This window comes from Croceitalea sp. W27, from assembly GCF_055693185.1.
This window is the reverse complement of sequence record NZ_CM146327.1, coordinates 2,746,097-2,803,767: the sequence shown is the minus strand read 5'-3', so window position 1 is coordinate 2,803,767 and position 57,671 is coordinate 2,746,097. Positions and strand designations below refer to the sequence as shown.

Genomic DNA, 57,671 nt, shown 5'->3' with positions numbered 1-57,671 from the left:
AAGTAACCGTATTGAACAATTACAGATTAATCCTAAAGCCAAAATTATGAAAGCAACTATTTTAATAATGACTTTATTGATTTCCGTTTTCGCGAAAGCGCAGACAAATTCAGTCCTCGATACCATTTATGCAAACGACACTAAAAATGTAGCTCTATTTTTTCCAGAACCCATACGACAAGGTATAACCGGTTCGGATAATTTTGTCTTTACCTACAATCGTGAAAAAGAACAATATTTTGGACTGTTACAGGCGAAGCCTGGGAAGGAAAGTAATCTACTGGTAGTCAATAGAAATGGTTCAATTTTTTCGTATATTGTAAGGTATAAAAAGCAGCTATCAAAGCTCAATTATTTCATCCCATTATCAGATAGTATCGGGAATGAAAAGCCAATCGTAACCGATTCGATTAAGGCTGAAACTTCTGAAAAAAGCATAGACAACAGAACGTATTATTATCAAAAATTCTGCTCTTATCTTCTCAACAGAAAACAGCGTATAGGTCGAATTAAGAAGCAAAACAAAGGCATTGTTTTGAGTGTTGAGAATATTGTTTTTGATAAAGAAGAACTCTATTTCGTTATCCAGATTGAGAATAATTCCACGTTGGATTACGATATGAATTTCTTGAACCTTTCTATTGAAACTCGACAAAAAGGAAAAAAGAAATCGTTACAGCGTTTGTATCAAGAACCTATTTACAAGCACAATCTGCCGTCAAAAATTGTAGAAGGGCAAACAATAAGATTCGTTTATGTGTTGCCTAAATTTTCATTATCTAATGACCGCAGGGCAATTTTTGGATTGAACGAGAAAGATGGTGAACGAAATATTGAACTGAAAATATCACATAGATATATCAATAACCCAAATTAATAATATTATGAAAGGAATCGTCATTTGCTCACTCGTACTTCTATTTATTTCCTGCTCGGAAAATAAGAATATGTCTCATACAGAAACTGCACAGATTGTTGCGGAAAGCTTTTTCTCAAAAGATGAATCAGTTCTAAAAAAGCATACAACATCAGATGGGTATGCCAGTTTAGTCACGGTTCAAAATATGCTTCCAGATTCCGATAAAGAAATCACAGTAGAAATCTTAGATGAATCTATTGATGGTGAAATTGCTTGGGTGAAATATAAAACGTCTTATGATGGAAAGTCAGGTATCTTTAAGCTCGTAAAAGAAAATGAACAATGGAAAGTGACAAGTAAAGGAGTTAGGGAAAAAGGGCCTTTTTAATGACTATTTATAAGATGTATCTTTACAGTTTGCTTAAATGTGAAGCTATTACTTGCCAATTACCTTCTCTAAACAAATAGGTGTCTGTGTATCTTTGTCTTTGATAAAACTTATTGTTGCTGTTATCACATTCAGTTGTAACTATGCCACGTAGAACGATGACATTTCCATAATCCCTTGCATAGGATTGAGTTGTATATAACTTCATATTTTTACAAGAATCATCATCGTTCTTTAAGTACGCTAAAATGTCTTGCTTTTTTTGTTTGTAACCATTTGGGTAGGTAATTTCAAAATCATCATCAACAATGGTATTCATTTGCGATAAGTCTCTTTCTTCGTAAGCTTTTAGCCAATCTTTTTCAACCTGCATCACTTCCATTATTTTATAAGACTGCCTCCAAGTAATATTTAAAATCCAATTGCTTAAATCTGATAGAAAATAAGGGTGAAATTTTTTGAGCCTTCCTAATTCTGAATCACTTTTAATATTTGCCTGAAGTATCAAATGGCTGGCTTTCTTATAGACTTTTATGACGTTTGATGTATCAATGCTCTTTAGGTTTTTCACGACAGTCGAAACTGGTGTTGAAGCATCCAACTCTCCAAAAACGGCATAGACTTTACCTTTATAATTTTTCCAAGACTCCATTGGATTATAATTCACTTCTAAAGTCTGAAACCAAAATTCTTTTTGTTTTTTATTAAATGAGTTTGAGGGTGGTGGAAAATAGTTTAGAAAATTTGAATTCGCGACTTTTGCCAATTCAGTATCAAGAAGTTCTGTATCCTTTCTATTATAGCTTTTGATATACTCATACAAATACCGCCACGATTTTTTTGCTGAATCAAGTATATTGTCATTTGCCTTGAGGGATTTTAATTCAGTAATATTATTGTAAATATTTTGTTCCCCAGCTGATACGCCCATACCTGCTCCCGAAACACAAAAAATAAATGGGGTGTTAGGTTCTTTCTCTGTAATATTAGCTAAAATCCATCCTGCTTGACTGCTACCTCCATAGCCTATAAAGCTTTTGTCAATATTAGGATGATTTTCAACAGCTTTTTTTGCGTTAATAGCATCTTCGGCTAAATCACTAAATGAAGCGTTTTTCCAATTACCTGATGATTTACCACAACCTCTTTTATCATAGGTTAAAACTGCAATACCATTTTTAACCAGATAATTGGCCATTAATTTTATATAACCTGCATAACCGTTTCTATCTTGATTACCAGAACCGTGAATTAAAATGACTAAAGGATACTTTGTGTTTTTGCCTGGTAACAAGAAAGAACCTTTCAAGAGAGCTTCGTTACTTTTAAACTGAATTGCTTCTTCTAAATAAGGGATTTTGTATGCGTTATAGCTTTTGTTCTTCTGTAAAGCTTTTAATTTGTTAACACCATTATCCTCGTAAAAAATAAAACTTGTTTCTTCTGTACTCGAATCATTTTTTAGTAATGTTGTGAATGTTGTATAAACAGAATCATTTTTTTTGTACAATGCACGATATTCCAGTGTTTGCGGATTATACACATAAGGTTTTATTTCTGATTTACCTACTAAAAACTCGTAACCCAAGTCGGTAGTATAAACTCCTAAAATTTCATTAGGTATATTATTTTGCCCTTCAACTGAATTATATATAAAAAGGAAAAAGAAAAGTGTTTTTAATGTCAAATGTCTCAATGTGATTTTATTATTTTACTATTTTGAACATCGTAATAAAATTGTTCAAAGAATTATCTTCTAAATCAAAATATTAATCTTTAAGTGTATAATTTTCTTTATCTCTTAAGATACTCCAGCCCTTGTTTAATTTTAATTTCCAGCTTTTTCCTTCAATTAAGGTGTCTGATATTTTTAGAGGTTTAGACACGATAACTTTATCCCAATTTGTAGATATTAGAGCACCTTCCTCGACTGATAAAATACCCCAATCATCAATTACTATTAATGTTGGATAATAAGTCCCTAAATTTTCAAGCGGAACTATGTTATTAGGGTTAAACGAGATATTCATATTTTGAAAATTGATTACGAAAACTGTGGAATCTGTGTATGTTTTGTAAAGTTTATTTAATCTTTTTATTCTTTTTTGTTCTCTTTTATTTTCAAAATTTAAAATGTCTGAATACGAGTATTTGTGAATATTCTTTATTTGTTTTATCGACTGAATAGTATCTATAGAGATATTGAATTTTTCTAAAAAATAATCGTTTAAGTTTGTGTTTCTATTAATTTCGTTATGCCAATTAGGATAAATATCCCTTAATATGTAACCGTACATTGGTACGGTATAATAAGCAAAGCTTCTAACGAAAGTTTGGTTAGAATAAGAGGTATTTTTGTTTTGTATTAGATGTTCTAAAGCTTGCTTTCTACACATCCTACTTAAAATTAAAGCAGTATATTCCGCAAGTCCTTCATTTATTTCTAATAGATTTTCTGCTTTCTTTATATCTATATTCTTGTATCTCTTATTTCTGAATAGAAGTGCATCTTTTATAAATAATAATTTTTCGTCTTTGTTTTTACTTTTTACAGCATTCTCTAAAGCTTCTAACTCAAGTTTGAGCAGTAGTCTTCCATTGTAAGTATCTAAATGTTTATTATTTGGTTCTTGAATATTTTCAAAACCAAGCTCTGGTTGTATTCGATGAAATAGTTCGTGGATGATAAGTATATTTTGGCGGCGTAAACTTTTAGGTAATGGCAGCTGTATTTGTGCCCATCTTTTATTATTCCACTCAATTGAAGTATTCGCTAGAGTAATGTTTTTAGGTAATGTATCAATGTAGAACAATTTCTTATTATTGAGTTCATTATCATATACGTTCTCATTTAAATACATTAACCTTCTTTCCGGCTCAACTATCATTACCGGTCCATAAAGTTTTTTACCCCAAAAAGAACTATTATCAATTTTAAGTAGACTATCTACACGTTTGAATGCCAATGAAATTTCTTTATTTATACCTTCATAGTTATCTGAAATTCTTTTTTGATTTTGGTAATCTTTACAAGATGATAATGTAGTTACTATCAAAAAACAATATATTACTAGAACTTTCACTATCAATTTATAATCTTTCCTTTATTAAACATCAGACCAATATTATTCAAGGCATTGAAATTTGACAGAGGATTGTCACCTAACACCAAAAATGACGCTTCACTTCCTTCGGAAAAATCATTTACAGAAGCTTTAGGAAAGAATGTTCTTCGTGTTTGATAAGTGGCTATATCTAATATCTCGGACTTTGGTAAGATGTCATTTTTAAACCAGTATTTTATTTCTTTCAAAGCAGAATCAGCATCGGAACCAATTGCGAATTTAAAACCCTTACTTTTTAGATGATTAACGGTCTTTCTATGAAATTGAGCTACTCGATTATACATAATGCTGTCAAAAGAACCTTCGTAATTATTCTCTGCGGTCCTAACAATAGAATTATCTTCATTTAATGATAGTGACCCAATTATAGTTATCTCTTTTTTATTTATTATTTCTAACTCTTCTTCTGAAAACTCTGGTTGATTAGGTATTTGTTCTTGAAAATTCACATTATAATAGGGCAAATGTGCAAATACATCTACACCCATTCTTAAGCCTAATTTTAAATCATCGAAAGTCTCTATATGAGCAAATACTTTTAATTCCTCTTTATGTGCAAGTTTGCATATGTGCGCTATTACTTCTTTAGATAAAGTTTGTCCATTTGCCGCATCGAGTATGTATATTTTAACAAAATCGGGTTTTGAAGATATGTACTTATCCCATTGGTTTTTTACATCTTCTATGGTATCAAAAAACCAATATGCATTATCCTTCAATAATTTACTTGATTTAATTTTTTTAGTGTTTTCTGGTAGCCACCATTCTTTAATACCCGAAGCATCTCTCTCATAAACAAAACTTGGGTGAGCACCTGTTACAGTAACTCCTCCATTGGCGTAAAGCACTTTAAGTGTTTGTAAACTATCTAAAACCTCTCTATTTCTTTTTACCAAAGAAGTTCTATTGTTTAGCACCATAATATTGAATGTTCCTTCTTTTAGGTAGTTTTTGTAATCTCGATAAAAATCTTCTTGCAAGTCTAATTTGTGTGTATGCGCCTCTGTAAATGGCGGTATTAGGAACTTGTTCTTTAAATCAATTACTGTATCGATTCTGGATGGTTTTTTGAAAGTAAATTTGCCATTGCTGACGAAAATTTTACCTGCTTTTTTAAACTTTCCATTTATAAAGTATTCAAGGTTTTTTATTTCATAAGATGATTCTTGAGAAGTGCAAGAAGTTAGAAATATAACTAAGATTATTGTTAGAATTATTTTAATGTTCATTTTGATTGATGCCTTAAGAAATTTTACCTAATGCTTTCTATTAAGAGAAAAAGCTAATAGATAGTCTAATTTGTGTTTGTCCTTATTTACTGCGTTAACAGCTGTATCTTCAGTAAAATTCATTGTTTTAATAAGATTGATAGATGCTGTGTTTTTAGATTTTATAAAGGCTTTGATATTCTTTAGGCTCATATTCTCAAATCCAAAATCTATAACCTCGCGAATGGCTTCAGACATTAATCCTTTACGTCTATATTCTTGACTATAAATTTCATATCCTATTTCGGCATAATATTGGTTAACATACCAAGTATGAAATCCACACCAACCAATATTTTTAGCTTCTTGCTTATCAAAGATTAAGAAGTAGTGTAATGATTTTTCTTTGTTAAAGAAATCACTTTGATATCGCTCTTTTTCTTTAAGGAAATTATTTTTTGAAAATCCTAAAAGAGATGCGCCATCTTCATAACATAAGGTATTGAAAATAGTATGATAAGAATTAAGCGATATATCTTTAAGTAATAATCTTTTAGTTTTTATGATATATCTATGCTCTAAAACCAAATTATTTTTTCATTAACCCAGATAAATATTCTTCCACTTCTTTGTGCTCCTCTTTTTTTGCGATATCTAACGCTGTATCGCCATTTTTCATTTTTAGAGAAATATCTGCATCATTATCGACTAACAGCTTAATTATTTTTAGATTGTTGCGATGTACTGCTGAATGAAGTGCCGTAACACCGTCCATTTGTATGGCATTTACATCAACATCATTTTCTATAAATAATTTGCAGAGTTCCAAATTCTCTTTTGCAACAGCTGAATGAAGAGCATTAACTTTTGATGCATTTGTAGCAGGTATATTGGGGTTTGCTCTATGCTTAATTAATAGCTTGCCTATTTCTGTTTGATTGAAGAAAGCGGCAAGTGATAGCGGCGTAAAACCATCATTAGAGTAGGTATTTACAATATCACTCTTTTTATTTTTTATGTAATCTTCAACCGCATCAATTTTACCACAGACAATAGCTTCGTGAAAGGTAAATGATTCTTTTAATGCGACAGCCTCGGCAAAAGCATCTTTTAGCTCACTGTAGGCTAGAAGCATTAGTCCGGAACTGCCGTTTGTATCGGTTAGACTAAGAACTTCAGGGTTTTCTTTAATAAAGGTTATGGCTTTTTTGGTATCCTTGTTTTTAATTAGTGTTTTGAGTGAGTCTATCATATTAGTTGAATTGGCGGTGAAACTAATGAACGAACAAAAAAATAGTGTGATAATAGTTTTCATATCAATTGAATTTGATACAAAAGAACATATCGAACCTTAGAAAGGCTTACTATATATCACCTTTTCTAAGGTCGGCTGGAGCAAGCCCAACTATACTCTTAAAATAGCTACTAAAATTACCAAAACTTGAATACCCAACATCCAGTGCTATATCCTTTATACTCTTGTTAGTTTCCAACACTTGGCGTTTTGCTTCTTGAATTCGTTTTTTAGAAATGTATTGAAACGGAGTAAGCCCGAATACCTGCTTAAAATTGCGTAAAAGATGATTTTCGGATAATAAGCCTACTGCAGAAAGGTCTGATAATCTCAGGTTTCTAGAATAGTTACAATCCAAATAATCTTTTACAAAACAAAGTCGCTGGTATAACTCTTCTCGCGTTGATTTTCTTTTTGAAGCAAGTTGTTCCGTATCAAAGTATGTTCTAGAATTTTGTGCCAAAACGGCATACAGCAATTGTTGATACCATTCATCTTTTTCTAAATCTTCTATACTGTGAGCAAACTTTGTTCTCCCAATATTTAGTAGTCGAGAAACTGCTCCGTTGTGCCTATAGTTTCTTTCAAATAGTCGAATCCCTTGTTCGTATTTTACGTTAAAATCAAGCAAATGCTCATCTGTAGCGCTAATTTCAGAAACCAATTTTGATATAAATTCTGGGGCAAAAAATGTGCAAAAAGATTCCGTCTCATTTTGTGTATCGATTGTCAATCGATATTTTGTGCACTCATTGAGTATTAAGTAATTCGTTTTATCTACTTCATACTCTCTTTGCTTCACTTGATAGTTTGCCTTGCCATTATAAAAGGATTTTATAGAAAGAAAGCATTCGCCATACCATTGGTACTGTTTTGCTTTTTGGTGTATGACGAAGTTGTTTTTCAATGGTATCGAATGGTGTTTTTGCTTGCCTATAAATCTAGTAAAAATATTAAACTAGGTTTTCAAGAGGAGAATAAAGGAAGATGTTTATTTAAAAATAGATTTAACTTCATTATAAACCCTCTCAAAATTTGCCGCTAAATCAGCAGCAGAAAATTGTTTAGACTCCTTTGGCAACTCTCTTTGAATATCAGCCAATTTAAACTGAACTTTCTTATCCTTTCCATCGGCATAGGTAATAAACTCGCCTTGCTTTAACCTAAAGAAAACATCTGCTCTAATTTTTGGAATTTCCTTTTCTCCAGTCGTAATCCGTGTATCAAAATCCAGATTATGCCCACGACTTATGCTTTTCGTTGGGTCTTTGATAATTTCAAAAAAGCGTTCGTAGTATTTAGCGGTGTCTGGGTCATTTACCTTACCAAAAAACTGGTAGGACAAATTGCTCAATATGGCTTTGCTTGCTTTGTCTCCATACATCATATCATTCTGGATTTTGTCCTGCATCACGTAAATGGTGGCAATATCATAACTACGTAATGTTGCTGGAATACGGTGCATATTCAAAAGGCGAATTGTTGGTGCTTCTTCCATTAATAAAAATGAAGGCTTAGAATTTCGCACACTCATTTGTTTGGTAATTGTATGAATAATGGTGGCAATTACTGGCGAATAAGATGTCTCATATTTTGGATTGTTCACTACAGAAATAATAGCAGGATTTTCTTCACTGTTTATATTCAATGGAACTTCATCTACAGACAGTACCATAAAAATACGCTGCGTGCTAATGCGTTTTAATGCATTAGCCAAAGTACTTTTTACGCCAGCTGTCTGTCTGTCCGAATCTTTACCACTTATAAAAGCATCTGCCATAGCTCTTGATGTGGTATTAGTTTCCAAAAACTGGATAAGACTATCCGTGTCCAATAATTGATAAATTGCGATTAAATGAGGTAGCGTACAGTATTTAGGATAGTCCGTTTTCAGTTTCCAAATCAACCCACCGATTAATCCTTCAGCTGCATCGTTAAAGAATTTTGTCGTACCTGTTGTTCCAGATTCCCGTTGTTCCAAGAGGTTTTCAATTAATACTCTAGAAACTTCATTTACGCTTTCCTCATTCTCTAAATAACGTGGCGCAATAGGATTCACTCGATGAATGATTTTATCAAAGGAAATAACCCTAAATGGAATATCACTATCCTTAAAAAGCGGATAAGCCATTTCTGTCAATTCAAAATCTTTATAGTCGTGGATGATTCCACAAAAACGCTCTTTCCTAAAATGTTTTAGAAATCCATATACAATGCTTTCGGTTTTTCCGCTTCCTGCAGAACCGATTATGGATGCACCTCGCTTAATGTTATCAACTTCAAATTTCCCTGATTTAGTTGAGAATTTTACTTGATATTTTCTATCCCTTTTGCTAGTTGGTTCATTATCATAAAAGGCATAAATCAATATTACTAATGATAGAACAGGCACTACAACATAAATAACTATTTCTGCCAATGACCAACTCATATCCCTATCGAACTTGATTTTATTGCCACTTCCGCACCACGTCTTAATCTTTTAAATACCCGAAGTGCAATTTGAGCTTGACTTACTGGAATACTAGGAATTACTGGCAATCCCGTCTTTGTAATCATTTTAAAAGCCAATGCTTTTTCATTAGCTGGAAGTTTCATCAAAGCAGCAAAGTAGAGTTTGGGATTTTTTACAAAATCCTTTTTTGCCTTATAAGTTTCTGCATAATTGCGCTTATAACCAAAGGTCTTATCAAAAGTCTTTTCTGATTTTTCAAAGAACTTGTCTCTGTCAAAACCACGTTTTACATTTTTGCCGTGCATCTCAACCTCTGAAGCTTTGTGTTTACTTCCTGGAGAAAGACTGACCGAATTAGAAGCATCTTTTCGGCTAACGATAATATGAACATGGCTTTGATTACCTGTTTTTGGCATTCCCTGGACAATCCGTTTTCCATTTTGTTGATGTGGCGCTTGGCGTTCCAGTTTGGCTATTTCCTTTTCTATCTTTTTAATATTCCCTTGATTTCGCCCTTCTTCAATATTTCGGATATCGGTTTTGAGTTGAAGTATTTTTGTGGCATATGGTTGATTTTCTCGAATCTGAATATCCGTACCCTTGAACGTTCGTTGATGCTCAATTTTAGCATAGTATTTTATATCATCGATGGTAATAGGTCTTCCATTAATTTCTCTGTTGAAGCTGGCAACATAATCCTTCATCAGCTCACGAGTGTAGGTTTTTAAATCTTGACTACTGTTTTGAAGTTTACGCAATTCATACTTTGACGGGCTCACAGTAATTGAATAAAATTTCGGTTCTTTCTTTTTCAATTTTGCGGTATTACCATCAATCTCTTTTACCACTTCTTCAGCGGAAATCTCATCGCCATATTGATTAAAAAAATGTTCCATATCCTGTTGTTCCAAGCCTTGATTTTCTTTCTCTAAATACCCAACAAAATCAGCTGAACTTTGCGAGTAATTAACTCCTAATTTTTGAGGTGTTATTGTGATGTACATAGCCCAAAAATTAATGTTCGTTTTTTATATTTCGCTTTTCTCGAAAGCGCACTTCTTTGTTTTCATTGTCATATTTCTTTTCTACAATGAGTGGTTTTTTATTAGGTTCTTCCATTTCAAAAAGTCTTTGAATCATCGCCACGGTAGGTTTGGTTTGGGTCTTCTCTACGTCTCGCATTATGGCAATAACCGCATTGATTCTTTTTAATAATTTAGCTTCGATAGTACGTCCTGTTGGTCCTAATTTTTCCTTTGGCGAAATTTCATTGTAGAAGAAAAAATCAAGCATTGTGGACATTGCTTCTGTATGCGATTTGAAGTATGTGCGTGAAAAAGTTTGGAAACGCTTTGCGGTTTCTTTTTTGAATCTAATTCCAGTAAATGAGTCCATATTTCGCCGATTTGTCGCAAAATCCTCCCTAAAAATGGATGTTACCAGCCCGTTTGTCGCAAATCGTTGATTGTCAAGAAATTAAAATAATTTTAATTATTTGATTTTCAGTCAATTAAAAACGAAAAGGAATCCGAAACATCGCGCAGCGTGTTACCCTCTTGCTATTCCTTTTCGTCACGCGCAAGCGTGACAAAAATCCATACAACCCGGCTAAAAAGCCGATTGCCATTTTCAGGGAAAATGATTTTCCGATATGTTATTTTTCGATGTGTAAGGGTATCGGCGAAAGTCGAAAATTGGATAACCTTACTTAAAATTGAATGCTGAATTTCAGCGAAATAAAGATAGTGATTTATTATTGATGTAGAATGAATTACACACAAAAACACCTCTAAAATTTTAGAGGTGTCTGTTTCATTTCTATTAAAAACTATGGATTGAAAACGTAGGTATAGGAATATAAATTCCGAAGTGCTTCCTCTTCAATCATCGTTTCAAAACAGCCATAATTTTCTGTTACGTATTTGCGAATGTTATCCCCAAATTTTCGTTGCACATCCGCTTTAGAAGTTTCTAAAAGTCGGTTTTGAGCTTCCTCGCTCAAGTCTGTAAAATTGAGATATACCACGGTCCAAAATTTTAATATTCGCTAGGTAACATCAACGTATCATTTACAAAAAATAATCGCAATTCATCCAGCGGAAAATCGGTTGCCCTATAGCCGTGTTTTTGCAAAATATTATCATTGCCATCGCTATAAATTATCTCAGCTTCATAACCTGTAAAATCTTGTGTTTCTTCAGACAATCTTTTGAAGTCGATGGTTATAAATTCGCTTCGGTTCATCAGACTTTTTGCAATTACCGACGTGTCCGTAATGAGCCAAAAACATTCGGCAACCTCGGTAAGGTATTTAAGTCCATCGGTAAATCTTGTTCTAATAAGCGGTATGGAATAGAACATTTCTGTTCCGCTAAAATATTGCAATCGCTCTTTTATTTCGTTAATTTTTGTATTCATTGTTTGCTTTTTTTAAGTGTGAATAATGAAAAAGAGGGCGCATCTTTCGACGGTTACGCCCTCTTTCATTTTTAACTATTACTTGTCGTCTTTGCTTCCAAGTAATAGGATTTCGTCTGCTACCACTTCGGTAACATAGCGTTGGTTTCCATCATCGGTTGTGTAGGTTCTTGTTTTCAGTTTCCCTACAATGCCAACTTCTTTACCTTTGCCAACATATTTCTCTACGATTTCGGCAGTCTTGCCCCAAGCTACGATAGTGTGCCAATCGGTATCGGTCTGCTTTTCGCCTTTGCTGTCTTTGTAGTTTACATTTGTGGCTAGTGAAAAACGGGCTACTTTCTTTCCGCTTTCAAGGTTCGTAATAGTTGGTTCTTGTCCAACGTTTCCAATTAACTGTACGTGATTTTTAATAGTACTCATAATAAAATATTTAAGTGATTTATATTTCCCCTATTGATTTAAAACAGATTAAATTTTAAGGGGTGTTTGTTCTTTTCTTTCGTGCACAGCACAATGGATAGAGTGGGTTTTGTCAAGACTTTTAGGGAATAAATCAGGTGTGTTTGCGACGTAGTAAATTCCTTGGAATTTCAAGGAAGTAGAAACCTTATTTTTCACTAAAACTTTGTACAGTCTTGACAAGTTCAATAAGGGCATTAGCAATTCTTTTAAACGCAGTTGCGTTTGAGCGTACCGACAGTTAAGCGAAATAAGTAGCTGTGGTTAAATTAGAATTGGTTATGCACTGCCTGTTTTTCGACGCCCCGAAAAACAATAAAGGCTTTATCCATTATAAACCCCTTAAAATGTGTAAGACAGCGGTTTGGTTTTTAAGGATTTTCGAGTGAAGGCTCAAGAAGACTTCGCCGAAAATCTTGTTAAGAAAACCGAAGTGATGGCTTTCCGATGAAAAGCGGACTTGATTCACAATTTTGGCTCGGGAATGTAGTGTTCCTTCCCAGAGCAGCGGGAAGGGTTAACGGAATGGAAAGCCAAAATTGGGGATTGTGTCCAAGATATTTTGAAGTGAAGCTCTTTTCCGTAATGTAGCTTTTTGCGAAATGCAGGAAATGTGCTGAGTGGCATAAATATCTCATTATCAAAAAAATATATTCAAACCAAGAAAACGACGGGTCAACGACGGGTAAAATAATTTGGTAAAATTTGTCAGTATTAAGTCAAAACATTTAATTGCGTGAAAAGTAAAATAATTGATTAAACAACCAGAACTAGGAATAAAGATTGCGGCGTTAAGAAAGTCCAAACACATTACTCAAGAAAATCTTGTGGAACGCTCTGGTATAAGTGTAAGAACTATACAACGGATAGAGAACGGCGAAGCCAACCCTAGAAATCATACTATAGAAAAAATACTTTCAGCACTTGACAGTGATATGAGTGTATTTGAGGTTGATGAATCCAGTTCCAAAAAATCATCTAAATGGTTGACTATATCTTGGATTGCTGGAATAGTATATTTACTACTAGGCTTCATAGAAGGCCCAATGGATTTTACCCGCCTTTTGAAAGATACCGAGTTAATAGAAGTGATGGAATCAAGTTTTATTCCAATAGTAGATTACAGTAACAACTTTTATCTCATTACAAAGCTTTTGGTAATGCTTAGCTATGGATTGTTTATTTATGGTTTTATAGCTATTGGCACTCGCATCAAATCGCTCCTATTGAAAATCATATCTATTGTTTTGTTGAGCGCAATGGTGTTGATTCTAAGTTACGATATCATCTCACTTTATCATGATTCATTAAATAACATTGTGTTGCAAATGATTATTTCGACTGCATTCGGTGTATTGAGTATAATTTTTGGTATTGGGCTAATCAAACTTTATTCTTCATTAGGTCTCATTTGTGTTTTCGCTGGAGCACTAGAGATTATCGCTGGTATATTTTTTCTATTTGCAAACCCCATAGGGTTTCCTATACAGATGTTAGCTGGCCTACTTGAAGTCATAATTATCTATAAGATGGCTCAAATGTTCAATAACGAAACTCAATTTTTCACTACATAAGCACAATAAAACTAAAATGACATTAAAAAAACAGCTAACACTATCTATTTTAAGTTTCTTTATTACAAGTCCACTAATTTTTGCTCAAAATATAGCGTCTAATACTACTACCCATAAAACTATTCAAAACCAAACGAATAAAATCTTTGACAGCCTGGTGAAAATTCGCAGAGATTTACATGAATACCCTGAACTATCAGGACAAGAAAAGAGAACCTCAAAGAAAATAGCAAATTATTTATTGTCTGTTGGACTCGAAGTAAAAACCAATGTAGGCGGATACGGTGTAGTTGGCATCCTAAAAGGGAATAAAGAAGGAAAACGGATTGCCTGGAGAGCAGACATTGATGCACTGGCGTCTAAAATTCCAGATGTGGTGGATTTTGAATCAAAGAACGATGGAGTTCGCCATATTTGTGGCCATGATGTGCATACGACTATTGGCTTAGGTATAGCCAATGTCTTGGCGAGCCAAAAAGATAATCTGGCGGGAACCGTTTATTTTATATTTCAACCCTCGGAAGAAAACCTAAAAGGAGCAAAAGCAATGATTAATGATGGCTTGTTCGATAGCATAAAACCCGAGGAAATTTACGGGCTACATATGAGCCCTTGGCCAACTGGAACAATTATTACCAAACCCAACGAGCTATACGCCAGTGCAGACAAACTACAAATCACATTTGATTCGAAGATTGATAAAGACGAAGTATTCAACTATATAAAAGAGCAAATCTCAAATCTAAATACAATTCCAAAAGATAGTAGATTTTGGAATTTTGATAATCTTGGCGACCCAGAAATCGGACTTGAAAGTCAGAATACGATATACAGGGACTATATTTTGGTAAGTGAAACCATCAACCTAGAAAACACAAAAAATGGAATCGTAATAAATGCTGAAATTGAATCGAGCAGTAGCGAAACAATGGCTCTTGTGTTAAGTGAATTAAAAGAAAATATCAAGGCCTCAAAATATGGAAAACAGCTAAAAGAAATTGATTTCACCTACAAAGAGAATGTGGTCAATAATGACAAAGAACTCACCGCTACTACTGCGAAAAGTATTGCTGACATTTATGGAAAAGAAGCTGTTATTCCAATATATGGAATTATGCCTGGTCGAGCTGATGATTTTGCAGATTTTCAAAGTAAAATACCTGGCGCATACTATTTTCTTGGAGGAGCCGATTATCAAAAAAATATCATTTCATTGCCTCATGCACCCTATTTTGCGGTTGACGAAAACTGTATCAAAATCGGGGTCAACTACTTTTCATCCATGATTTGGGAGCGATTAACTGAATAGAAATCATTTCAATCACGGTGTTTTTTTAACATAAAATTAAAAAGTTGATTCTTGAAATTGTGTCTAGAGTTACTTTAAAAACAAGGGTATGAATTAAGATGAATAAAAGAAAATTAAAAAAATGGGGACTATGGTTTCTAATCCTTATAGTGGTAACGTCAGTAACTTCTATCGTCTGGGTAAACCATCAACTTATAGCAATACAAGGTAGTTACACCAAGCTCGTTGACCCGACCACGTATGTGAGCACTGAACCAAAAGTTGTCATAACGAACGTAAATATTCTTGCAACAGATTGTAGCCACTTCATTCCAAATCAGACAATACTACTTGAAAATGGAAAAATAATTAAGATAGGTCAGGACTCATTAAAAATCAATGACCATACTGTAATTGACGGAACCGGTAAATACTTAATTCCCGGCCTTGTAGATGCCCATGTTCATTTAAAAGATAGTAAAAATGATTTATTGCTTTATTTGGCAAAAGGTGTTACCCATGTCAGAGAAATGACAGGCAATAAAACCCATATTCAATGGCGAAACGAAATCAATAAAGGTGCTATCGGACCCAAAATATTTGTGAGTTCTGAAAAAGTGAATAGCAAAAGTGGTTTTAGTGGGTTCTTTGAAAGCTGGACTAGAAATAGAATAAATTATGCTTCCGTTAAAGGTGCTAAAAAGGTTATAAAAAACCTTTCCGAAGATGGATTCGATGCGGTCAAGATAAGTAGTCATCTAAACCAATCCATGTTCGAAATCACCATAGAAATGGCAAAAGAGTACAATATTCCTGTTTTAGGCCATATTCCAAATGGTGTAAAACTAGAAGATGTTTATAGTTCTGGAATGGTAGAAATTGCCCACGTAGAGGAAATCGTAAAAAGCACTATGAACGACTTTAGAGATTCAGGACAAACAGGGAATGACGCATATCTTGGTTATTTGGAAACACGATGTGATGACATTGCCAAACAGCTCGCAAAAAATAAAATAGCCGTAGTAAGTACGATATGGTTGATGGAAAGTCTTCCAGAACAAAAATTAAACCTAGAAACGTTTATAAAACGAATCCCTCTAAACTATGTCAATCCCGCTTTAATAGAAGGCACCAATCTAAGCAAAGGTTGGTTGCCAGGTAATAATAGCTATGAGGTATCAGAAGAAGTTAAAGCAGATAAAACGGAAAACGCAGCTGAAAAGGCATTTTGGGATACCTATGTTGCCGCAATTCATATGGTCACTAAAGCATTGTGCAAAAACAATGTTGTTTTAATGGCAGGTACCGATGCAAATACGGCATTAACAGTTCCAGGGTTTTCGCTTCATGACGAGTTGGAATCTTTAAGTAGAATAGGTATATCCAATGGCAAAGTCTTGTATTCCGGAACTCGCGCCCCGGCTGAATGGATGAATTCAAATAGTGGAGAGATAAAAGTAGGTTTCAATTCCGATTTGATTTTATTAAAAGGCAACCCACTGGACGACATTACCGAAATAAGGAATATCGAAGCGGTGTTTTTTGGAAAATTTGCTATGCAGAAAGACCAAATAAATGCGCTGCTAAATGCTATTAAAGAAAAAAACAATGAGAGCAGGACTATGGACCTAGAACCTTACTTGAATTAGTAATAAAAACTAAAACATATAGAAAAAGAATGAAACTTAAATTTAGAAAAAAAACAATTATCAAAGTTATAATAGGCATTTTTATACTGATTGCCTTAGGTTTGGGGGGCGAATACCTATGGTCTGGCCATCAAATGAAAAAACATACAGGTAGTTTAACCAAAGTTATTGACCCAACTTCTTATTTTGATTCCTATGAAATTATTGGAATAAAAAACGTCAATATTTACACAAAGGACAGCGCATCTTTCGTCACAAGAAATATTGTGTTAAAAAACGGAAAAATAGATGCCATAAATGATGTAACAGACCTACAATCGAATATTGATTATATCAATGGCGCGGATAGATATTTAATACCTGGTCTGGTGGACACACACGCTCATTTATTGAATAGTAAAAATGACCTATATCTGTATTTAGCTAATGGAGTGACTTCAATTGCTGAAATGTTTGGTACCGACACTCATCTTGAATGGAAAAAAGAAGCAAAAAATGGTGCCATAAGTCCTAATATGTATGTAGCTTCTAGCAAAGTAGGAAGTCAAAAGGGCTTCAGTGCCGAAATGAGTAAAAATTACGGAGGTGCTATCCACTACCAAACTATTGAAGAGGCACGAGAAGGCATTGCTACATTCAGGAAGGAAGGATATGATGCCATAAAGTTGGGCAGTATGCTCAATACGGAAACCTATACAGCCATAATCGATGAAGCTAAAAAACAAGATATCCCCGTCATAGGACATTTGTCCTATGAAATTCCTTTAGAAACCCTTTATTCATCTGGGCAATCGCAGTTGGCCCATGTTGAGGAAATTACCAAAAGTACTATGGAAGCCTTTGGTGGTGTAGCTTATGGTGATGAAGAAAAGTATCTCGATTATCTCAAAAAAAATGCCGATAGCATTGCCATTAAGCTGAGAGAAAATAACATTGCAGTTTCAACGACTATTTGGTTAATGGAGAGTCTACCCAAGCAGAAATTCGATTTGAATAATTTTGTAAGGACTATAGAACTTAAGTACGCAAATCCAGGGGTGATTGAAGGTTCGGGCTTGCGCCAAGGTTGGTTGCCAGGCAATAACGAGTATGAAAACCCCGAAATATTACAAGATGCTGAACGATTAAAAAAATCTAAAACATACAATGATGCTTATGTAAAAGCCATTCAAATAATGAGTAGTGCTTTGGCCAGAAACAATGTTACTGTTCTTGTGGGAACAGACACCAATGTCGCAGGTGTAGTACCCGGTTTTTCATTTCACGATGAAATGAAGTCGCTATCAAATGTAGGTTTCACAAACCGACAAATTCTTGATGCCTCAACCATAGTTCCAGCCAAATTCATGAAAATGAAAATAGGAAAAATTGAAGTCGGTTATGAATCAGATTTAGTCCTACTTTCTAAAAACCCCCTTGAAGATATTGCAAACTCAAAATCCATAGAAATGGTTTTTTTTGATAAGTATCGCATTGATGAAAACGGAATAAAAAAACTTCTCAATAAAATTGAAGACGTGAACAATGATACTAGGAGTGTTGAAATAAATGCGTATCTAAAATAAACAGAAGTTCTTGCAAAGAGAATTTTTTGAAATCATAGACGCAAAGAATAAATTTATGAAATATCTTTTTTTAATATCAGTACTGTTTTTTTCATGTAAGGGTAAACAAGAGGAATCAAAAACTAGTAAGGGGAAGCAATACGTTGAGAACATTGCTGAAGTAGAAATACCTACTCAAAAAATAGAACAATTCATTGAAGATAAAATGAAGGCAATGAATATTCCTGGTCTATCTATGGCAATTATTAATCAGGGCGAAATTGCATATCACATTACTAAAGGATATGCAATTGTTGAAGACAACAAAGAAGTAAATGAACAGACGATATTTGAGGGGGCTTCCATCTCTAAGCCGATGTTTGCCTATTTGGTCATGCAGTTAGTTGATGAAGCAAAGTTAGAACTAGATAGACCATTGTATCAATATGTTGACCAACCTTTTCCTGGGCTGGAAAACACAGATGAAGACTACAAAGAGATTACTGCTCGTATGGTCCTTTCTCATAGTACAGGATTTCCCAATTGGCGTGGTAACTCAGAATTGAACACTCAATTTAAACCAGGAACTAAATTTGGATATTCAGGTGAAGGTTACCAATATTTAGTATATGTAGTTCAATCAATTCTTGACACCGATTATAGAGGTTTAGAATTATATTTTCAGGAAAAAGTTGGTCTTCCCCTTAAAATAGAAAACACGACCTATATTCCAAATTCCCAAACTCTAAAAAACAAAGCATCAGCTTATAAAAGCGGAACGCTAATACCCAAACAAGAAAATGCTCAGGAATTTAATGCTGCTGCGGGAATTCATTCAGAGGCCATGTCCTATTCAAAATGGCTAATAAATTTGATGAATAAAAAAGGCTTGACAAAAGAAAGCTACTATGAATTGTTTACAGACCAAATTGCTACACCAAAATCAGAATGGTTTACAAAGGTTGGCATCACAAATTGGACGTTAGGATTTGCAAAACATAAGTTTGATTTTCTTAAAATCCCTATTTACGGTCATATTGGAAATAATGAAGGGTTTACAAGTCTTTTCTTAATGGACCTAAATAAAAAATGGGGAATGGTAATCTTTACCAATGCAGACCAAGCTGGTGATTTTGGATTTGAACTGTTTAAATACCTGAACAATGAAAATCTACCATTATAATGATTCATCCATCTATCTCCTAAACGAACTTAAAAATGGATATGAAAAAATTATTACTTCCTTTTACTTTTCTATTGATCATAAATAGTTGTTTTGGTCAAAAGCCTAGGGCTAGAGATTTAGGTGTCCCTTTTATAGGAACACCCGGAAAATTAAATAGTATTACCGACGTTGCCGGTGTTGAAGTAGGCTATAGTACGATTATCGAAGGTAAAGGAGAAAACACTATTGGCAAAGGTCCAATACGAACTGGCGTTACGGCAATTTTTCCAAGGGGCAAAGTCAAAAAATTCAGTCCTGTGTATGCCAATTGGTATAGCTTGAATGGTAATGGGGAAATGACAGGAACAACCTGGGTAACGGAATCAGGCTTTTTAGAAACCCCAATTATGATAACCAATACCAACAGTGTTGGGGTCGTTAGAGATGCTGTTCTAAAATGGTACGTAGACACAGATTGGTATAGCGGTGAAGACTGGTGGTACACCTATCCGGTGGTTGCAGAAACCTACGATGGGTTTCTAAATGATATTTATGGTTTTCATATCAAAGAAAAACATGTTTTGGAAGCTATTGATAATGCATCGACTGGAAAAATTGCTGAAGGAAACGTAGGAGGCGGTACTGGAATGATGTGTTTGGGTTTCAAAGGGGGCACTGGAACAGCTTCTAGAATGGTTAAAATAAAAGATTCGACTTATACCTTGGGCGTATTGGTACAGTCTAATTTCGGTGCAAAAAAGAACTTGACTATTGCGGGAGTACCTGTGGGGAGGGAATTAAGAGATACATTGAATTATGTGAACAACGCCCCGCCCAAATCGCGAAGGAAAGAAGGTGATGGATCAATAATTGTTGTAGTTGCAACTGATGCCCCACTATTATCACATCAATTAAAACGAATTACACAAAGAGTCCCTTTAGGAATTGCCTTGGTTGGCGGATATGGAAGTAATGGTTCTGGCGATATTTTCATTGCCTTTTCAACGGCCAATGAGAATGCTTTTAGTAGAGATGAAATAACGGTAATTGAAACCCTTCCTAATGACCATATGACACCTCTTTTTGAAGCAACTGCCCAGGCTGTTGAAGAAGCGATTATTAATGCAATGATAGCAGCAGAGACCATGGAAGGAATTAATAAAAACAAAGCCCACGCAATACCTCATGATTTATTGATAAATGTTCTAAAGAATTGTAACAAGATGAACTGAGAGGTTTATATGACTGCAATTTTGCAGTTAAAAAAAGTGCTGGCGATGAGATTTAGATTAAACAATTTGTAACAGTACAGCATAATAAATTGGATGCTTTTCTCTGTAATAAGCCAAGTGACTTTCTGTACCTTCAATGGTGTAATTTTCTTTACTTAATTGATAATGTGCTTCAGCTTCTTGTAAGGAAATTTTGGGTTTTTCAGATAACTGTTTCATAATAAGAAATTTTTGATTAAACAATATTTGAGCAGTACCCAAACGGAAGCTAAAATCTCATCTCAAAAGGAAACGGAATAAATAAGCGAGGGAAGAAGAAGAGGCTTTATGCCGTAGTCTTTTGATGGGTGTATTTTACGAGTTTAACTTGCGGGTATATTGTATGATAATAAACTCACACTCGAAGAACTAAAGATGAGAAAACGCAAATTTATTAATCTCTAATAGAAGAAATAGGGTTTGATTTCAAATAAATGCAGATAATATCAATCTATAACTAGTCCTGAAAAAAGTAGAAATGTTGTACCCATGTTGTACCCAAACAAAAAAACCTCTCATTTCTGAGAGGTTTTATGACTGCAAATTATCAGTTGAAAAAGTGCGGGCGGGGAGACTCGAACTCCCACACCTCGCGGCACCAGATCCTAAGTCTGGCGTGTCTACCAATTCCACCACGCCCGCTTTTTCAATATTTTAAGAACTTTTATTAGGTTAAATCCTAAGTCTAGCGTGTCTACCAATTCCACCACGCCCGCAATAGTCCCAATAATAATCGGGATGCAAATATAAATCAATTTTCGAATTGTGAAATAGCAATATTTAAAAACTTCTTTTTGTAATTTTAGCTTCCGATAAAAAAATACATGGGTCAAATAAAAAATTACATTACCGAAAACAAGGAAAGATTTCTAAATGAGCTAGTTGAACTCTTAAAAATTCCATCTATTAGTGCTGACACTGCCTATGCCAAAGATGTAATTGCAGCTGCAAAATTTGTTGAAAAATCGTTACAAGAAGCCGGTTGCGATAGCACTGAGATTTGCCAAACCAAAGGATACCCTGTTGTTTATGGTGAAAAGATTATCGATAAGAATTTACCAACGGTTTTAGTATATGGCCATTATGATGTACAACCGCCAGACCCAGTGGATTTATGGGATTCTCCTCCGTTCGAACCTGTAATTAAAAAGACCGAACTTCACCCAGAAGGTGCAATTTTCGCTCGCGGCTCTTGTGACGATAAGGGGCAAATGTATATGCATGTCAAAGCTGCAGAATTTATGATAAAAAATAATGAGCTGCCCTGTAATGTGAAATTTATGATCGAGGGAGAAGAAGAGGTTGGCAGCGATAGCTTAGCAGAATTCTTAGAAGATCATAAGGAAAAATTATCCAACGACATTATACTTATTTCCGATACGGGAATGATTGCTAACGATGTGCCATCCATTACAACGGGCCTGCGTGGTCTAAGTTATGTTGAAGTTGAAGTGACGGGACCAAATCGTGACCTACATTCAGGCATTTATGGCGGTGCCGTACCTAATCCGATAAACGTACTGAACAAAATGATTGCCTCTTTGCATGATGAGAACAATCATATCACCATTAAAAACTTTTATGATAAAGTAGCGGAAGTTTCAGCAGAGGAACGAGCTGAAATGGCAAAAGCGCCTTTTAATTTAGAAGATTATAAAAAAGCACTAGATATTGGGGATGTTCAAGGTGAAAAAGGATATACTACTTCAGAGCGTTACTCCATAAGACCAACATTAGATGTTAACGGAATTTGGGGAGGCTACACAGGTGAAGGTGCAAAAACCGTGATCGCAAGCAAGGCCTATGCAAAAATTTCAATGCGATTGGTACCTCATCAAGACCCTGATGAAATTACAGAGTTATTTACCACGCATTTTGAGTCTATTGCTCCAAAAGGTGTTAAGGTAAAGGTCACACCGCACCACGGTGGTCTGCCTTATGTGACCAATATGGACAGCCTTGGGTACAAAGCTGCAGCAAAAGCCTATGAGACTACTTTTGGTAAAACCCCGATTCCTGAGCGAACCGGTGGAAGCATTCCTATTGTAGCACTTTTTGAGCAGGTTTTAGAAAGTAAAACTATTTTAATGGGCTTTGGGTTAGATAGTGATGCCATTCATTCGCCAAACGAACATTTTGGAGTTTGGAACTACCTAAAAGGCATTGAGACCATTCCTTATTTCTATAAATATTATACCGAGCTTTCTAAATAAGCCAAAAAGCTTCTAAAAGGAGTATGCTATTAACTCAAGAATATAAAGCGAATTGGGGATCTGCTAAAAAAGCATTATTCAAATTTGTATTCTCCTACTTCGTGCTTTATATCTTTTTAATTTTTTTTAGTGGTTTTGTGGAAGGCCCTACCAGATGGTTTGGCGGTTTACTTGGCATTAATTATAGTTACGAAGCAAGTGGTTATGGTAGTGGTGACAATACCTATGCCTACGCTACCCTTTTCATGAACTTTATTCTGGCAATAGTGATTGCCCTTTTATGGATTGTGTTTGACCGTAAGCGCAAGAGTTACAATCAACTGATGTACTGGTTTATTGTAGTCTTAAGAATCTTCCTCATATTCTTTATGTTTACCTATGGCTTTGTAAAGGTGATACAGTTGCAATTTCCTTACCCTTCGCTTACCCGAATGATGCAACCCTTGGGAGAATTTTCACCCATGGGCTTAGCCTGGACATATTTGGGATACTCAAAAGGCTTCAATCTTTTTATGGGTATTATGGAAATTACCGGTGGTCTACTCTTAATACCTCGAAGAACATCCACCTTGGGGGCTTTTGTAACGATGGGTGTAATGATCCATGTAGCTGTTATGAACTTTATGTTCGATATTCCGGTCAAGATATTTTCGGTACACCTAACCCTTATGGCATTGTTTATTTTTAGTACCGATATCAAAAGGTTTATTAATGTCTTTATAAATAACAAACCGACCGAAGCTTATGAATTCTTTAACCCAATAAATGATAAAACGTATCACAGGGTCATTTTCTGGACAAAACTAACGTTAACCGTCGTGCTGATTGGTTTGTTTTTAATGAGGGGTTATGGTAATGATAGAAGTAAAAACAGCAAAAAACCATATCTATATGGTATTTGGGAGGTTACCCATTTCATAAAAGAAAACGATACCTTACCTCGCTTGGTAACCGATAAAAATCAATGGCGCTATCTTATTATTGACCGTAAGGATAGGGCAACCATAAAAATGATGGATGACAAAAAATACAATTACACTTTTAAACCTGACTCCATTAGTGAAAAAGCAGCACTTTATGCCCCAGGAGAAAGAAACGAGACTCCAAATTTCACCTATGAGCTTTTAAATTCTGAAACTTTAAAACTAAATGGCGAAATTTATTTGTACAATCATGAAATCATCTTGAAACGAAAGAATTTGGATAGCTTATTGCTTTATTCTAGAGGTTTCAACTGGATTAATGAAAGGCCTTTCAACCGATAAATTTTCTAGCTTCTTAGCCATTTAGCAACAAATAAAGTCTTTCTTATTCCATTTTTTTTACTCTACACTTGTAGAATTTAAATATTTATTCTATGTTTGTAGAGTTAATTCTAATCTTGTAGAGAATGCAGTTATCGAAAACCGAAGAGGAACTTATGAATATTCTATGGAAGCAGAAGAAGGCCTTCATGAAAGATTTATTAGATGCCTATGCAGAACCAAAGCCGGCGACCACAACAGTGGCGACCTTACTTAAGAGAATGGCGGATAAAGGTTTTGTGGCTTATAAAAGTTTCGGTCGTTCAAGAGAATATTATCCATTGGTTAAAAAGAAAGATTATTTCTCTAAACATGTAAACGGACTTATTAAAAACTTTTTTAATGACAGTCCGAGTCAATTTGCTTCATTTTTCACCCAATCAACCGATTTAAGCAAAGATGAATTGGAAGCCTTAAAGGCCCTAATCGATAATGAAATTAAAAAGAAATAATCATGCTTATCTATATTTTTAAATCGGCGGCCTGCATGGCAATTTTTCTGCTGTTCTACAAACTACTTCTAGAAAAAGAAAGCATGCATGTCTTTAAAAGGTTTTATCTGATTCTGGCATTGATAGCCGCGTTAATAATTCCAGGATTAGTATTCATCGAGTATGTAGAACCCGTTGTGACCACTTACACCAATACTAATTCGTTTATAGAAACCTCAACCCCGGTTTTAGTCGAATCACCTGCAAGAGATATTGATGTGGTAAATTGGCCGCTAGTGGCATGGACAATTTATGGTATTGGCGCTCTAATTTTTGGAATTCGTTTTTTACGAAACCTTTTTCAAATATTAAATAGAATTCGTAGAAATACGAAAGTAAAACAGGGTTTTAGTATTAAAGTATTGTTATTAGAGCAACTTCCACCACATACGTTTTTCAAATATATTTTTTTGAATAAAGAAAAATTTGAAACCAATACCATCCCTAAAGAAGTGCTACTGCATGAAGAAATTCATGCCAAACAAAGGCACAGTTTCGATGTGGTTTTCATAGAATTACTGCAGGTTATTCTATGGTTTAATCCACTACTTCATTTCTTTAAAAAGAGCATTAAACTTAATCACGAATTTTTAGCAGATAGTGCTGTTATCGCCAATGATATTTCAACCAGTAACTATCAAAATACGCTATTATCCTATTTATCACAGGATAGTCTACATAAATATCAGTCCGTTTCGATAGCTATCGGGATGGCAAATGCCATTAATTATTCATCAATCAAAAAACGATTTAAAGTCATGAAAACACGAACATCAAAAAAAGCAATTCTACTGCGCAGTATTTTACTTCTTCCTCTCTTAACTATAATGCTATATGGGTTTAGTGAGACCAAAACTATTCAAAGGACAAATCCTGATGTGGGAAAAAACATCAAAAAAGAATTGGACCATGTGAATCAACTTCAGGTAAATATTTTAAATGCAGAAGGGGCAAGTAAAAAAGAGGTTTCAGAATTCAATAGTCTAGCAGAGAAATACAATGCTATTTCTATTGAAAATAGAGTAATTCCTTTAGGGGATTTAAAAATCTTGGAGTCCATCTATCGTAAAATGAGCAGTGAGCAAAAAGAAAAGGCTCAGCCTTTCCCAGAATGTTTACCTAAAAACATCCAAAAAGGAGCTTCGAGGGAGCAAATGGCTACATACAATGCTTTAGCGAGAAAGTATAATGAAATGGACAGCGATAACATGCGAATTCTAATGAAAGATGTGGAGCAGCTCAAATATATTTATAGCATAATGTCTGACAAACAAAAGGCAGATGCTGAGCCTTTCCCAGATTTTCCAGAGCCACCACCAGCACCAAATCACCCTAATATTCCCAACCCTCCGTCACCAACGAAAAGTATTGGAGCATCAAATGGAGGAGCCACCACAATTCCAAAACCACTAAGCCCAACAGTCATTAATGGCAAAGCAAGTACGATTCCGACTCCACCTCTACCGCCTGAACCTATCGAGCCATTAGACCATATCATCGCGATGGCCAAAGAAGGAGCTGTTTTCTTTTTTGAAGGGAAAGAAATCTCTTCTGACAAAGCCATAGAACTTTTTAAAAAGCGTAAAGATCTGAACATTTCAACTACAAACAGCAACTCTAAAAAACCACAAGTAAGAATATCTAAAGAACCTATTAAAATAGGTGCAGTTACAAAAAAAGAGAGCGAACTTTTAAAGTATGCACGTGAACTTGAAAAAAAGAATGCTCATTTTTATTTAGATAACAAGCATATCAGCTCAAAGAAAGCGTTATCAATAATCGCAAAAAAAATCTATAACCGGGTAGAAACTTTTCCATACACTTCTAAAACTCCAGAAGTAAGGATATACAAAAAACCATTATCACAAAAGAAATCCTCCGGTATAAACCTGGAAACCGGCAATATTAAAGTAAATGGTAAAGAGCTTTTTTATAGTACTAAAAACGGAACCACCAGCTATTTTAATAAAGAAGGGGAGCAAGTTGATAAAAAAGGAAGGGCATTAAGAGGGCAAGAAAAGTCTCCGACATTCTATTTTAATGGCGAAAAGATTACCTCTGTAAAAGCCCATGAACTTTTAAAAAACAACAAATCTATACAAGTAACCACTGAAGATTATTCTCAGGATGAGTACGCAATAGTTTTGACAGATTTGAGCAAAGTTTCCTATCATAATTACAATAAAAATACCAATCCAAATTCTGTTATTGATTTAACTGAAATGATAGAAAAAGAAGCATTATTCTTCTTTAATGATGAACCCATTTCTGTTGAAAAAGCATTATGGTTGACTCAAAATGAACATATTGATCGTGTAAATAACGTGGGGTCTAAAAGTGGAAAACCAAAGGTCTATCTCTGGAAAAAAGTTTAAAATCCTAGATATATTAAAATCACAAATCACTGTTAAAGCCTTCATTTCGAAGGCTTTTTGTGTAACAAATTCAGATTGCTTGCGTTCTAATATACAACTTGGTCTAAGCACGGGCCAAGAATCAAACCAAAACGAACACTATCATGTTACAAAGATTTTTTATTTTCTGCTCGGGAGCAGACACAGACATTCTTGAAACTTGCTCAAACGGAGAACGCAATAAATATGCTGGTATTGGTGCCACTGTTTTCTTTACGGCTGTCATGGCATTTATAGCAAGTGGATATGCCCTTTACACTGTTTTTGATAATATATATACTTCCATTTTCTTTGGACTAATATGGGGCCTGCTTATTTTTAATTTAGACCGCTATATTGTCTCCACCATTAAAAAGAGAGACAGTTTTAAAAGCGAACTGCTACAAGCGGCACCGAGAATCGTTTTGGCCATAATTATCGCAATCGTCATCTCTAAACCTTTAGAGATGAAAATCTTTGAAAAGGAAATAAATCAAGTACTTCTGGAAGAAAAAAACGCAATGACTTTAGAAAATAAGGAACAGTTGGCCTTGCAGTATACGCCTATTATAGAAAGTTTAAATCAGGATATTGCCAACCTAAAAAATGAAGTTGCCCAAAAAGAAGCAGAAACCAATGCCCTATACGATACTTATATTGCTGAAGCCGAAGGTACTGCAGGAACAAAATTATTAGGCAAAGGCCCGGTCTATGCCGAAAAGCGAGAAAAACACGATGCTTACTTGACAGAACTACAACAATTAAAACAAAGCAATGCTGAAAAGATAGCCGCAATTGAAAATCAAATAACCACACTTAATTTAGATTACGATAAAGCGGTTTCTAATTCACAACCGGTGATAGATGGTTTTGACGGACTTATGGCTCGAATAAATGCTTTAAACAAACTCCCTTGGCTACCTTCATTTTTTATATTCTTATTATTCCTTGCAATTGAAACTGCACCAATTATTGCCAAACTTTTAGCCCCAAAAGGTGAATACGATTATAAGTTTGAAGAACAAGAAAGTGTTGTAGCAACATGGGTTACTCAAAAAGTAACGCAACGAAAATTACTGATGTCTACAGATGCAGTGATGAACCAAGAAATTTATGAGGACATTAAATCTGAAGAAGAGTTATATCGCTACAAAAAAGAAAAAGCGGAAGAACTGATGCGTTTACAGGCAAACTCTTTTCACAACACACAAATCAAAGGATTATAATTTTTTTGGTTAAAAGTCCGGTCAGTGCTCAACAAAGGAAACATCAAAGATTTTCCAATTCTGCCTTTAGCTTTTTGGTGAGGCCATTAACCACAAGTGCATACGAATGATCTATCTGTTCACTAATAAACCCTAAGGGTAAATTTTCCAAATAAATAGTATTCCAGTGCTTTTTACTCATGTGATATCCTGGGATAATAATACCATGATATTCTTCTCGTAAGGCAACTGCTTTCTCTGAATCACATTTTAAGTTGGCCTGGGGAGGTTTTCTTTCTAATGCCATAAGTGCGAACATCTTTCCCATGACCTTAAAAACTAAAGTATGCTCATCAAAAGGAAATTCTTCAGTTACTCCTTTTTTTGAAATACAATAAGTTCTAAATTCTTCGATGTTCATTTTATGTTCTTAAATCACTTTGGCTAATTATTAGCAACAAATTCTAGTTAACTCCTTTAGAATCATAAACAATCACTTTTGTCCATAGTTTACTAGATTCTTCTATAAACAATTTATGCGGAGCCTCATCCTGATAATTTTGTTGAGCTTCTGCAGATTCAAAAGTTACGATAAGTGAATAGGTAAAAGAACCGTCTACCACATCTCTACTTGCTTTAGGCGGTTTTCCAATAAAATTAGTCTTTGCATAAGCGGAATTGTCCAAGAATTTTTGAAGTGATGTTTCAAAAGATTCCCGATCCTCTGGACTATCCGGATTTTTCAACCAAAAATAAACAGTGTGGGCAAATGCCGGGTCAAAGGTTTTCATTGTTGTGTTGTTTTGGTTACAAGAAGTGGTGTAACATGCAATAACTAATAAAGTGCAAATTATTTTTTTCATTTATTTATTTTCTAAGAATTGTTCCCCTCTATTACTAATTTCTAAGGCTGTGTAGTCTAACTTCCAACCTATGGTTTCGACGATGTTCTCGATTAAAAGCACTGCTTGCAATGCCTCCTTTTTTGCTGTGTCAATTAGTCCGCTTTCCGGAATCTTCTCTCGAATGTGTTCTTTGGCGTTTTGATTCAACTTGGTCAAATCATCTGGTGAAAACGAATTAAAAAGGCCGTTTTTTACATCGTAAAACTGAATATCGGGCTCAATAGATAAAATTTCTGGCTCAGGAAATTCGGTAAGAACAATTCTTTTTCGCTCATTATCCGCAGTCATTCTTAATTTCTTCAGGTCATACCCAATTTGAGCTTTTGCATTGATTACGACAAGGGCTTTTTTCTTACTACTTAAAATGCTCATAAAACCATCTTTGATATTTTCATAGCGATAGATTTCGGCGAAATCACCCTCAACAGAAACCAATTTGCAAACACTTTTTATTCTATCGAGTATTACTGTAGACTGATGTTCAGTAAGTTCACGTCTCTTTTTCTTCGTAAACATTCCATAGAGCCAATACATAAGTATTGCTCCAAGTACCAGTCCTAATAATGCCTCTACAATACTCTCCATGGTTAAATATACTAATCTATTATTTTGTATAATACTGGCCTACTTGGGCTAGCATCATTTTCAAATGGAGCTACCTGAAGGTTTAAAAAATAAGCCCCATCTTCAATATTATTCTCCACAAAAATAAATTCTGTTATGGTAGCTTCTAACCTGATTTTTCCATTTGTATTCCAAAAAGCATTATGACATACCAAAGCCCCATCGTCTTTTTCCTTATCAACGGATGGAAGGTCGATCAAAAGATGTTTTATTCCTTTTTCTCTAAGATAAACAGCAGCCTCCTGCAACAAATAAGGCGGATTGGAATTTGAGTATTGCTTCGTTTTTTTATTACTCAAGTTAGGCAAGGTTCTAATGACTAAAGCTTCGCGTTTTTTGTTTCCTAAAGCATAACGCAATTGCTTTTTAGAGATTACAAAATCATCTCTAAATTTTTCTGGTGCAACAGTAATAAGCTCTGTTAAAAAGAAAAATGTTTTTAGGTTTTTATTGATGGAATAAAAGTCTTTAGTGATATGACCAGCACACTCTGTATGGGTAATATGTGAATGCGGATTAAACCAAATATTATTGAAATTCACCGAAGCACCTTCTGAAACTTTACCTATAAAACCTTCCTCTACATGCGGTTCAATTTTAGGATGACCTAAATACCATGCATTTACATTAGATTCGTTGCCGGTCATCGCGATAGAAATATCCAAGGGTTTGGTTAAATCTATTTTATAGTTTTTTGACCGGTATTGAATGATAGCTAGCATTATTTCAAATTTAGCATAAACAAATCACTTGCAATTCCGTCTGCTAAAAACTTCCCCTTTTTCGTAGTAAGTAAAGTGTCATCATCTAAGTATAGTAAATGCCGCTCTAGGTGTTTTTCAGCCTGTTGTAAAAGATATTCCTTGTATTTATTGCCGAATTCTTCTACTACTTTTAATAAAGAAACCCCCCAAATTGTCCTTAAACCTGTCATTATGTATTCATTATACTTATCGGTTTTGGATAATACTTCCTCTTCCATAGGTAACTCGCCGTTTGTTATAGCCTTAATATATTTGGGATTGTTATTGATATTCCACCCTCTTCGAATTCCGTCAAATGAATGTGCCGATGGTCCTATACCTATATATTTTTTCTGCTGCCAATAGGCGGAATTGTTCTTAGAAAAATATCCCGGTTTTCCAAAATTGGAAATCTCATAACAACTGTACCCGGCTTCAGTCAAGGTATTGTTCAGAATATGAAAATGCTCTTGGGCGACCTCATCTTCTACCGGTTTTACCAGTCCTTTTTTCACGAAATTGGCCAATGCCGTTTTTGGCTCTACAGTTAGTGCATAACTTGAAATATGTGAAATTTGAAATGAAATGGCCTTGTCTATATTTTGCTTCCAACGCTCGTTGGTCATGTTTGGCATTCCGTAGATTAAATCAATAGAAATATTTTGAAAGTGCTTCTTTGCCTGTTGTATGCATTGTTCTGCCTCATTTGCATTGTGAGCCCTATTCATCAGTTTTAGATCTTCCTCAAAAAAAGACTGTACCCCAATACTCAGTCTATTGATTGGACTTTCTGAAAGTGAGGCTATTTTATCTTCCGATAAATCATCTGGATTGGCCTCCAAGGTAATTTCCGGTTTATCGATTACTCTATAATTGTCATAAACAGCAGTTACTAATTTTTCAATCTCAGAAACCTCAAGCACCGATGGCGTTCCACCTCCGAAATAAATCGTTTCTACAATTTCGTCTTTAAATTCACTTTTTCGGAGTGGAATTTCCTTTGAAAGTGCGTTTATCATAGTTTCCTTTTTACCCATCTGGGTAGAAAAATGGAAATCACAATAGTGACAAGCTTGTTTACAGAAGGGAATGTGGATGTATATGCCTGCCATTACAATGTCCAATTAACAATTAGCAATAATCAATCACTTTGATATTCTGGTAGTTTTCAAAATTGAAAACATAATCTTTGATAATTCATCTGCATCCTTAATGAGCATATCGGCCTTTTCTTTTGATAGAAAATCCGAATCTTTTAAAAGTGACAACCAATATTTAGTTTCAAGACTTTCTTTATACGAAATAGAAATCTTAGCTGAAAAGTCCGCTTTTGAAATAGCTCCATTAGCTTCTGCGATATTAGCCCCTATAGAAGTACCCGAGCGAAGTAGTTGTTTTGACAAAACATACTCATTATTCGCTGACACTAATTCTTTATAAAGCGTAACAATCTTTAAAGCAAAAAGATAAGATTTATCAGCAAGAGGGTTATTTTTTATTGCCATTGTCAATTGCTAATTGTTTATTGTTCACTTGATTTTTTTAGGATTATCTTTGATATAAGCACTCCACCCTGTGTATGATTTACCAACTTCAATGCGCCCCTCATTATAAAAGTGGCAAACTGCAGCCGCTAAGCCATCTGTACTATCTAGGTTCTTAGGTAGAGTTTTTAAGCCCAACATCCCTTGAAGCATTTTGGCAACTTGCTCCTTACTTGCATTTCCGTTTCCGGTAATAGCCATTTTTATTTTCTTGGGAAGATATTCTGTAATAGGTATTTGTCTTGATAAGCCAGCTGCCATGGCGACCCCTTGAGCACGACCCAATTTAAGCATAGACTGTACATTTTTACCAAAAAAGGGGGCTTCTATAGCTATCTCGTCTGGGTGATAGGTATCTATTAGTTCAATGGTTCGCTCAAAGATAAGTTTGAGTTTGGTATAAGGATCATCATATTTCTTAAGAAGCAGTTCATTCATTTGAATAAACTCCATCTTCTTATTTACCACCTTAATGATACCAAAACCCATTATAGTCGTTCCTGGGTCTATACCTAATATGATTTTCTCGTTGGCCAAATTAATTTGTGGTGTTTAGCACGATTGGTAGTCTAAACTTAATACTTACCGGCGTGCCCCGCTTTAAAGCGGGAGCTAAAGTTGTTAAGTTATTTAATCGCTGTGATAGTTCTTCGGTTAGTTCTGGCACTGCCTTTTTAATACTATCTTTTTCCTGTATTTCCAACACGGTCATAAAACCATGTTCATCTATTAAAAAATCTATGTAGAGCGTATCGTTGATATCTTTGTCAATTTCATATTCTAAATCTGAAAAAGCAGAAGAGAAGTAATTTAACATGGTTTCTTGAAAACATTCTTTCTGCACCTGCTTATTTACGCTCTCATCACAATTCTCAAACAGCGGATAGGCATCCACATCGTTCCAATCAATTGCCAACAATTTATCGTTAATCAATTGGTCGGTCTGTTTTTCTTGCGATTGAAAATAGTTGCAAGAAGTTAAAACAGCGAGAAGGTATAAGCACCAAAACTTACGCATAAGAGCCCTTAGAATTTGGCTGAAATTACAATTTTTTGGCTAATTCATTCGGAGTTAAAATGGATTTCCTCCTTTAACTCCGTGATACGTTTTTTGGCTCGTTCTTTTAAAAAGGGGTACACGTTATCAAAGTCTGACAACAATTTTTCATAGTGCTTAAGTTTTATTTTGGGGTCTGTATAATACTCATCCGCTAAAATGCAAACCTGCCAATAATTAAATTGATTCACTTTATCCTCTTCCCAAGCTTTCGTATAATAATCCAAAGATTTTTTGAGTTCCCCTTTTAAACGAGCAATGCGTCCTAAACTTCGATATTCATTGTCAAAAATATACCGTCGTTCATCTATTGATTTTAAAAAATAGGTTTCGGCGCTATCCAATTTTTTTTCCAAAAGATAAACCTGCCCTAAACCTTGGTAGGCGTCCGCTTCGTAATTTACCATTTCGCCTAGTTTTCTATAGGCCTTTTTCGCTTCTTCATACTTCCATCGATTAGCATAAGAATAGCCTAATTTCTTGTAAACAAAAGGTTTCTTCTCACCTAATTCTACTAGTCGCTCAAAAAGTGGTGCCGCCTTTTCATAATATCCAGCATCAAAATTTGCCAAAGCTTTAAGATTTATAAGAGCGACATCATTTGGAGCGGTTTCTAGGCCTAAATCAATAATTTCCATAGCATTTGCCGGTTCTTCTACTCCTACATAGTATTTGCCCAATAGGTAAATACTCCTTAGGTGAGTACTATCAAGTTCAATAGCTTTTTTAAGTGCACTATTTCCGCTATCATAGTCTAAATTGGATTGATAAGACTTACCCAAATAATAATAAAATTCCGGATTTGTACTCTCGGGAATTACCAGTTCTTGAAATAGTTTTATTGCTTCTTCGTACTTTTTGGTTTTATCATAGAGCTTCCCTAATTCGAATTTGGCTAAAATATTTTCATCATTTTTTGAGAGTATGTTTTGGTATTGAAGGATGGATTTTTCTTTATTGCCAATGGCATTATAAGCTCTTGCAATTTGAAGATTGGAATTCTCATCACCTAGCGCCGCATAAGTATTGATGGCAGCGGTATAATTTCCTAAAAGATAAAGGCTATCTGCGACCGAAGAAGCCGAAGATTGCGCCTCGGCTTTGAATACTATGAATCCAAGATAAACTATCAAATAATATTTCAATCTATATGGTATTATAGTTTAATGTCAATTTACTTTAAAAGAATTGAAATAAGTTCAATAATAGTTTTTATTACGGCCAATTCATTTTTTCAACAACTGTAACAAAACCAATGTAAATTTGTCTAATAGACAGAAATCATACTATGGATATCGTTCTTCTTGTTATTGGTTTTATTTTAATGCTCGTTGGTATTTTAGGTAGTTTTTTACCAGTGCTTCCTGGCCCACCTATTAGTTGGGTAGGTTTGCTTTTACTTTATTTGACCAAAGCAATACCAGATGATTGGTGGTTGTTGGGTATAACGCTAGTTGTGGCAATCGCCGTTTTTGTTCTGGATTATATAATACCTGCGGTAGGTACAAAAAAATTTGGTGGAAGCAAAGCCGGTATGTTTGGCACCGTTGTAGGCTTATTGGTCGCCATATTTTTCCCGGTTTTAGGTCCATTCGGAATAATCATTTGGCCCTTTGTTGGTGCTTTGGTTGGAGAATTGGCCAATAAAGCAGACCAGAAAACGGCTTTAAAAGCTGCTTTTGGTTCTTTTTTAGGGTTTTTAACAGGAACTTTTATGAAGTTCGTAATTGCCGTAATCTACCTAGGTATTTTTATCTGGAAAGCCATAGAATACGGCCCTGAATTATTTACTTTCAGTTAATCGAGCCAGACCACCTTTTCAGTTATCGGTTGTCGCGTACCTTCATTTAGTTCATCATCGGAATATCCCAGATAGAAAAAGCCTAAGCATTTTTCGCCTTCGTTTAAATCAAAGAACTCGTCCATATATTTTATGAGTCCGGGTGAACTCCAATAACTACCAATACCCAGTTCGGTGGCAGCCAACCACATATTCTGTACTGCCATTGCAGTTGCGGCAATTTCTTCCCATTCAGGCAAACTCTCATTTGGGTCGCGCTGCATACATATAGCAATAATAGCACCTGCCCTTTTAGGGTTTTCAGTAAGTTTCTTAATCTTTATTTGCTTGGGTTTAGATTCAACTTCTTGATATTTATTGGCTAAAAACGTTCCTAAACGTGCTTTAGATTCACCCGTTAAAACTTTAAAGCGCCAAGGCTCTGTTTTCTTATGATTGGGCGCCCAACTCGCTGCTTCAAGCAATTTTTCTATAGCTTCTTTAGCAATAGGTCTCTCGTTATACTGAACCGGAAAAACACTTCTCCTTTTTTTGATAAGTTCAAAAATCATAGTTCTTTTAGTTTAACAACAAATTTAAGCATTGGCGTAATACTGGATTTCGATTATCAGCTTTCCATGCCACCGAGAGTATCGCTTTTTGTTTGATTTTCTTGAGCTCAATAAACTTCACGTTCATTTTAAAACCATACTGTAAGGCGGTTGGTACAATTGATATTCCTAACCTATTCTCTACTAACTTAAAAATAGTAAGGGCATGTACCGACTTGTGCGAAACCTTTGGTGTAAAACCGGCATCTTCACATATACCCATAACCGTATCATAATACAATGAACTATAATCTTGTGAAAATAGAATAAAGTCTTCTTCGGCCATTTGGTGTATTCCCTTAAAATTTGACTGGTCGATATGAAAATCTATGGGCACCACCAAAGAAAAGGTGTCTTCGAAAACGGGTTTGATCTGCAAACCATTTGGCACTCTTGCCAAACGCACAAAACCAATATCCAACTTATCTTTTTGTAAAGCATTTATTTGCGCATGGTTAGAAAGTTCTTCTAAACTTGTATGAACTTCGGGAGATTTATATTTTAAATTCAATAAGAGATTTGGTATTACCTTTTGCATTGCAGAGCCTAAAAAGCCAATTCGAATTTCACCCAAATGACCTTCATCAATAAGTTTTAAATGCCTTTTGATTTGACTCAAATGGTTCATAATAAACTCAACTTCTCCCTTCAAAAAAGTTCCAGCAGCAGTGAGACTTACCTTCTTTTTATCCCTTTCGAACAATTTTACGCTCAAAATTTCCTCCATTTGTTTGATTTGGGTACTTAGCCCGGGTTGAGAAATAAATAGTTTTTCTGCAGCTTTTCTATAATGCAATTCTTCTGCAACAGCTAAAAAGTAATTAAAGTGTCTTAATTCAATTTGATAACTCATACTTATTAAATAGTATTAAAAATTGTATTGGTAATTATCAAATATAGCATTTACTTTTATATGACAACAAAAGCAATCCTAAATCAATAATGAAGCAATTGAACAAATTTCAATTTGGTCAAGAAAAACTGACAGTAAGCACCGTTCTTTCCATTTCAAGAAACCAGACCAAGGGAATTCTATCCACAGATACAAAAGAAAGAATTAAAAAAAGTGCACAAATCGTAGCTGACATCGTTGAAAAGAACGAGCCCGTTTATGGAATAAATACCGGTTTTGGACCTCTTTGTACCACCAAGATTTCTAAATCGGAAACCAAAATTCTTCAAACCAATATTTTAAAAAGTCATAGTGTAGGTGTAGGCAAACCAATCTCAAAAGAGCTGGCCAAACTCATGTTGATATTAAAGATACATGCTCTTTCAAAGGGTTATTCTGGCATACAACTGAAAACCCTGGAACGAATTTTATGGCATATAGATAATGATGCAATCCCCGTTGTTCCCTCACAGGGTTCGGTAGGCGCATCTGGGGATTTAGCGCCTTTATCCCATTTGTTTTTACCATTGATCGGCTTAGGAAAAGTTTATTTTGAAGGAAACGAAATAGAAACCACTGCGCTTTTTGACAAAACCGGTCTTAAACCTTTAGAATTGGGCCCCAAAGAAGGCTTGGCCCTTATAAATGGAACACAGTTTATTCTTGCCCATGGAGTTCTAGTAGTTGAAAAGTTAAGCTCATGTCTACAACACGCAGATATTATAGGCGCCATGATGATAGAAGGTTTACAAGGTTCCATAAAACCCTTTTTTAAAGAATTGCATGAACTAAGACCTTTTAAAGGCAATCAACATGTTGCAGGAAGGATCAGAACGCTACTCAAAGGTTCTGAAATTTTAGAAGACCATATTGATTGTGAACGTGTTCAAGACCCTTACTCGCTGCGTTGCATCCCTCAAGTACATGGCGCCTCTAGAAACACTTGGTTTCATCTCAAAGAATTGATCGAAATCGAATTAAATTCTGTCACCGATAACCCGGTAATCATCAACAATGAATTGACGATAAGCGGGGGTAATTTTCACGGACAACCCATAGCAATGGTTTTAGATTATGCTACCCTCGCTGCTTCTGAGATAGGAAATATATCCGATAGAAGAATCTATTTGGCCCTCGAAGGAAATAGTCCGGGAGTGCCCAAATTATTAATGGATGATACCGGAATTAACTCCGGATACATGATCTTACAATACACCACCGCAGCTTTGGCAAGCGAAAACAAAAGTTTATGTTTTCCTGCCAGTGCAGACAGTATACCTACCTCTTTAGGGCAAGAAGATCATGTGAGCATGGGTTCGATCAGTGGTCGAAAAGCTTTACAAGTTTTAGAAAACGTTGAAAAAATATTGGCCATTGAATTATTGACCGCTGCGCAGGCATTCGAATTTAGAAAACCATTAAAATCTGGTGTTTTATTGGATAAAATTCATCAATTTGTAAGAACAAAGGTCAGCTTTGCTGACAAAGACCGCGTATTTTCCGATGACATTGAAATAGCCATCGAAATAATCAAAAACGAAGATCTAACCCAACTTGTTGAAGATACTATGACTAAAAACAATTTGAATTGGGATACCGAACATCTTAAAGAATTTGAAACTTTTTGATATGAAAAAAACCTTAATAGGCCCATTTTCGCAGTTACTCACCTTGGCTAATATTCCCTTAAAGGGAGCAATTGAAGATGAAGCACTTTTAGTTATCGAAAATGCAGGAATCCTAGTATCAGATGGAAAAATAAGTGGTATCGGAAAGTTTGATGATTTAAAATCAGAGGATGTTCAAATAGAACATGTTCATGGTAAAAGCGTTTGTATACCAGGATTAATCGATGCGCACACCCATATTTGCTTTGCGGGATCTAGGGCGAACGATTATGCCCTACGGAATTCGGGCAAATCTTATTTAGAAATTGCTAAAGCTGGCGGAGGAATTTGGGACACGGTTACCAAAACCCGAAGAGCGACGCAAGCAGAACTGGTTGATGGAATCATTGAGCGGGCTCAAAATCATTTAAAATCTGGTACAACCACAATAGAAATAAAAAGTGGCTATGGCCTTTCGGTGGACGAAGAGTTAAAAATGCTTTATGCTATTAAAGAAGCTAGTTCTAAAATAGAAACTGATCTTATAAGTACGTGCCTTGCAGCACATATGAAACCCAAAGATTGGAAAGGCTCTGCGTCGACCTATTTGGATGAAATAAGTTCAAAATTATTTCCCATTTTAAAATCAGAAAAGCTTACCAATAGAATTGATGCTTTCATTGAAGAAAGTGCCTTTTCTTCGTTAGAAATAGCCCCTTACTTCAGAAAAGCAAGAGCTATGGGTTTTAGCATTACGGTTCATGCCGATCAGTTCTCCACAGGTGGAAGTGAAACCGCAGTGCACTACAATGCAGTTAGTGCTGACCATTTGGAAGCGAGCACTCAAAAAGAGATTGAATTATTGGCAAAAAGCAACACCATTGCTGTAGCGCTTCCTGGGGCATCTCTAGGTCTAGGTTGTGATTTTACTCCTGCACGTAAGATTCTGGATGCCGGCGGGGCTTTAGCCATTGCCAGCGACCACAACCCCGGCTCTGCCCCAATGGGTGATTTATTGAGTCAAGCAGCGATTCTTGGAACTTTTGAAAAACTCTCAAATGCCGAAGTTTTAGCAGGAATCACCTTTAGAGCTGCAGCAGCACTAGAATTATCAGACCGTGGGACTTTAGAAAAAGGAAAAGTTGCCGATTTTATAAGCTTCCCTACGGATGATTATCAAGAAATAACCTACCACCAAGGGCAACTAAAACCCAATGGAGTCTGGAAAAATGGGGTGAAACAGTAAACAGTAGGTAGTAGGTAGTAGGTAGTAGGTAAAATAGAATTCAAAAACTTGTCAAATTGAGCCTGTCGAAGTTTAACAAAAAATATTGAACTCAAGTTTGAGTAAAGTTAGAAATTGATACAAAATGAATAAATCAACAATACTTTCATTTAAGGAGGCTATTCTTCAAGGAATCCCTAAACAACTTCCTGAAAAGAAAGTTTATCCTAAAAATGCAAATCCCGCACCCAAGCGAAAAGAGATTTTATCAGTAGAAGAAAAAAAACTGGCCATTAAAAATGCACTGCGTTATTTTCCTAAGACCTGGCACCAAGAATTAGCAATAGAATTTGCACAAGAATTAAAAGAATTTGGTAGAATTTACATGCATCGTTTTAAGCCAGATTATACGATTTATGCAAGGCCATTGAATGAATACCCAGCTCATACAAACGAGGGAGCAGCAATTATGCTGATGATTCAGAATAATCTAGACCCTGCTGTTGCCCAACATCCTGAGGAATTAATTACCTATGGCGGAAATGGCGGTGTTTTTCAAAACTGGGCGCAATATCTTTTGACCATGAAATACCTTGCAGAAATGACTAGTGAACAAACTTTGCATATGTATTCTGGTCATCCGATGGGGCTTTTTCCCTCATCAAAAGAGGCGCCAAGAGTAGTAGTAACGAACGGTATGATGATTCCCAATTACTCAAAACCTGATGATTGGGAAAAATATAATGCCCTAGGTGTTACGCAATATGGCCAAATGACAGCCGGCTCATATATGTATATTGGGCCACAAGGTATCGTTCATGGAACTGCAATTACCGTAATGAACGCTTTTAGAAAAGTGTTGGACCAAGGGGATTCCCCTAACGGAAAGGTTTTCTTGACGGCAGGATTGGGAGGTATGAGCGGAGCACAGCCAAAAGCAGGAAACATAGCAGGATGCATAACGGTTTGTGCAGAAGTAAATCCTGCAGCTGCAACCAAAAGACACGAGCAAGGATGGGTAGATGAACTCATATCCGACATAGACGAACTAGTTAAAAGAACCCGAACGGCAATTCATAAAAATGAGGTTGTTTCTATCGCTTTTATTGGTAATGTAGTAGAGATTTGGGAGCAATTTTATGAAGAAGATATTTATGTTCATCTAGGATCCGATCAAACATCATTGCACAACCCATGGGCTGGGGGTTATTATCCGGTTGAACTCTCATTTGAAAAAGCTAATCAAATGATGGTAGAAAACCCGGAAGTATATAAAGAGAAAGTACAGGCTTCTTTACGCAGGCAGGTAAATGCAATCAACAGACATAGTGAAAAGGGTACCTATTTTTTTGATTACGGTAATGCTTTTCTTTTAGAATCTTCAAGAGCTGGCGGCGATGTAATGGCCAAAAACAATATCGATTTCAAGTATCCATCTTATGTTCAAGATATTTTAGGCCCTATGTGTTTCGATTATGGGTTCGGTCCGTTCCGTTGGGTTTGCACATCTGGCAACCCTGAAGATTTGCAAAAAACTGATGCTATAGCCCTCAAAGTAATGGAAGAAATTAAAGCAAATGCTCCTAAAGAAATTCAGCAGCAAATGCAGGATAACATTACTTGGATAAGGGAAGCCGAACAAAATAAGCTGGTAGTAGGTTCGCAAGCAAGAATTTTATATGCGGATGCAGAGGGCCGAATGAAAATTGCCGAAGCTTTTAACCAAGCTATTGAAAACGGTGAAATTTCTGCTCCAGTAGTTTTAGGTCGTGACCATCATGATGTTAGCGGCACCGACTCCCCGTTTAGAGAAACTAGCAATATTTACGATGGTAGTAAGTTCACGGCAGATATGGCAATGCATAATGTTATTGGGGATAGTTTTAGAGGGGCCACCTGGGTATCCATACACAATGGTGGCGGTGTAGGGTGGGGCGAAGTAATCAATGGTGGTTTCGGGCTGTTGTTAGATGGCTCAAAAGAGGCAAGTAAAAGATTAAAGAATATGCTTTTTTACGATGTAAATAATGGCATATCTAGAAGAAGTTGGGCAAGAAATGACGAAGCACTTTTTGCTATAAAACGTGAAATGGAACGCACACCTGAACTAAAAGTTACCTTACCTAATTTGGTAAATGAGGATTTACTAGAAAATCTTTTTTAAGTTATGGCATATCAAAATCCACAACCAGAAAATTGGACAGGAAGGGTTTCCAACCGAGAGCTTTATTTACATGAAAAAGTGAAGTTAGTATCGGCTTCATCATTGCCAAAAGCCGAAGAAAAAACTATTGCGATTTTAGGTTATTCCTGCGACGAAGGGGTAAAAAGAAATCAGGGAAGGGTTGGTGCAAAAGAAGGTCCAAATGCAATACGAAAGGCCTTGTCCAAAATGCCCAACCACTTATCCAATACTGAGCATGTTTTTGATGTTGGAGATATTGTTTGTTTTGATACTGATATGGAAAAAGCCCAAGAACTACTCTCAGAGCAAGTTTTTGCCTTACTGCAAAAAAATACCTTTCCTATTCTCCTAGGTGGCGGACATGATATTGCTTATGGTCAATACAATGGTATTAAAAAGTACCTAGCTTCAAAAAATAAGAACCATACTATTGGAATTATAAATTTTGATGCGCATTTTGATTTGCGTGCAAACCTTGACGGAAGTAATTCTGGCACTCCTTTTTATCAAATAGCAAAAGAGAATACTACATTCAAATACTTTTGTTTGGGAATTCGAAAAGATGCGAATGATGCCCAACTTTTTAAAACTGCCAAAGAATTCAAAGTTGATTATGTGCTAAGAAACAAGTTCGCCCTATTTAATTTAAAGGCCATACTAAAACAACTGCAAATCTTTATTGATACCGTTGACAAAGTTTATGTCACCATTGATTTAGATGGCTTTTCTTCAGCTTATGCTCCGGGAGTTAGCGCAGCATCTCCTATGGGCTTCGAGCCTAATGTTGTGATGGCCTGTTTAAAAATAATCTTAGCCTCCAAAAAGGTAATCAGTATTGACATGGCCGAGATGAATCCTAAATATGACAGGGATGGGCAAACCGCAAAACTCGCTGCTTCTTTAGTGCATCATGTAATTCACACCAAGTTTTAAACACAAAAAAAGCCTCCCAAAAGGAAAGCCTTTCATTGGTTTGCAAATTAATGCAATACCTAGCTTTAATTCTGTGTATCGAATTAAAGCCCAACACAACACTACAAAGATAGTAAAGCTTTTACTTTTAAAATAAAAAAGTGGATTCGACTTCTATCAAGGCTATAATTTACCTAAAACAATCTTTTAACTCGTTTGTAAATTCTACCGACTAAAAAAGGGCTTCACCAGTTGGCAAAACCCTTTTACGAGAACACTATATGAAAATGAAAAAATTTACTTTCTTAATTAGTAACAAGATAAAAGTATACTGAAACAGTGGTAATACATAAAAAATGATGTGAACTCATAGATTGTTATGGTTTAATCCCATAATTTTAGTGGTAAGCCATTTTTTTTGAAATGAAAATTAGAATTAAAGGAAATACAATACGGTTTAGATTAACCAAATCTGAAGTACAAAAGCTTTGTAGTACAGGCCATATAGAAGATAAAACCGAATTTTTAAATCAAGACTTTGTTTATGCAGTTGAATTATCAAAAAAGCATGATACCCAAAGTGTAAGCTTTTACGATAATAAAATCATATGTTATCTGCCCTACAACATTGGCTACGATTGGTACAATACAAATGAAGTTGGTTTTGAAAATGTACAAAAACTAACTAAGAACAAAACTCTCTTTATACTTATAGAAAAGGATTTTGCATGTTTAGATAATAGACTAGAAGATCAATCCGATAATTACCCTAATCCAAAATCGACTGAAACTTAAATTCGGCTCCCTATGAAAAAAGATAGTAAGAGAAAGGTTTCTTATACCGGTAAAATAGCCTTCACAGGGCTTGAATTAAGAGAACCTGTCACCCATGCCGCAGGTTTATTGGGTGTAAAGGAGGCATTACGCCATGGTTTTAAGGAAATGGGAATAGTAAGGTCAATGAAGAGCTTGTTGGAAATGAACCAAAAAGACGGCTTCGACTGCCCAAGTTGCGCCTGGCCAGACCCAGAAAAACCTTCAAAAATTGCAGAGTATTGCGAAAATGGTGCAAAAGCCCTAGCTGATGAAGCCACTACCTCAAAAGCCAATATAGACTTCTTTAAAAAACACTCTGTGGAAGAACTTTCTCAACTCACAGATTATGAGCTCAACAAAGTTGGAAGATTGGTAGAGCCCCTTGTGCTAAAGCCTGAAAGTAGTCATTACGAACCCATTACTTGGCAAAACGCGTTTGACTTAATAGCCCAAGAATTAAAAAAATTAGATTCCCCAGATGAAGCTATTTTTTATACCTCTGGCCGCTCTAGTAACGAAGCTGCCTTTTTATATGGAATGTTCGCCCGTGCGCTGGGTACTAACAATATGCCCGATTGCTCTAATATGTGTCATGAAAGTAGCGGTGTAGCACTGGGTGAAACTTTAGGAATTGGCAAAGGCTCCATAAAATTAGAGGATTTGTATGGAGCAGAAGTGGTCATTGTTGCAGGGCAAAACCCAGGCACAAATCATCCGAGAATGTTAACCGCCTTAGAAAAATGTAAGAAAAAGGGAGGTACGGTTATTAGTATAAATCCATTAGAGGAAACTGGGCTCATCAATTTTCGAAATCCGCAAAATTTAAAAGGTCTGGTAGGTAATGGCACAGATTTAGCCGATATTCATTTACAGGTAAAAATCAATCAAGATATTGCTTTGGTCAAATTAATTTTAAAACGATTGGCAAAGCTTGACGCTATAGACAAATCGGTTTTTGATCACGACTTTATCAATACCTATGTACAAGGATATAATGAGTTATTAGAGGATATCAATAGCTATGATGAAAAAGACTTACTGGAAAAATGTGGCGTTCTTGAAGAAAAAATAAACCAAACTGTAGCGCTGCTGGCCAAAAAATCCAAAATTGTTGTCTGTTGGGCAATGGGCCTTACCCAACATAAAAATGGCGTTGAAAATATACGGGAATATGTAAATCTCCTTCTTTTAAAAGGCGCTATTGGAAAACCCTTTGCCGGCACTTGCCCAGTTCGTGGTCACAGTAATGTGCAAGGTGATCGCTCTGTTGGTATTCAACATTTTGTAAATACCGAGTTAAACGCAACTATTGAAAAACACCTAGGCTTCATACCACCGGCAAAGGAAGGGGTAGATACGGTTGGGGCCATGAAGGCCATGCATGAAGGCAAAGCCAAGGTATTTATGTGCTTAGGTGGTAATTTTCTAATGGCCGCATCAGATACAAAATATACAGCCGAGGCATTGCAAAAGTGTGAGCTTACTGTGCAAGTTAGCACCAAATTAAATCGCACCCATTTGGTTACTGGGAAAACTGCTTTGATTTTACCAACTTTAGGACGTTCAGAAAAGGATTTAAAAAATGGAAAACAACGGAATTTTACCGTTGAGAATAGTATGGGGCGGGTTACACAGTCGAAAGGGATATTAAAACCTGCTTCAGAAAACCTAATGAGCGAACCTGAAATTATTGCCAACCTGGCGCATACTTTTTTTGAAGGCAAACATGCGATGGATTGGAAAACACTTGGTCAAGATTATGGTCTGGTGCGGCAACTTATTGATAAGGTCATCAAAGGTTTTGAAAAAACCGACGAACGTTCTAAAGGTGTGGGGTACTATTTACCCAATAACGTTCGCGAATTGGATTTTAGCAAATTACCCAACGGAAAGGCGCAATTGGCCATTAATAGATTACCTAAGCATGATTTAAAGACCAATGAATTTATGCTCATGACCATACGCTCACATGACCAGTTTAACACCACTATTTATGGATTGGACGACAGATATCGTGGGGTTTACAATGAAAGAAGAGTATTGTTTATGAACGAAAAAGATATGGAAAGGCAACAGCTACAAAAACGGGATGTCGTGAATATCGCAAGCAACTATAATGATACCAAAAGGGTTGCGCACAATTTTATTATCGTACCCTATAAAATTCCAAAGGGAAATTTGGCTGCCTATTTTCCGGAGACAAATGTTTTAGTGCCCCACAATCATTTTGCAGATAGAAGCAAAACCCCGATTAGCAAGTCGATTAAAGTAAGGATTCATAAAATAGAATCTTGACCTATTCAACTAGCGATTGTTTCAAGTGCATTGACCAAATAATCAATATCTTTTTTGGTGATATAAATAGCAAAAGATAATCTGAGGGCATTGAGCCCGTGACTACTCATGGGCCTACAATCAATACCATGCTTTGCCCAAAGGCTTTGTTTTACCTCTTTTACATTTTTTCCGTTTACCTCAACTACTTGTATTGCCGAAGAAAGTTGATTGGAAACAGGACTCTTTAAAGTAAAACGATTATCATTTTTTAATTTCGAACGGAAGTAAGACTTAAGTTCAAAACTCCGTTTATGTATTTCATCGGCTCCTATGGTATTATGAAAATCGACAGAAGCCCCTAAGCCCAAAACCTCTGGAAGATTTCGTGTGTTATAATTCTCCAATCGGCGAATACTCTGGTCTTGATAACCCCTAGCGACCATTAGAGGTTTTAGATATTTTTGACTTTCTTGTTTTGCATAAAAAATACCGACTCCCTTAGGTGAAAAAAGCCATTTATGTGAACTAGCAGTATAAAAATCACAGCCTAGATCTTTTAAATCGATTGTAAACATTCCTGCAGATTGTGCGCCATCTACTGCAACTAAAATCCCTTTTTCATGTGCCATTTTTGACACCTCTTTTACAGGTAATATCATCCCATTGGTATTGACGATATGGCACATGGATATTAGCTTTGTTTTAGGTGTAATTGCCTTTCTATAAACTGTGGTCAATTCCTCAATACTTTTGGGTAGAATAGGTAATTCTGGTCGCACCAATTTGACACCTTTAGTTTCTTGCCAAACTTCCCAAGGAATGGTTCCGCTTGCGTGTTCATGATTGGCCAGAATAATTTCATCTCCTGGTTGCAAATCAAAACTTCTAGCGATAAGATTCATGCCCTCAGTAGTATTATGAATCAATGCGATTTCTTCGTCAGTAACAGAGAATAAATTAGCAACTTTTTGACGTACAGCTTCTTTTTCATTTGACCATCCTCCCCACATATATTTGGATGGAAAACCATCCAGTAGATTTCTGAACTTTTGGGTTTCTTGTTGAATTTTAACTGATGAAGCTCCAAGAGAAGCATTATTAAAATATCTTAGCCCTTCTGCTAAGTTGAATTGAGATTTTACAAGCTCCCAGTAGGCTTCAGTATTAGCATCTCCTTCAAAAATACCTTCAGCCTTCCAATCATCTTTTAAGGTATTTCCGAATACGGGCATTGTCATCGATGCTAAGGCACCTTGACCAAAACGTTTTAAAAACTTTCTTCTATTTTCAGAATCCATCACTCTTTTCTTTATACACCTGCTACGATGTTAAAAGTACAAGAGAAATTCTTAAGACCGATAAATTTATTTGAATGCTTGATGCCCCGTAATATCAGCACCAGTGATTAATAAATGGATGTCATGAGTACCTTCATAAGTAATCACACTTTCAAGGTTCATCATATGCCGCATAATACTATACTCGCCAGTGATACCCATTCCGCCTAACATTTGCCTGGCTTCACGTGCAATTTTAATGGCCATATCAACATTATTACGTTTGGCCATAGAAATTTGAGCCGTAGTAGCTCTGCCTTTATTCTTTAATTGCCCCAAACGAAAAGCCAATAATTGAGCTTTAGTGATTTCGGTAATCATTTCAGCTAATTTTTTTTGTTGTAGCTGAAAAGCAGCAATTGGCTTTCCAAACTGAATACGTTCTTTGGCATATCTTAGAGCAGTGTCGTAACAATCCATAGCCGCACCGATAGCACCCCATGCAATACCATAACGAGCAGAATCCAAACAACCAAGCGGTGCTCCAAGTCCAGATTTATTGGGTAATAAATTTTCTTTAGGCACTTTTACATTGTCAAAAATAAGTTCACCCGTAGCGGAAGCGCGTAAAGACCATTTATTATGTGTTTCGGGCGTTGAAAAACCTTCCATATCACGCTCTACAATTAGACCATGTATTCTGCCTTCTTCATTCTTGGCCCACACAACGGCAACATCGGCAAAAGGAGAATTTGAAATCCATAATTTAGCGCCATTCAACAAATAATGGTCGCCCATATCTTTGTATTTGGTTTCCATACCACCCGGGTTTGACCCATGATTCGGCTCCGTAAGTCCGAAACAGCCCATCCATTCTCCTGTAGCCAGTTTTGGCAAATATTTTTTACGCTGCTCTTCTGTACCATATGTAAAAATAGGATACATTACCAACGAAGACTGTACCGAAGCTGTAGACCGAACACCACTATCGCCACGTTCTATTTCTTGCATTATTAAGCCATAACTGATTTGGTCAAGACCTGCCCCACCATATTCTTCTGGAATATACGGACCAAAAGCACCGATTTCTGCCAAACCTCCGATAATCTGTTTTGGAAATTCTGCCTTTTGGGCATAGTCTTCAATAATTGGGGAGATATCACGCTTTACCCATTGGCGAGCAGCATCGCGAACCAATTTGTGTTCTTCAGAAAGTAAATCGTCTAAATTATAATAATCAGGAGCTTCAAATAAATCAGGCTTCATGCAAAAAAATTTTACCAAAGGTACTAATGATATGTAACATTTCACATCACCTCTGTTACATTTTCAAGTAGAAAGCTTTTGTTAATTCTTGATACTCTTGCGTATATTCATGTCTCCTTATTTCAATAACAAGCTCATCTTCATGAATCTCATTTTCTTCAAATGAAAATTGCAATAAGCTTCTTTTTATTTCTGAATCTGGACTCCCTTTTATCCGTGTAATTCGATTAGCATATAAATTAGACTTTAAGGCTAGAGAACAAAATTCTTTCTCCTCTTTAAAAGGAATAATAGTAGCAAAGCTACCGTTTGAAGAAAGTAACTTTTCCGCTGCCCTTAAAAGCATATCAAAAGGTAATGCTAAATTTTGTCTCGCATTGTCCCGTGCTTTATCACCACTAGAGACGTCTTCCGAATAAAATGGTGGATTTGAAACAATTAAATCATAACTATCATCCATTTCCTCAACAAATTCTTGCAGACTTGCATGATAGCAGAAAAGTCTGTCTCCCCAAGGGGAAGCTTCAAAATTCTCAACACATTGCTCATACGCATCATCATCCAACTCAATAGCGTCTATGGTTTCTGCTGTTGAACGTTGAGCAAGTTGTAATGCAATTAACCCAGTGCCTGCTCCAATATCCAAGACTGATTCAGGATTATTTTCTAATGTTGTCCATGCTCCAAGCAAGACCCCATCTGTGCCTACCTTCATAGCGCATCGGTCTTGATTAATGGTAAATTCTTTAAACTTAAAGGGTTTGGACATTAATTTAGAAATTACAAAATCACTTTATGATTATTAACACACTTCGACAAGCTCAGTGTGACCAATACACTTAAAAATCTTGTGTTTGAATTTGACGCTTGAATTTGAACTTAATTAGTACCCAATATACAAATCAACCAAACCCTCCGGTGTAGTAACATAGATTTTTTTAGATGCTCTATCCACTTTGGTAATGATATCGTCCGTTACCGGAATCAGCAATTCTTTATTCCCCTTTTTGGCTTCAAAAAGCACCTGTGATGCAGAATCGTTGATCGATTGTATCACCCCAATATCGCCGTGAACTTCGTCCATCAAAGTAAATCCTATGACTTCATGAAAATAAAACTTGTTGCCACTGAGTTTTGGAAGCATTGCAAGCGGTAAATACAATTCTGCACCTAAAATTCTATCCGCAGCAGATTCATCTTTTACTTCTTCAAAGTCAATACGAAGTAAGGTTGATTTATGTAAACGACATCTATCAATAAAAAATGGAACCAGATTGTTCCCTAGTGAAACAAAAACTGATTCCATGTTTTCGTAAATCTCCGGTTCATCGGTATCGATTTTAGCCAATACCTCCCCTTTGAAACTATATTTTGAAACGACTTTGCCTAGGTAGAAACAATCTTCCTTGTGCATAGCCTTATACTTCTATTCTTCTTCTGAGCTAGCCTCTGGAGCAGCTTCTTCGGCTTTAGCTTCTACTTTTGCAGGAGCTTCTTCCTTAACTTCTTCTACGGCCTCAGCTACTTCCTCTTTAACCTCTTCTGCAACTTCAGTTGCCTCTGCAGCAACTTCTTCTACAACTGGCGTACTTTCTTCAACTACTTCTTCTGCAGCTTCTTCAACTTCCGGCAATGCAGCAGCGGCTCTTTTTTCGCTAAATTCTTTTTCGGCTTCTAGTGCTTTTGCTTTCGCATCTGCCTGTGCCTTATCAAGACCATCTACTTTAGCAGCAACCGACTTTTCTTTCTCGGCTACCCAAGCTTGAAATTTTTCTTCAGCCTGCTCTTCGGTAAATGCTCCTTTACGAACACCACCCAATAAGTGATGCTTCATAAGCACTCCTTTGTATGACAAAATTGCCCTTGCAGTATCTGTAGGTTGTGCTCCATTGCTTAACCATTGAACAGAACTGTCTACATTTACATTAATCGTAGCAGGGTTTGTATTAGGATTATAAGTTCCTAATTTTTCCAAAAATTTACCGTCTCTTTTTGCGCGAGAATCCGCAGCAACGATCCAATAGAATGGTTTTCCTTTTTTACCGTGGCGTTGCAATCTAATTTTTACTGGCATATCACATTAATTTGTAGGGTGCCCGACCCAGATTATTAATTCTTTTAATCACTTTATGTACAAAGCGGGTGCAAAAATACATTTAATTTTAAAATATTCAACTATTACAGCCTTAGAAAGTTAAATCTCTTTAACACTACGGCCCCGATCCTCTAAATCTTTGTTAAACCCCTGTATTTACTTGACTTTTTGCAAAAAAGCTGTAAGTTAAATAGTGTAGTTATTGATAGACAATAACAGATGAATTAAAAATGAAGATGAATATTATGAAGTACACAATTGAAATGTCGAACAAATTAAACGATTTATTAGAAAGAACCTATGACGCCGAAAAAGGCTTTAAGCAAGTAGCGGAAAAGGTAAACAATACGATTATCAAAGAATTCTTTACAAAAAGAGCTCAACAACGATATGATTTCGGGCATGAGCTAAAGGCTGAAATCAAAGCGTTTGGCCAAGAGCCAGAAAAAGGAGGAAGCTTAAAAGGAAAATTACACAGAACGTGGATTGATTTCAAATCGTTATTTAACAACGAAAATGAAGAAGCAATGTTAGAAGAGGTAAAACGTGGTGAAGAAGAAGCCATTGAAACCTACAATGACATCTTACATGACAAAGAGTTCGTATTACCACCATCCACTGAAAGTTTATTAATGAGACAGCGCAATGCTATTAGAGAAACGCTCGAAACGGCCGACCTCTATGAAAATGCAGTCTCATAATAGGTTGTTTTGATTGATTGATACGTAAAAGCTGGGCAAATGCCCAGCTTTTTTTGGTTGATAACTCATTACAACTCTCCTTCACCTAAATAAGCTTTTTAGCTATTTTTATTCCTAACTTTTTAATAGGTTCTCGCCTCCGCCCGAACTGACAGATTTAAATATATGTACCTAATCTTCGATACCGAAACCACTGGTCTTCCCAAACGTTGGGACGCCCCTATAACCGATACTGATAATTGGCCACGTTGCATACAAATTGCATGGCAATTACATGATGGGCTTGGTGATCTCATAGAGCATCAAGATTATTTGGTACAACCAGAAGGGTTTAATATTCCTTATGAAGCAGAACAGATCCACGGAATTTCTACAGGGCTAGCGGAACAAGAAGGAATTCCCTTAAATGAGGTTCTAGAACGTTTTAATGAAGCCTTGGCCAAAGCCAAATTCGTAGTCGGGCAAAATGTTGGCTTCGACATTAACATTATGGGAGCGGAGTTCCATCGAGAAAACGTTACCAATCCCTTACAAGATTTACCCGTTTTGGATACTTGTACGGAACATACGGCCCAACTCTGCCAAATACCAGGAGGGCGTGGAGGTAAATTCAAGCTTCCTACCCTTACGGAACTTCATGAGTATCTTTTTAATGAACCTTTTGCCGAAGCCCACAATGCAACCGCAGATGTTGAAGCAACAACCCGCTGTTTTTTAGAGCTAGTAAGAAGAAAACAATATACCAAGGAGCAGTTAGACGTTCAACCCGATTATTTTCAGAATTTTTCGGAAGCAAATCCGCAAGAAATTCCGCTTATTGGATTAAAGCACATTAACCTAAAGAAAGCATCAAAAAAAATAGCTGATACCCTTTGGAATAGGGATACCGGTGGAATATCGGAACAAGAGCTTAAGGAAAATGCTAAAGATTTAGCCGGTGTTGATTTTGTACACCTGCATAATCACTCGCAGTTTTCTGTTTTGCAATCTACAATGTCGATGAAAGAACTGGTAAAGCAAACCGCTGACGCCAATATGCCGGCAGTAGCTTTAACAGATCATGCCAATATGATGGGCGCCTTTCATTTTGTAAAAGAAGTAAAAGCGCATAATAAAACGGTTGCTGAAAAAAATGCCGAGGCCAAAGAAAAAGGAGAGCCAGAGATAGCTAAAAACATTACCCCGATTATTGGCTGTGAGTTTTTTGTTTGTGAAGACCATACCAATAAAAATGTAAAAGACTACGGATACCAGATTGTAATGCTGGCCAAAAACAAAAACGGCTACCACAACTTGGCAAAAATGTCTTCTATTGCCTATACCGACGGATTTTATTACGTTCCAAGAATTGATAAAAAGGTAATACAGCAATACAAAGAAGATATCATTGTACTCTCTGGAAACCTGTATGGAGAAATACCCGGCAAAGTACTCAATGTGGGCGAAAAACAAGCCGAAGATGCCTTATCATGGTGGAAACAAGAATTTGGAGAGGACTTCTATCTTGAAATCATGCGCCATGGGCAAGAAGATGAAGACCGTGTCAATAAGGTACTTTTAGAATTTGCTAAAAAACATGAGGTAAAACTAGTTGCATCGAACAACACCTATTACGGTAACAAAGAAGATGCAGAAGCCCATGATATTCTGTTATGCGTAAAAGATGGCGAAAAACAGACCACACCCATAGGTAGGGGGCGTGGTTACCGCTATGGACTACCTAACCAAGAATACTACTTCAAGTCTTCTGATGAAATGAAGACCTTATTCAAAGACATTCCAGAAGCTATATTAAATCTGCAAGAGATTGTAAGCAAAGTAGAAGCTTTTGATCTGGCCCGTGACGTTTTGTTACCCGAGTTTGATATTCCTACCGAGTTTAAGGTAGAAGAAGATGCAATTGATGGAGGCAAAAGAGGTGAAAATGCATATCTAAAACACATCACCTACAAAGGAGCAAAAGAACGCTATGGGGAGATAACAGATGAAATTAAAGAACGAATAGATTTTGAGCTAAAAACTATAGAAAACTCCGGTTATCCAGGTTATTTTTTAATTGTAGAAGATTTTATTCGCGAAGCACGTAATATGGATGTTTCCGTTGGGCCTGGTCGTGGTTCGGCAGCAGGTTCCGTAGTTGCATACTGTTTAAAAATCACCAATATAGACCCGCTTAAGTACGATTTACTTTTTGAGCGATTCCTAAATCCAGATAGGGTTTCAATGCCAGATATCGATATTGATTTTGATGATGAGGGTCGTGGTCGGGTTATGGAGTATGTCATCAATAAATACGGCGCCAACCAAGTAGCTCAGATTATTACTTACGGTACTATGGCGGCTAAATCATCCATTAGAGATACCGCTCGTGTTTTAGATTTACCGTTGAATGATGCCGACCGTATTGCCAAGCTGATTCCGACCATGTCTAAATTAGGTAAGATTTTTGGGCAGTCGGATGCGGACTTAAAAAAGAAATTTAGAGCTGATGACCTAGATAAGGTTCATCAATTGCTCAATATTTCAGAAGGAGATGATTTAGAAGGTAGAACTGTAAATATGGCCCGTGTTCTAGAAGGGTCATTGCGAAATACAGGAATACATGCTTGTGGCGTTATTATTACACCAGATGATATTACCAATTTCGTACCAGTTGCCACCGCAAAAGATTCTGATTTATATGTCACCCAGTTTGATAACTCCGTAGTAGAAAGTGCCGGGCTTCTAAAGATGGATTTCTTAGGATTAAAAACCTTGACACTTATTAAAGACACGGTTAAAATTGTAAAAGCAAGAACCGGTGAAGATTTGATGCCTGATGATTTTCCTCTAGATGATGAGAAAACTTATGAATTGTTTCAACGTGGTGATACGGTTGGTATATTTCAATACGAATCCCCAGGGATGCAAAAGCACATGAAAAATCTTAAACCTTCGGTTTTTGATGATCTCATTGCCATGAACGCTTTGTATCGTCCAGGACCAATGGAATACATTCCCAGTTTTATCGCCCGTAAACATGGTGAGGAAGAGATAACCTATGACCTTCCGGAAATGGAGGAGTATCTAAAAGACACCTATGGAATTACGGTTTATCAAGAGCAGGTGATGCGCTTGTCACAAAAGATTGCAGGTTTCTCTAAAGGCGATGCCGATGTGTTACGAAAGGCCATGGGGAAGAAGATATTTGCCCTACTACAAAAATTAAAACCGCAATTTTTAGATGGCGGAGAAAAGAACGGACACCCAAGGGAAATTCTGGAGAAAATATGGAAAGATTGGGAAGCCTTCGCATCTTATGCATTTAATAAAAGTCATTCTACCTGCTACGCATACATTGCTTACCAAACAGCCTATCTTAAGGCCCACTACCCTGCCGAGTATATGGCTGCGGTTTTGTCTAACAATATGAACGACATTAAGCAGGTAACTTTCTTTATGGAAGAATGTAAACGCATGGGCCTAGATGTACTTGGCCCTGATGTAAACGAATCGTTCTATAAATTTGCGGTAAACAAAGACTACGCCGTGCGTTTCGGTATGGGTGCCATAAAAGGAGTTGGCCGTTCTGCCGTACAATCCATTGTAGATGAACGCAAAGAGAATGGCCCCTTCAAATCGGTTTTTGATATGGCCAAACGCATCGATTTACGTGCCGCGAACAAAAAAGCTTTTGAAAATTTAGCAGTTGCTGGTGGATTTGATTCTTTTGGCGATACTTTACGGGCACAATACTTTCATGACGAAGGTGATGGCATTTCGTTTCTTGAAAAAGTAATCAAATACGGCGCAAAGTTTCAAGAAAATGAAAACTCTTCACAAGTCAGTCTATTTGGTGATGCCAGCGAAGTGCAAATTCCAGAACCGACGGTTCCCCCATGCGAAGATTGGGGCACTATGGAAAAACTAAGACGAGAGAAAGAGGTCGTAGGCATTTACCTTTCTGGTCACCCCCTAGATGATTTCAAAAAAGAAATTACCGCTTTCTGTAATACAAGCGTATCAGTTTTTAAAGACGACCTAGATGGCTACGTAAATCGCGAACTGTCTTTTGCGGGCGTGATTACCGATGTGCAACACCGTATTTCTAAAAATGGAAAAGGCTGGGCAGCTTTTACCCTAGAAGATTACACCGATACGTATGAGTTTCGAATTTTTGGGGAAGAATATCTAAAATTCAGGCACTTTTTAATGATCAACTCTTTTGCCTATATCAAAGTATTTGTGCGTGAAGGGTGGACAAATAGAGAAACCGGTAAAAAGGGAGATCCTCGACTTCAATACAATGACTTTAAGCAATTGCAAGACGTCATGGATTCTTATGCAAAGAAACTGACCATAAAACTTGATATTGCTGCCTTGCAAGAAAAACGGATTATGGCCTTAAAAGACACCTTGCGTTCTCATAAAGGCAGTCATCCTTTAAATTTTATTGTTTATGAAATGGAAGAGGAAATAAAATTAAGCCTATCCAGCAGAAAACAAAAAGTAAATATAACAAGTGAATTATTGCATACATTGGAGGAGCAAGAAGTTCATTATAAACTTAATTAATATAAGTTTTACTGATATACCAATAACCAAAACGAATGTTAAATCCGTAAGGAAACACCCCTGTATTTGACTAACTTTGCGAAATAGTAAATAAAAAAACATGGCACTAGAAATAACAGATGCGACTTTTGACGAAGTTGTTTTAAAAAGTGATAAACCAGTAGTAGTAGATTTTTGGGCAGCTTGGTGCGGTCCATGTCGTATGGTTGGTCCAATTATTGACGAAGTAAGTACAGAATACGATGGTAAAGCTGTTGTTGGTAAGGTAGATGTAGATGCAAACCAACAATTCGCAGCCAAATACGGCGTACGTAACATTCCAACGGTATTGGTTTTCAAAGATGGCGAAATCGTTAGTCGTCAAGTAGGGGTATCTCCTAAGAAAGTATATACCGATGCTATCGATGCCTTATTATAATAGTTAGCAATCGTTAAATTTTAGAAAAGGTCTGGCCATTGCCAGACCTTTTTATTTTATCTTAGTTTTTCATGGATATCAAGTCTGAGCTAAATAAGGCCAAACTATTTTCTAATCTTGAACTTTTGGCAAAGCAAGTTGTCGAAGGCTTTATCAGTGGCATCCATAAAAGTCCGTTTCACGGATTTTCTTCAGAATTTGCCGAGCATAAAATTTACAATACCGGAGAAAGCACCAAACACATAGATTGGAAACTTTTCGCTCGCACCGATAAACTATACACTAAGCGTTACGAAGAGGAAACCAATTTGCGTTGCCATATGATTTTGGATAATTCGGCCTCAATGTACTACCCCAAAGTCAAAAACTTAGCAATCGATAATTTAAATAAGATAGGTTTTGGTGTTTTGGCTATTGCATCTTTAATGAATATCCTTAAAAAGCAAAGAGATGCTGTTGGTTTAAGTATTTATTCTGATACCTATAGTTTTTATGTAAACGAAAAAAGTAGTGAACGCCATTTTCAAATGCTCTTGGACAAACTCAACACTGTTGTTTTAAACGAAAATCCGGCAGAAGACACCCGGTCTTATCATTATTTACATCAGATTACAGAAAAACTCAAACGTCGAAGTTTAATTTTTCTTTTTTCGGATATGTTTCAAACAGAAGTTGAAGAAACTAAACTTTTTGAAGCCCTTCGTCATCTAAAATATAACAAGCACGAAGTAGTGCTCTTTCACATATTGGACAGAAACCGTGAACTAAACTTTAATTTTGACAATAGCCCTAAGCGTTTTCTTGATGTAGAAACCGGTAAACATATTGACCTGTATGCAGAAAATATCAAACAACGTTACGAAGAAAAAGTAACCGATTATTTAAGAAACTTAAAACTTAAATGCTCACAATACAAAATAAAATATGTAGAAGTAGATGTTGCTTCTAATTTTTCCAACGTGTTGAACACCTTTATGACGGAACGTCAAAAATTTAATTAGTGAGATTTTATACAAAAAAAGGTTGTTGATATGAAAAAGTGTAGGTATATTTGCCTCCGCTAAAAGCGAGGTCTGGTAGTTCAGTTGGTTAGAATACCTGCCTGTCACGCAGGGGGTCGCGGGTTCGAGTCCCGTCCAGACCGCTCAATAAATAAGGGGCTTCACGAAAGTGAGGCCTTTTGTCGTTTTAAAAATTGCAGACTTTTTGCAGACTTTTATGTTAAAACGCAAATTTTAACATTTCTTCCTATAAATCAATTCATTCTGCATCAAATTTTATTAAAAAACCCACTATCACCTATACTTTACTCATTCTATAGTAAACTTCACTCATTCATATTTTTCTGGTCTCTCTTTATGTTATAGATTTTACAATTAACAAGAATTAAGGCATAATAATTGCAGTTAATTCTTAATATGCCGTGACCTTTAAAAAACAATGCCCCGACTCAGAACCGATTTGACCTACGGATAGTTACTAACGCTAAAAGGTCAACGTATGGAAACAAAACTACTCTCTCAAGAATTATCCGTAGAATTAGAAAGAATCCAATCGATTACGACAGACATTTTAAAACAAAGTGACCTTTCAATTGTACTTTGTAGAAACCTTCTTTTAAAACTAAAAAAAGAAATTTCACACGATATATTTAAAAATGATAAGGAAGAAATCAATTTTTTCAAACAAATTAAACAAGTACCCCTATCCAATCTGGTTTACTTCTTTGAATTAAAATCATTTGAAATCCATTTCCCAAAAGGAGATGAAAACTCTAAAAAGAAATACATCACTAAAAAGTTGAAAAAACTGAATGATTTCTTTACTCAAAACTTAGATTTCATACAATATATTGACCAAGACAAGACCTATTTAG

Annotated in this window: 55 protein-coding genes and 2 tRNA genes (2 of these 57 running past the window's edge); 27 read left to right on the top strand and 30 right to left on the bottom strand. The window is 36.0% G+C overall.

All coding sequences use genetic code 11. From position 1 onward, the window contains the following. The 3 genes from traM to ACZ1GR_RS12630 all read left to right on the top strand — a co-directional run. A protein-coding gene (gene traM, locus ACZ1GR_RS12640) for a conjugative transposon protein TraM (protein WP_472609323.1) crosses the window boundary here: on the top strand, nucleotides 1-50 show its final stretch. It extends 880 nt beyond the left edge of the window; the window shows 50 of its 930 coding nt (coding positions 881-930); the start codon falls outside the window, past its left edge; its stop codon occupies nucleotides 48-50. Continuing rightward, a complete protein-coding gene (locus ACZ1GR_RS12635) occupies nucleotides 47-877 on the top strand; it encodes a DUF4138 domain-containing protein (RefSeq protein ID WP_472609322.1) in 831 nt (276 codons plus the stop codon). Before traM ends, ACZ1GR_RS12635 begins: the two co-directional genes overlap by 4 nt. Before the next feature lie 70 nt (nucleotides 878-947). Continuing rightward, entirely contained in the window at nucleotides 948-1,247 is a 300-nt protein-coding gene (locus ACZ1GR_RS12630; protein WP_472609321.1) for a hypothetical protein, read from the top strand. Nucleotides 1,248-1,269: 22 nt separating this feature from the next. Here the strand turns inward: ACZ1GR_RS12630 and ACZ1GR_RS12625 are convergent, their stop codons facing one another. From ACZ1GR_RS12625 to ACZ1GR_RS12570, 12 genes are all read right to left on the bottom strand, one after another. Further along, a complete protein-coding gene (locus ACZ1GR_RS12625) occupies nucleotides 1,270-2,943 on the bottom strand; it encodes a DUF4440 domain-containing protein (protein WP_472609320.1) in 1,674 nt (557 codons plus the stop codon). 73 nt (nucleotides 2,944-3,016) lie between these two features. Further along, nucleotides 3,017-4,303, bottom strand: a complete 1,287-nt coding sequence (locus tag ACZ1GR_RS12620; RefSeq protein WP_472609319.1) for a hypothetical protein — start codon at nucleotides 4,301-4,303, stop codon at nucleotides 3,017-3,019. A 29-nt stretch (nucleotides 4,304-4,332) separates the two neighbouring features. Further along, nucleotides 4,333-5,601, bottom strand: coding sequence for a hypothetical protein (locus ACZ1GR_RS12615; protein WP_472609318.1), 1,269 nt, complete (start codon nucleotides 5,599-5,601; stop codon nucleotides 4,333-4,335). A gap of 27 nt (nucleotides 5,602-5,628) precedes the next feature. Further along, entirely contained in the window at nucleotides 5,629-6,168 is a 540-nt protein-coding gene (locus tag ACZ1GR_RS12610; protein WP_472609317.1) for a GNAT family N-acetyltransferase, read from the bottom strand. Nucleotide 6,169: 1 nt separating this feature from the next. Continuing rightward, a complete protein-coding gene (locus ACZ1GR_RS12605) occupies nucleotides 6,170-6,832 on the bottom strand; it encodes an ankyrin repeat domain-containing protein (RefSeq protein WP_472609316.1) in 663 nt (220 codons plus the stop codon). A 112-nt stretch (nucleotides 6,833-6,944) separates the two neighbouring features. Further along, nucleotides 6,945-7,781, bottom strand: coding sequence for a helix-turn-helix domain-containing protein (locus ACZ1GR_RS12600; protein WP_472609315.1), 837 nt, complete (start codon nucleotides 7,779-7,781; stop codon nucleotides 6,945-6,947). 84 nt (nucleotides 7,782-7,865) lie between these two features. Beyond that, entirely contained in the window at nucleotides 7,866-9,305 is a 1,440-nt protein-coding gene (locus tag ACZ1GR_RS12595) for a type IV secretory system conjugative DNA transfer family protein (RefSeq protein ID WP_472609314.1), read from the bottom strand. Beyond that, nucleotides 9,302-10,333, bottom strand: a complete 1,032-nt coding sequence (gene mobB, locus ACZ1GR_RS12590; protein ID WP_472609313.1) for a MobB family relaxase — start codon at nucleotides 10,331-10,333, stop codon at nucleotides 9,302-9,304. The genes ACZ1GR_RS12595 and mobB overlap by 4 nt, the downstream gene beginning before the upstream one ends. A gap of 10 nt (nucleotides 10,334-10,343) precedes the next feature. Further along, the gene (locus ACZ1GR_RS12585; protein ID WP_472609312.1) at nucleotides 10,344-10,724 is read right to left on the bottom strand and encodes a BfmA/BtgA family mobilization protein; all 381 of its coding nucleotides are present in this window, start codon (nucleotides 10,722-10,724) and stop codon (nucleotides 10,344-10,346) included. 433 nt (nucleotides 10,725-11,157) lie between these two features. Further along, nucleotides 11,158-11,355, bottom strand: a complete 198-nt coding sequence (locus tag ACZ1GR_RS12580; protein ID WP_472609311.1) for a hypothetical protein — start codon at nucleotides 11,353-11,355, stop codon at nucleotides 11,158-11,160. An 11-nt stretch (nucleotides 11,356-11,366) separates the two neighbouring features. After that, nucleotides 11,367-11,747: a DUF6876 family protein gene (locus tag ACZ1GR_RS12575; protein WP_472609310.1), complete on the bottom strand. Its 381-nt coding sequence runs from the start codon at nucleotides 11,745-11,747 to the stop codon at nucleotides 11,367-11,369. Nucleotides 11,748-11,825: 78 nt separating this feature from the next. Continuing rightward, entirely contained in the window at nucleotides 11,826-12,170 is a 345-nt protein-coding gene (locus ACZ1GR_RS12570) for a single-stranded DNA-binding protein (RefSeq protein ID WP_472609309.1), read from the bottom strand. Between the two features lie 791 nt (nucleotides 12,171-12,961). Between ACZ1GR_RS12570 and ACZ1GR_RS12565 the strand changes: the two genes are divergently transcribed. From ACZ1GR_RS12565 to ACZ1GR_RS12540, 6 genes are all read left to right on the top strand, one after another. Further along, entirely contained in the window at nucleotides 12,962-13,783 is an 822-nt protein-coding gene (locus tag ACZ1GR_RS12565) for a helix-turn-helix domain-containing protein (RefSeq protein WP_472609308.1), read from the top strand. Between the two features lie 16 nt (nucleotides 13,784-13,799). After that, a complete protein-coding gene (locus ACZ1GR_RS12560) occupies nucleotides 13,800-15,092 on the top strand; it encodes a M20 metallopeptidase family protein (protein WP_472609307.1) in 1,293 nt (430 codons plus the stop codon). 98 nt (nucleotides 15,093-15,190) lie between these two features. After that, on the top strand, nucleotides 15,191-16,720 hold the full coding sequence (locus ACZ1GR_RS12555) for an amidohydrolase family protein (protein ID WP_472609306.1): 1,530 nt from the start codon (nucleotides 15,191-15,193) through the stop codon (nucleotides 16,718-16,720). 29 nt (nucleotides 16,721-16,749) lie between these two features. Beyond that, nucleotides 16,750-18,285, top strand: a complete 1,536-nt coding sequence (locus ACZ1GR_RS12550; protein ID WP_472609305.1) for an amidohydrolase family protein — start codon at nucleotides 16,750-16,752, stop codon at nucleotides 18,283-18,285. Nucleotides 18,286-18,340: 55 nt separating this feature from the next. After that, nucleotides 18,341-19,447: a serine hydrolase domain-containing protein gene (locus ACZ1GR_RS12545; protein ID WP_472609304.1), complete on the top strand. Its 1,107-nt coding sequence runs from the start codon at nucleotides 18,341-18,343 to the stop codon at nucleotides 19,445-19,447. 41 nt (nucleotides 19,448-19,488) lie between these two features. Next, nucleotides 19,489-20,661: a DmpA family aminopeptidase gene (locus tag ACZ1GR_RS12540; protein ID WP_472609303.1), complete on the top strand. Its 1,173-nt coding sequence runs from the start codon at nucleotides 19,489-19,491 to the stop codon at nucleotides 20,659-20,661. Nucleotides 20,662-20,718: 57 nt separating this feature from the next. On the opposite strand, the gene ACZ1GR_RS12535 is transcribed toward ACZ1GR_RS12540, so the two are convergent. Together ACZ1GR_RS12535 and ACZ1GR_RS12530 are read right to left on the bottom strand one after the other, a co-directional pair. Next, on the bottom strand, nucleotides 20,719-20,880 hold the full coding sequence (locus ACZ1GR_RS12535; RefSeq protein ID WP_472609302.1) for a hypothetical protein: 162 nt from the start codon (nucleotides 20,878-20,880) through the stop codon (nucleotides 20,719-20,721). A 380-nt stretch (nucleotides 20,881-21,260) separates the two neighbouring features. Further along, nucleotides 21,261-21,342: transfer RNA gene (locus tag ACZ1GR_RS12530), tRNA-Leu, on the bottom strand. 182 nt (nucleotides 21,343-21,524) lie between these two features. Between ACZ1GR_RS12530 and ACZ1GR_RS12525 the strand changes: the two genes are divergently transcribed. The 5 genes from ACZ1GR_RS12525 (at nucleotide 21,525) to ACZ1GR_RS12505 (ending at nucleotide 28,327) form a co-directional block, all read left to right on the top strand. Then, nucleotides 21,525-22,913: a dipeptidase gene (locus ACZ1GR_RS12525; RefSeq protein WP_472609301.1), complete on the top strand. Its 1,389-nt coding sequence runs from the start codon at nucleotides 21,525-21,527 to the stop codon at nucleotides 22,911-22,913. A gap of 23 nt (nucleotides 22,914-22,936) precedes the next feature. Further along, nucleotides 22,937-24,178: a DoxX family protein gene (locus tag ACZ1GR_RS12520; RefSeq protein WP_472609300.1), complete on the top strand. Its 1,242-nt coding sequence runs from the start codon at nucleotides 22,937-22,939 to the stop codon at nucleotides 24,176-24,178. A 125-nt stretch (nucleotides 24,179-24,303) separates the two neighbouring features. Continuing rightward, complete coding sequence (locus ACZ1GR_RS12515) at nucleotides 24,304-24,669, top strand: BlaI/MecI/CopY family transcriptional regulator (protein ID WP_377768072.1); 366 nt, start codon at nucleotides 24,304-24,306, stop codon at nucleotides 24,667-24,669. Between the two features lie 2 nt (nucleotides 24,670-24,671). Then, on the top strand, nucleotides 24,672-27,083 hold the full coding sequence (locus tag ACZ1GR_RS12510; protein WP_472609299.1) for a M56 family metallopeptidase: 2,412 nt from the start codon (nucleotides 24,672-24,674) through the stop codon (nucleotides 27,081-27,083). 143 nt (nucleotides 27,084-27,226) lie between these two features. Next, nucleotides 27,227-28,327 (top strand): DUF4407 domain-containing protein, encoded by a 1,101-nt coding sequence (locus ACZ1GR_RS12505; RefSeq protein ID WP_472609298.1) that lies wholly within the window; start codon nucleotides 27,227-27,229, stop codon nucleotides 28,325-28,327. A 43-nt stretch (nucleotides 28,328-28,370) separates the two neighbouring features. On the opposite strand, the gene ACZ1GR_RS12500 is transcribed toward ACZ1GR_RS12505, so the two are convergent. From ACZ1GR_RS12500 to ACZ1GR_RS12460, 9 genes are all read right to left on the bottom strand, one after another. Next, the gene (locus tag ACZ1GR_RS12500; protein WP_472609297.1) at nucleotides 28,371-28,727 is read right to left on the bottom strand and encodes an MmcQ/YjbR family DNA-binding protein; all 357 of its coding nucleotides are present in this window, start codon (nucleotides 28,725-28,727) and stop codon (nucleotides 28,371-28,373) included. Between the two features lie 43 nt (nucleotides 28,728-28,770). Continuing rightward, nucleotides 28,771-29,097, bottom strand: coding sequence for a Dabb family protein (locus ACZ1GR_RS12495; RefSeq protein WP_472609296.1), 327 nt, complete (start codon nucleotides 29,095-29,097; stop codon nucleotides 28,771-28,773). Nucleotides 29,098-29,169: 72 nt separating this feature from the next. Beyond that, entirely contained in the window at nucleotides 29,170-29,796 is a 627-nt protein-coding gene (locus tag ACZ1GR_RS12490; protein WP_472609295.1) for a DUF4230 domain-containing protein, read from the bottom strand. A gap of 11 nt (nucleotides 29,797-29,807) precedes the next feature. Then, nucleotides 29,808-30,557: a cyclase family protein gene (locus tag ACZ1GR_RS12485; RefSeq protein WP_472609294.1), complete on the bottom strand. Its 750-nt coding sequence runs from the start codon at nucleotides 30,555-30,557 to the stop codon at nucleotides 29,808-29,810. Continuing rightward, nucleotides 30,557-31,690, bottom strand: a complete 1,134-nt coding sequence (gene hemW, locus ACZ1GR_RS12480) for a radical SAM family heme chaperone HemW (protein ID WP_472609293.1) — start codon at nucleotides 31,688-31,690, stop codon at nucleotides 30,557-30,559. Before hemW ends, ACZ1GR_RS12485 begins: the two co-directional genes overlap by 1 nt. Before the next feature lie 33 nt (nucleotides 31,691-31,723). After that, on the bottom strand, nucleotides 31,724-32,083 hold the full coding sequence (locus ACZ1GR_RS12475) for a four helix bundle protein (RefSeq protein ID WP_472609292.1): 360 nt from the start codon (nucleotides 32,081-32,083) through the stop codon (nucleotides 31,724-31,726). Between the two features lie 24 nt (nucleotides 32,084-32,107). Next, on the bottom strand, nucleotides 32,108-32,659 hold the full coding sequence (gene ruvC / locus ACZ1GR_RS12470; protein WP_472609291.1) for a crossover junction endodeoxyribonuclease RuvC: 552 nt from the start codon (nucleotides 32,657-32,659) through the stop codon (nucleotides 32,108-32,110). A gap of 1 nt (nucleotide 32,660) precedes the next feature. Further along, entirely contained in the window at nucleotides 32,661-33,140 is a 480-nt protein-coding gene (locus tag ACZ1GR_RS12465; protein ID WP_472609290.1) for a hypothetical protein, read from the bottom strand. 44 nt (nucleotides 33,141-33,184) lie between these two features. Then, nucleotides 33,185-34,324, bottom strand: coding sequence for a tetratricopeptide repeat protein (locus ACZ1GR_RS12460; RefSeq protein WP_472609289.1), 1,140 nt, complete (start codon nucleotides 34,322-34,324; stop codon nucleotides 33,185-33,187). Nucleotides 34,325-34,467: 143 nt separating this feature from the next. On the opposite strand from ACZ1GR_RS12460, the gene ACZ1GR_RS12455 reads away from it, so the two are divergent. Then, nucleotides 34,468-34,980 carry a DUF456 domain-containing protein gene (locus ACZ1GR_RS12455; RefSeq protein ID WP_377768059.1) on the top strand — a complete coding sequence of 171 codons (513 nt, stop codon included), beginning with the start codon at nucleotides 34,468-34,470 and terminating at the stop codon, nucleotides 34,978-34,980. Here the strand turns inward: ACZ1GR_RS12455 and ACZ1GR_RS12450 are convergent. Next, a complete protein-coding gene (locus ACZ1GR_RS12450) occupies nucleotides 34,977-35,531 on the bottom strand; it encodes a nitroreductase family protein (protein WP_472609288.1) in 555 nt (184 codons plus the stop codon). The genes ACZ1GR_RS12455 and ACZ1GR_RS12450 overlap by 4 nt on opposite strands. 7 nt (nucleotides 35,532-35,538) lie before the next feature. Next, entirely contained in the window at nucleotides 35,539-36,423 is an 885-nt protein-coding gene (locus ACZ1GR_RS12445; RefSeq protein ID WP_472609287.1) for a LysR family transcriptional regulator, read from the bottom strand. A gap of 89 nt (nucleotides 36,424-36,512) precedes the next feature. Between ACZ1GR_RS12445 and hutH the strand changes: the two genes are divergently transcribed. The 6 genes from hutH to ACZ1GR_RS12415 all read left to right on the top strand — a co-directional run bounded on the left by hutH (nucleotide 36,513) and on the right by ACZ1GR_RS12415 (nucleotide 45,502). Then, on the top strand, nucleotides 36,513-38,090 hold the full coding sequence (gene hutH / locus ACZ1GR_RS12440) for a histidine ammonia-lyase (RefSeq protein WP_472609286.1): 1,578 nt from the start codon (nucleotides 36,513-36,515) through the stop codon (nucleotides 38,088-38,090). 1 nt (nucleotide 38,091) lies between these two features. Continuing rightward, nucleotides 38,092-39,315, top strand: coding sequence for an imidazolonepropionase (gene hutI / locus ACZ1GR_RS12435; RefSeq protein ID WP_472609285.1), 1,224 nt, complete (start codon nucleotides 38,092-38,094; stop codon nucleotides 39,313-39,315). Nucleotides 39,316-39,439: 124 nt separating this feature from the next. Next, nucleotides 39,440-41,458 (top strand): urocanate hydratase, encoded by a 2,019-nt coding sequence (locus ACZ1GR_RS12430; RefSeq protein ID WP_472609284.1) that lies wholly within the window; start codon nucleotides 39,440-39,442, stop codon nucleotides 41,456-41,458. A 3-nt stretch (nucleotides 41,459-41,461) separates the two neighbouring features. Next, the gene (gene hutG, locus ACZ1GR_RS12425) at nucleotides 41,462-42,412 is read left to right on the top strand and encodes a formimidoylglutamase (RefSeq protein WP_472609283.1); all 951 of its coding nucleotides are present in this window, start codon (nucleotides 41,462-41,464) and stop codon (nucleotides 42,410-42,412) included. Between the two features lie 402 nt (nucleotides 42,413-42,814). Beyond that, on the top strand, nucleotides 42,815-43,186 hold the full coding sequence (locus ACZ1GR_RS12420) for a DUF7009 family protein (protein WP_472609282.1): 372 nt from the start codon (nucleotides 42,815-42,817) through the stop codon (nucleotides 43,184-43,186). A gap of 12 nt (nucleotides 43,187-43,198) precedes the next feature. Further along, entirely contained in the window at nucleotides 43,199-45,502 is a 2,304-nt protein-coding gene (locus tag ACZ1GR_RS12415; protein WP_472609281.1) for an FdhF/YdeP family oxidoreductase, read from the top strand. A gap of 5 nt (nucleotides 45,503-45,507) precedes the next feature. Here ACZ1GR_RS12415 and ACZ1GR_RS12410 read toward each other — a convergent pair whose 3' ends face one another. The 5 genes from ACZ1GR_RS12410 to ACZ1GR_RS12390 all read right to left on the bottom strand — a co-directional run bounded on the left by ACZ1GR_RS12410 (nucleotide 45,508) and on the right by ACZ1GR_RS12390 (nucleotide 50,101). Beyond that, nucleotides 45,508-46,782: an aminotransferase class V-fold PLP-dependent enzyme gene (locus ACZ1GR_RS12410; RefSeq protein WP_472609280.1), complete on the bottom strand. Its 1,275-nt coding sequence runs from the start codon at nucleotides 46,780-46,782 to the stop codon at nucleotides 45,508-45,510. A 66-nt stretch (nucleotides 46,783-46,848) separates the two neighbouring features. Then, nucleotides 46,849-48,027 (bottom strand): acyl-CoA dehydrogenase family protein, encoded by a 1,179-nt coding sequence (locus ACZ1GR_RS12405; protein WP_472609279.1) that lies wholly within the window; start codon nucleotides 48,025-48,027, stop codon nucleotides 46,849-46,851. Between the two features lie 55 nt (nucleotides 48,028-48,082). Beyond that, the gene (locus tag ACZ1GR_RS12400) at nucleotides 48,083-48,796 is read right to left on the bottom strand and encodes a tRNA1(Val) (adenine(37)-N6)-methyltransferase (protein WP_472609278.1); all 714 of its coding nucleotides are present in this window, start codon (nucleotides 48,794-48,796) and stop codon (nucleotides 48,083-48,085) included. Nucleotides 48,797-48,910: 114 nt separating this feature from the next. Beyond that, entirely contained in the window at nucleotides 48,911-49,441 is a 531-nt protein-coding gene (rimM, locus tag ACZ1GR_RS12395) for a ribosome maturation factor RimM (RefSeq protein ID WP_472609277.1), read from the bottom strand. Between the two features lie 12 nt (nucleotides 49,442-49,453). Then, nucleotides 49,454-50,101, bottom strand: a complete 648-nt coding sequence (locus ACZ1GR_RS12390) for a 30S ribosomal protein S16 (protein ID WP_472609276.1) — start codon at nucleotides 50,099-50,101, stop codon at nucleotides 49,454-49,456. 266 nt (nucleotides 50,102-50,367) lie between these two features. Between ACZ1GR_RS12390 and ACZ1GR_RS12385 the strand changes: the two genes are divergently transcribed. From ACZ1GR_RS12385 to ACZ1GR_RS12360, 6 genes are all read left to right on the top strand, one after another. Continuing rightward, complete coding sequence (locus ACZ1GR_RS12385) at nucleotides 50,368-50,823, top strand: ferritin-like domain-containing protein (RefSeq protein ID WP_472609275.1); 456 nt, start codon at nucleotides 50,368-50,370, stop codon at nucleotides 50,821-50,823. Nucleotides 50,824-50,988: 165 nt separating this feature from the next. Then, nucleotides 50,989-55,377 carry a DNA polymerase III subunit alpha gene (gene dnaE, locus ACZ1GR_RS12380; protein ID WP_472609274.1) on the top strand — a complete coding sequence of 1,463 codons (4,389 nt, stop codon included), beginning with the start codon at nucleotides 50,989-50,991 and terminating at the stop codon, nucleotides 55,375-55,377. Between the two features lie 100 nt (nucleotides 55,378-55,477). Further along, complete coding sequence (gene trxA, locus ACZ1GR_RS12375) at nucleotides 55,478-55,795, top strand: thioredoxin (RefSeq protein WP_339337500.1); 318 nt, start codon at nucleotides 55,478-55,480, stop codon at nucleotides 55,793-55,795. Between the two features lie 71 nt (nucleotides 55,796-55,866). Beyond that, nucleotides 55,867-56,796: a DUF58 domain-containing protein gene (locus tag ACZ1GR_RS12370; RefSeq protein WP_472609273.1), complete on the top strand. Its 930-nt coding sequence runs from the start codon at nucleotides 55,867-55,869 to the stop codon at nucleotides 56,794-56,796. Between the two features lie 69 nt (nucleotides 56,797-56,865). Then, a tRNA-Asp gene (locus ACZ1GR_RS12365) sits at nucleotides 56,866-56,939 on the top strand. A gap of 356 nt (nucleotides 56,940-57,295) precedes the next feature. Continuing rightward, nucleotides 57,296-57,671, top strand: the 5' end (the start) of a protein-coding gene (locus tag ACZ1GR_RS12360; protein ID WP_472609272.1) for an RteC domain-containing protein. 452 nt of this gene lie beyond the right edge of the window; 376 of the gene's 828 nt are visible here — the first part of the coding sequence; the start codon lies at nucleotides 57,296-57,298; the stop codon falls past the right edge of the window.

Bases quoted from the DNA above. Each gene is read 5' to 3' on its own strand.
- ACZ1GR_RS12635 (WP_472609322.1), top strand. From the start codon at position 47: ATGAAAGCAACTATTTTAATAATGACTTTATTGATTTCCGTTTTCGCG.
- ACZ1GR_RS12630 (WP_472609321.1), top strand. From the start codon at position 948: ATGTCTCATACAGAAACTGCACAGATTGTTGCGGAAAGCTTTTTCTCA.
- ACZ1GR_RS12615 (WP_472609318.1), bottom strand. From the start codon at position 5,601: ATGAACATTAAAATAATTCTAACAATAATCTTAGTTATATTTCTAACT.
- ACZ1GR_RS12605 (WP_472609316.1), bottom strand. From the start codon at position 6,832: ATGATAGACTCACTCAAAACACTAATTAAAAACAAGGATACCAAAAAA.
- ACZ1GR_RS12595 (WP_472609314.1), bottom strand. From the start codon at position 9,305: ATGAGTTGGTCATTGGCAGAAATAGTTATTTATGTTGTAGTGCCTGTT.
- mobB (WP_472609313.1), bottom strand. From the start codon at position 10,333: ATGTACATCACAATAACACCTCAAAAATTAGGAGTTAATTACTCGCAA.
- ACZ1GR_RS12585 (WP_472609312.1), bottom strand. From the start codon at position 10,724: ATGGACTCATTTACTGGAATTAGATTCAAAAAAGAAACCGCAAAGCGT.
- ACZ1GR_RS12575 (WP_472609310.1), bottom strand. From the start codon at position 11,747: ATGAATACAAAAATTAACGAAATAAAAGAGCGATTGCAATATTTTAGC.
- ACZ1GR_RS12570 (WP_472609309.1), bottom strand. From the start codon at position 12,170: ATGAGTACTATTAAAAATCACGTACAGTTAATTGGAAACGTTGGACAA.
- ACZ1GR_RS12560 (WP_472609307.1), top strand. From the start codon at position 13,800: ATGACATTAAAAAAACAGCTAACACTATCTATTTTAAGTTTCTTTATT.
- ACZ1GR_RS12555 (WP_472609306.1), top strand. From the start codon at position 15,191: ATGAATAAAAGAAAATTAAAAAAATGGGGACTATGGTTTCTAATCCTT.
- ACZ1GR_RS12550 (WP_472609305.1), top strand. From the start codon at position 16,750: ATGAAACTTAAATTTAGAAAAAAAACAATTATCAAAGTTATAATAGGC.
- ACZ1GR_RS12545 (WP_472609304.1), top strand. From the start codon at position 18,341: ATGAAATATCTTTTTTTAATATCAGTACTGTTTTTTTCATGTAAGGGT.
- ACZ1GR_RS12540 (WP_472609303.1), top strand. From the start codon at position 19,489: ATGAAAAAATTATTACTTCCTTTTACTTTTCTATTGATCATAAATAGT.
- ACZ1GR_RS12535 (WP_472609302.1), bottom strand. From the start codon at position 20,880: ATGAAACAGTTATCTGAAAAACCCAAAATTTCCTTACAAGAAGCTGAA.
- ACZ1GR_RS12525 (WP_472609301.1), top strand. From the start codon at position 21,525: ATGGGTCAAATAAAAAATTACATTACCGAAAACAAGGAAAGATTTCTA.
- ACZ1GR_RS12520 (WP_472609300.1), top strand. From the start codon at position 22,937: ATGCTATTAACTCAAGAATATAAAGCGAATTGGGGATCTGCTAAAAAA.
- ACZ1GR_RS12515 (WP_377768072.1), top strand. From the start codon at position 24,304: ATGCAGTTATCGAAAACCGAAGAGGAACTTATGAATATTCTATGGAAG.
- ACZ1GR_RS12510 (WP_472609299.1), top strand. From the start codon at position 24,672: ATGCTTATCTATATTTTTAAATCGGCGGCCTGCATGGCAATTTTTCTG.
- ACZ1GR_RS12505 (WP_472609298.1), top strand. From the start codon at position 27,227: ATGTTACAAAGATTTTTTATTTTCTGCTCGGGAGCAGACACAGACATT.
- ACZ1GR_RS12500 (WP_472609297.1), bottom strand. From the start codon at position 28,727: ATGAACATCGAAGAATTTAGAACTTATTGTATTTCAAAAAAAGGAGTA.
- ACZ1GR_RS12495 (WP_472609296.1), bottom strand. From the start codon at position 29,097: ATGAAAACCTTTGACCCGGCATTTGCCCACACTGTTTATTTTTGGTTG.
- ACZ1GR_RS12490 (WP_472609295.1), bottom strand. From the start codon at position 29,796: ATGGAGAGTATTGTAGAGGCATTATTAGGACTGGTACTTGGAGCAATA.
- ACZ1GR_RS12485 (WP_472609294.1), bottom strand. From the start codon at position 30,557: ATGCTAGCTATCATTCAATACCGGTCAAAAAACTATAAAATAGATTTA.
- hemW (WP_472609293.1), bottom strand. From the start codon at position 31,690: ATGGCAGGCATATACATCCACATTCCCTTCTGTAAACAAGCTTGTCAC.
- ACZ1GR_RS12475 (WP_472609292.1), bottom strand. From the start codon at position 32,083: ATGGCAATAAAAAATAACCCTCTTGCTGATAAATCTTATCTTTTTGCT.
- ACZ1GR_RS12465 (WP_472609290.1), bottom strand. From the start codon at position 33,140: ATGCGTAAGTTTTGGTGCTTATACCTTCTCGCTGTTTTAACTTCTTGC.
- ACZ1GR_RS12455 (WP_377768059.1), top strand. From the start codon at position 34,468: ATGGATATCGTTCTTCTTGTTATTGGTTTTATTTTAATGCTCGTTGGT.
- ACZ1GR_RS12450 (WP_472609288.1), bottom strand. From the start codon at position 35,531: ATGATTTTTGAACTTATCAAAAAAAGGAGAAGTGTTTTTCCGGTTCAG.
- ACZ1GR_RS12445 (WP_472609287.1), bottom strand. From the start codon at position 36,423: ATGAGTTATCAAATTGAATTAAGACACTTTAATTACTTTTTAGCTGTT.
- hutH (WP_472609286.1), top strand. From the start codon at position 36,513: ATGAAGCAATTGAACAAATTTCAATTTGGTCAAGAAAAACTGACAGTA.
- hutI (WP_472609285.1), top strand. From the start codon at position 38,092: ATGAAAAAAACCTTAATAGGCCCATTTTCGCAGTTACTCACCTTGGCT.
- ACZ1GR_RS12430 (WP_472609284.1), top strand. From the start codon at position 39,440: ATGAATAAATCAACAATACTTTCATTTAAGGAGGCTATTCTTCAAGGA.
- hutG (WP_472609283.1), top strand. From the start codon at position 41,462: ATGGCATATCAAAATCCACAACCAGAAAATTGGACAGGAAGGGTTTCC.
- ACZ1GR_RS12420 (WP_472609282.1), top strand. From the start codon at position 42,815: ATGAAAATTAGAATTAAAGGAAATACAATACGGTTTAGATTAACCAAA.
- ACZ1GR_RS12415 (WP_472609281.1), top strand. From the start codon at position 43,199: ATGAAAAAAGATAGTAAGAGAAAGGTTTCTTATACCGGTAAAATAGCC.
- ACZ1GR_RS12410 (WP_472609280.1), bottom strand. From the start codon at position 46,782: ATGGATTCTGAAAATAGAAGAAAGTTTTTAAAACGTTTTGGTCAAGGT.
- ACZ1GR_RS12405 (WP_472609279.1), bottom strand. From the start codon at position 48,027: ATGAAGCCTGATTTATTTGAAGCTCCTGATTATTATAATTTAGACGAT.
- ACZ1GR_RS12400 (WP_472609278.1), bottom strand. From the start codon at position 48,796: ATGTCCAAACCCTTTAAGTTTAAAGAATTTACCATTAATCAAGACCGA.
- rimM (WP_472609277.1), bottom strand. From the start codon at position 49,441: ATGCACAAGGAAGATTGTTTCTACCTAGGCAAAGTCGTTTCAAAATAT.
- ACZ1GR_RS12390 (WP_472609276.1), bottom strand. From the start codon at position 50,101: ATGCCAGTAAAAATTAGATTGCAACGCCACGGTAAAAAAGGAAAACCA.
- ACZ1GR_RS12385 (WP_472609275.1), top strand. From the start codon at position 50,368: ATGAAGTACACAATTGAAATGTCGAACAAATTAAACGATTTATTAGAA.
- dnaE (WP_472609274.1), top strand. From the start codon at position 50,989: ATGTACCTAATCTTCGATACCGAAACCACTGGTCTTCCCAAACGTTGG.
- trxA (WP_339337500.1), top strand. From the start codon at position 55,478: ATGGCACTAGAAATAACAGATGCGACTTTTGACGAAGTTGTTTTAAAA.
- ACZ1GR_RS12370 (WP_472609273.1), top strand. From the start codon at position 55,867: ATGGATATCAAGTCTGAGCTAAATAAGGCCAAACTATTTTCTAATCTT.